Here is a 57,671-nt window from a genome sequence, read left to right on the forward strand (position 1 = left end):
TCAGTAGAATTGCTTTCTCCTAAGTGTACTTAACTGGACTGATAACCGCTATATCGATATAGAGTTACTATTTGATCCTACACCAGAAGAATGTACAGAAATAGCTATCTCTTCGGTCAATTACTGCTCATTAAAAATAAAGGAATTGGCGAAAAAATTAGAAATAAAAAATATAAGGATCATTAAAAAAATTCTTAGGCTTTCTGATCAACTTGAATCTTTATTAAAGAAATATGAGCCAGAATTAATATATCAAGCTTTACATAGTATGGCACTTTTAGCCTTATGCTATTTTAAACAAGGTAATGACAAAATTCCTGATTATGATTATGTAAAAAATATTGGTTATAAAATATATGGGCTAAATCATAAAGAGGCAACTATACAAGAAAAACAATGGAATTCATTTCTTAGGAATTATTTATTCTATAATATAGATGAGTTTGATTTAGAGATTGCCAAATCTATAGAGAACGGATTTTTCAATGAGGTTTCGCTATTGGCAGAGGCAGATAAATTAAATGCTAAAATCATAGCTGATAAATCAGAAAACTCATTTTCAGAAGCCTGGAAAAAATATCACAATACTTTTGCCAATAATCAAGAAGAAGTTGTAAGCTCTCTTTATGAGAGTCTTAAAAAAAACGTTCAATACATAAGTCCTATTAATTTAAATGGTACAGTCAAGCTTTTTAGATACTTAAGTGAAAATGAAAAAGCAAATGAATTAATTGAATTTTATATTAGTAATAGAAGAAGTAACAAAACAATTTTTGATTTGAAACATTCTTCATTTGCAAATCATATAGATGATCCAAAGATTATTGAAAGATTTAATTGTGAAAGCAAGTGTTCTGGAGATGATAGAAGCCCAGAACAAGTTATTATCAGTTTAGCTGCTAAAAATGGATGGAGTCAAAATGATATAGAAGTACTTTCTGCTCTTACAGTAGACGACTTCTACCAAATATTTATTAGCCAACATGGAGATCATTTATCAGGATTGGTTGATGCTTGCCTTCAATTTGCACAGATAGATAATGCTTCTGATGAGCAAAAGATGATATCTAATAAAACTATTGAAGCACTCGTCAAAATTGGAAAGCAGAGTTCGCTGAACGCACGGAGAGTAGCTAAGTTCGGTATAAGAATTGAAGGTGATATATAACAAGCACTCTTCATTGTAATCAATCTTTAACTGGTTCCTGCTTCAAAATTATTTATTGTCTTTAATAGCAGCTTGATAATTAATTTAGGTAGAGTTATGCCAAATAGGTGATAACAGGTAGATGAATCGGTAAGATAAAGAGCTAAGTTTGGTCAGTCCATTGCATTAAATCATCTCTAGCGTAGGATATATTAACACATTTAGTTTTGCTACTGCACTGCTGTAGTTACACAAGTGCTTACCCTTGGAGTTAAACGGATGATCATAAGTGAGATGAGGTCAAAGATTGACCGCCTTTGGAAGTATTAAACTCTGAAACCTTGACGAAAATGTAATAGGAGATTTACATAGGAGGATGCTAACGAGCATTTCCTGAAAAACATTTAAATCCATAACTCACTATCTAGGTTTGAGAAAGGGTTTTGCTTGCCTTCTCTATTGTTTCGATTATGCCTGAAACTGCTTATACTGCTCGTACTAACAATGCTTTTGTTTTAATTGAAACCCTTCGAGTTGCTGAACTGATGTACCAAGGTGCAACCCAGGAAGATATTCGGCAACGGGTATTGGTGGAGGATTTGTTTCAACTGCGCTCTCAAGCTTCCCGTGAGCGGGCGCTGCAAACTATTCTCAAACGTCTTCAGCAAGTCCCAGAGGAATATATTCAATTAATTGCCACTGGCAACCCTGACATCCGCCGATTCACCATATTGTTCCTGATTCTGCGAGAACACCGCCTTCTGCGCGAACTCATTGATGAAGTCCTGCTAGACAAAATTAAGGGTTTTGATTACGTCGTAACGGCTGCTGATTTGCGAACCTTCTTTGAAGGAAAGCGAGATCAAAATTCAACTGTGGCTGCATGGTCAGACTCCACCTATAAAAAGGCTGCTAGCAACACCTTACTGGTGCTAGTAAATGCGGGTCTATTGCAACCCACGTTTCCAAGAGGAAATTATCAAATTCGTTCTGTTCCGGTGCCATCAGCTTTGCGTCAACAATTACTCGCTGATGGGCTAAGTTATTACCTGACTCTCATGCTTGATTTTTAATCGACTGCTAACGCTTTAAATACTGCGTCTACAGGGTCAGCGTAAAATGATGTTTGAAATTTAGCAAACAACTCTGGCGGAACACTGGCTAAGTCCACAGCGCTTGCCATTGGTAAGAGGATACGTTTAGCGCCAGCATCAAAGGCTACTTGCAGGCTACCCGCTAGGTTACTGACTGGTGTAATCGTCCCACCAATGGTCATTTCCCCAAATATCGCAAATTGTGTTTGAACACTTCGTTTTAGAGAAGCAGAACATAACGAAACGAACAATGCTAATCCGCTCTCTTGCGGTGCGCCAGACCCTTGCAAGTCTAGTAACTGGAGCAAAAAATCCAAATTACTTGGATGAATGCTACTGCTAACTCTTTGGGCGTTAGCTTTGAAGTAATTCATGGCAATATTTAAACTGTCCTTCATCTTGCCAGCCGTCGCTACACCAGTGCGTACTAGCTTGCCAGTACCGGGTACTGCTTGCAGTTCAAGTTTGAATGCCCCAATTATGCCGCTATCTCCAGTACTGACAAAGTGCAAGTGACCGGGAGTCAGCATTTCCTGACTAATCAGGCTCGAACCACCCTGTTCCGGTACTGAGACAAAATGCTCATCTAGAGTTTCCAAGTCGATGTAGCTGAAATGCACATCGTAAAATTCCATTCCGCCAATTTTCTTTAACTGTTCTTTCACCCGCCGTCGTACCCGCAGCCCATATACTAAAGCTTCACGCACATCTTCCTTACTAAATGAACCATCTGGGAAAAGCAGTTTAAGCAGCCCTGATACAGTTTTGCGAACTGCTTGAACATCTCGTTGCTTAAGATTGTTACCTAGTCTGAAGTGGAGGTCTATGGCATCGGCAAAACTGCGTTTACGCATTTCCCGCAGCCACTCCGCTAAGTAATCGACAATAAACCCGTACTGGTTGGTGAAATTCTCTGGGCTAAATTTGGGGATTTCCCAGCCAGGAATATAAGCGTGAAAACGGTCGAAGAAGGCGGTGTCAATCATGGCTTCGGGGAAGGGTGCCAGCAGGTGTGAGGTCTTTACTAAGGATTCCACGCTTTGATTAATGTTGCCGACAAAGACCATAGAAGCATTAGCGGTAATCTCTGCCTTACCGCGTGCAAAAGAACCTGATGCCATGTAGTCTTTCATGATTTGCACACCGTCGTTATCGTGGAAGCTCATGCCTGCTACTTCATCAAAAGCAACCACGTCAAATAAACCTACTAGTCCGACGCGACGGTTGGACATATTGTAGAAAAGATTCGCTACTGTAGTTTTTCCACCAGAAACCAAGATTGAGTTAGGAGAAACTTCTTTGTAGACGTGGGATTTACCTGTAGAACGGGGGCCAAGTTCGCAGCAGTTGTAGTTATTTTCACAAAGGGCTATTAAACGGGCAAGTAGATGCCATTTCACGTCTTCGCTGACAGTAGTGGGTTCCAGTCCTGTTGACCGAATCAGCAGGTCAATCCATTCACTGCGGGTAAAAGCTGGGCGACCCGCAAACAATTCATCCATATCCACATTAGGCATTTGGATAGGTTTGAGACTTCCGACAATGAAGGGACTGGGTTTGGTTCCTGCTTCATATTCCAGTTGTAAAATACACCAAATACCACCACCCAAAAGCTTTTGGTTGGGTTTGACAATTTCTGGATCAATGACTACGCCTTTGACACCCAGGTTCATTAAAGTTCCCTGGTAGATGTCATCTCTGTCGTTGAGCGTTACCGTTACCCGGTCAATGATGGTAAATCGTCCCAATTCCCGAATTTTAGATTTGATCTGTTCTGCTTCATCAGGACGGACATAATTCTGTGCCAGGATGTTTTTTACACGGGTAACGCCTTCTTCAATGGTGGTTTCGTCGTCGGTCGCGCAGTACATACCGAGTAGGTATTCCAGCACATACACTGGTACGTTAGCGCCTTCTTTAATACGTTTAGTCAGGTCTTTACGTACTACCTTTCCAGGGTAAATGCTGTTTAGTTTTTGATTCAGGTCATCCATTTTGGGGCAGGGAGCAGGAGAGAATAATTTGATATCACCGATATTGTGACTATATTGGCTTAGAAATCTCCAAAGTCGTTAGCGATCCCTAAACTAACTGCCCAGGTTTCTCGGAGCAATTCACTTTCATCGTCTGCATCCTTAACTATTAAATAGACGTTACTAGGGGGATTAGCGGTAGTTACGGTCAACCTTAAGTTAATTTCCCGATCGCTAGGATGTGGGCTAGTGCTGCTTAAGTTTGCTCCTCGCACATCTGTTATCGGTGTATTAGTTTGGGGATCGTAGAAAGCAACTGTAATTTGACGCGATCGCCATCTCCCCTCAACCGCATCACTTTGTACTAACGTCAATGTAAAACGATTATTCGTTACCCGCCGAACTCTGGCACTTACCTGTACCCCTACTTTCCTGGCTGGGCCTTCGTCTCCTTTAACCGCCCGTTGGTGATGATAGGTAATGACTGGTACGCATACTTCTTGGAGAGATGCCCCGCCGTGGACAAACTGCGCTCCTGCACCTTGGACGGCAAAGCGTAAACTACCACGAGGTACGATCGCGACTGTGCCATTTTCTGTATAGGGCAGGCTAAAGTGCAGTAAGGTTGAGTCATTCAACTGTTCTCGTGCTAACAGGTAGCGGCGTTTGCTTTCCAGTACTACTTCACTACTTGGTAGGGGTCGCTTGTCTGCCTCTTGAATGGGGCGACGTTGGTATAAAAAACCGTGATCTGCGGTGATAATAACGTTTGTACCATTGATAGAATTACAAATTTTCTTTACCAGCCGTAGCAGTTCGCTAATTGCTGTTCCGCAAGCTGATAGTACTTGACGTTCGCTGGATGCCTGATCGCCGATCGCATCAATGACGTTGTGATAAATGTAGATTAGGCGATAAGGTTGCACAGCAGCCCGTCCTTCGTCAGTATTCATCTCTAGCAGGTCTTTGGCACTAAGTACTGTAGCTTCTACTCGACTATTTTGATTTAGTACCTTTTGCCTTGCTAATGCTCCTTTAGTACCAAGCCCATCCAGTCGGACATCATCATCACCTGGTATCAGTTCTAGCTTTGACCCTGGAAGAAGTGCTGCCATACCCAACCGTGTCACGCTGGGTAAAACTCCCAATTGTGCCTCTAGACTGGTTTCACCACGAACTTCTTTTTTAATTACCTCTTCTAGTTCGCTGGCGACTTCGTAGCGCAAAGCATCGGAGATAATCACAAATACTTTTTCGCGATCGCTCCGTTCTAAAATTGGGAATACGTGCCTGCCAAAAAATCTAGTTTGAGATGCTATGCCCTCCAATTCCCAGTTGTTGTTGCCAAGGGCATCAGACCAAGCTTCTCCTATACTATCCAGGAACCATTGGGTGTATAGATTTTCCACATCGTCAATTAAACCCTTGAGGATATCCCCTTGGGCATCATCGCTTTTGACGATAAAGTGGCGGTAAGCTTTGTCAAAGGAGTGTAAATCGCTGGCGTAGGCTTTGAAGAGAAGTGGGGCTGGCTGGCGGAATCCTTCTGGATACTGTTGCTTAAATTCCAACAGAGCGATCGCAGCTTCCAATGCTTGATAAATCTTCTCATACTGGGGGAACCAAATCAGGGTATGACGTGCCTGTAACCAAGTTCGCCAGGGTGTCAATTCTGTTATTTGTTGCCCCATTTGCATTTGCAGGGTTTTAACGCAGGTGCGGATTAATACCTTATCTACCACCTCGAAACTGGCTGCTTCAAATAAAACTTCCGGCTCTAAATTCTCTATAGCATCAAATATATGTAATTGTTCTGCCACCTCACTGCTGAGGATCTTCCAGCCTAGAGAATCCTGCTGGTCGCGCATCCACTGGTCGATAAAAGCATAAGCCCGTTGTCCAGGAGTGATAACTTGGTTTGCTAGCTGGGGCGGGATGGTATCGTGCAGAGATTTAGCAAAATGCGTGATTAGCAGCTGCACGAATAACTTGTTTAAACTGGGGTTTTGCTTCGGAAAGTCCGTGTGTTCCTGGACTACTTCCCAGAAGGCCTCAGGGGAGATAAAACGCTCAATATCAGACCAGAGGGCGTTATCAGACTCTAATAACCCTCCCAGCAGCACCCGCCGAATCAGTGTCCCTGCATCGGGTACTTTTAAGCCTGCGAGGACGGAAAGCATAGCCAGGAGTAATCCCCGTTCGTCGCTGTCGGGGGAAATACCCATTGCTTGCAGGGTTTCTGTCCGTTTGCGGCTTTTAAAGAATTTCTCATGTTCCCGGATGACAATTTCCAGGCGGCGCGATCGCAATCCTAAATCTGCATAGATAAGGGCGGCAGGGTCAGCAGAGAAGGTTAAACCGCTTTTTTGGATGTCTAGAAGCCAGTTTTCTTGGGGCGCAGGTTCGGCAAAGGGGGCGTACAGTAGAAAAGTTTGATTGGGTTGCTCGACCAGCAGGTGATATTTGACAGTAAAGGCAGTATCAGCGAGTTGGAGTTTTTCTACGCCTTCGAGTTGGAGTTCATTAAAGCTGCTGGTAAATTGTTGTTCGGGGTCGTACCAAAACACCACCCTTCGTCCTGGGTGCAACCAACGGGCTGAATCTTGGAAGAGGATTTCTAGAGTGTTTTGGATACGAGCGGTGTTCATAGAATTGTTTACACAACTTTTTAGGAGTGAGTTAAGTTACGTGGGGCAAAAGTTGATGTGATTTTCTTACTGAGGCAGAATCAACTCGCAAAAATTTTATTTTTTGCCGTTCAAACAGGAATCATAGCCTTATAGTGTTTTTTTGTCGTTAGCTAATGACCATCTGTTTAGGAACAGATGCACTAAATAATAAATAATGTTTTGCTAGGGGTATCAGTACGAAAAGCTAATTTGCAGCTTTGACCAACATCGAAATTGATGCGTACAGTTGTTACTGTTCGCCCTTGAGTGAGCAGAGATTGTTTATCTATTTCTGTGATCGTGCCTGCACCTAGACGGCAATGTACAACTCGCATATCCCTATGAACTGTCTGACGACACAAGGCTTTGCCCAATTTTATACCGCTATAGCCTGGGCGAATTTTCATCTTTTCATGTTCGCCAGCAGAAATTTTAGCTAGATATTCACCTATGCAAATCAAAAATGGCGCATCTTGAATCTGCGATCGCCATTTTTCAGAAATAACTTCCAATCCAAAAGCAGCACCGCCTAAGCCACCGACAAAAGCAGCGATTGAATCAGTATCACTGCCTATCATATTAGCTGCGGTAATAATGCTTTCCTGGGTTTGTTCTGGCTGACGGGCAAACAAATAAACCCCAGCGATCGCAGTCGCTAACCCAGAACCTTTGGTAGCTTGGTCAAAACAGCCTAGTTGCTCAAGTATGTTTTGAGGTGATTCATCTTTACGTAATCCTAACCAGACTAGACGCAACCACTCCACAGCTTCTTGTTTGGTTTTCTCAAAGACTACCTCGAAAGATTCTACCCTTCCTTTATTCCATTCAGTCAGCCATGTTTTCAAAGCGGGTATTTTCGGAATTTGCAACTGTTTTACCCAGTTGCCAAGTATTTCAATCAACTGTTGACCTATGCTAGGTTTTGACCACTGCAATACAGTTTGTAGTGCATATCCATATAAGAGCGCTCCAACGATAGCTCTTGGATGACCGTGACTAATTATTGAATTACGCCAAATATCTGCTTCAGCTTGTTCCCAACGGCCAACATTAGCTAATACATGAGGTGATATTCTCATGGCTGCACCATTGGCACCACCATCACGGTAGTTTAAACTGCCTTCTTTCATCTTACGGCTAAAAAAATTGCTATTCCAATCAGCCGACTTGCGCTGTATTTTCTCAGCTGCTTCCTTGACGGTGCCACCTGCACCACGAGCATATTCTAGCCACATTGGATACTCAAATTTACAAAAGGGATGATAGTCAAAGCATCCATTTAAGGATATACACGCAGCAGTGCAAATAGTTAATTGCGTATCGTCAGAATATTCCCCAGCAGCAATATAATCCTCATAACCTTGGAAGCGTCCACCAACACGCTTACTCCATGACTGGTAGTCAGTAACTTGCTCTAAACCCATTTTATGTTTGAGGTCGTTATGCGAACGGATAAATTCTGTCATCCAACCTAGTGCATCACCAGCCGCAGCAGCAATTATCGAACCAGCACAGCGATCCTGGAGTGAGTCAATCGATAATAATTGATTTTTTTCTTGCATAACCAACTCGTTAATAAATAAGCTGCTTTTAACTACCTCTAACAATCCACTCAGAATGCCAATCAAAATCACGAGATGATACTCGGATATTTCCTCTCCATCCTGCTTGCCGTACATTTTGCTCATGGCGTGGAGAGCGGATCACGATTTCCATTATGTCTGCTAAAGGGATACCATCTCGGATCAAAACTTCAGCTTGAATACAAGTAGGTAGGTTAATTGGTTTACTATTGCGATCTTGTAAGCCCTGTCTGTCTTGTACTGTATCATCGAATAGAGTTTGAAGTGTGTGATAACCAGGCGCTATGTGACGACCTCCACCTGTGGCAGCATTGAATTTGCAGAATTCTATTCCTTGTTTCCATAAATAATCAGGCTTGATATATAACAAAACTACAGGTTCCTCAGATTTATGTACAAGCCCATAAAGCATAAAAAAATTATAGTAAGTTAAACTACAATTGACATAATTTTTGTACTTCTGCCCTTCAGGTTTTCTACCATCAAATGGGTTAGTGCAAATATTATTCTTTTCTAATTGATATAAAGATAATATAGCGTCCGCACGACAAATATTATTTAGATTCTCAAGACGGGTTAAATGTAAAATTTTTTCGATTCTCTTGTGTAAAACAAAAGATTTAATATCTTCAGCGTCTGGTGTATTATATCTGGAGAAGGCTGGGAGAATTTGAGTCTCTGATGAATTAGCTAATTCAGTTTTTTCATCTAGATCAAAACTTTCAAAACATACGTCATCTAGAACCCAATCAAAAGATATCTTATCAAGAATATCCTCTGTTGAATCTGCCAACGTTATTTCTGCATCTGATAATCGAAACAATTCATCCCATACTATCTGCTGTTCATTCCCAGTACTTAAAATCTCCGTTAATGAATCTAATGCAATTTTTAACTCTTGATCTTCACTAAATATTTTGATAATATATTGGTCTTGTGAATCTAAAAGATAAAAAATAGAAATTTTCTTTCTAACAGTTGTAATAGGAGATAATTCTTGGTAGCTAGTTACTTTTTGATTTTTTTCTCGAATTACGATATCGAGAGCGATATTCTGTATATCTGCAATTGTTAAAGCAGAAATATCAGGATATTTATCGATGGTAATAAATTGTCCTAAGCTTTTTAATTCTAAAGGCGCATCCTGTAAGCGTGTATTATCAAAATTAATTTGATTTGTTAAAGGATCAGCTATAGCATAAATGTTTTGAGTATAAGAAGGTTCTAATACAGATTTTTCTTCCTCAAATATTTTTTTGCCAAAAGGTGTAATTTTTAAAGTAGAGTCTGAGGTTAGTTCTAAAAATTTCCAAGATTGAAGATTTTCAGCAACATTTCTCATGAGCATAGAATCTATACCCAGAACATTTGCTAACTCTTCTATAGTTACTGATGGAACGACATTAATTGCTGTGCTTAGTATGAACTCTTCAAATATATCTACTTTACGCAATTCGCTAATAGTAGCCTTCACTAACATCTGTTGGACGTTATAGCGAACATAGCGCCCAGCTAATACTTGATATCCTTGGGATTCAATTTTATCTACTAATTTGCTTAAACGAGAGTCTACTTGGTTAGCATTAAAGGTTAGATACATTTATAAACCCTTTATATTTATGTACAACTTGTGATACTTTTTGATATATAGGAAGTTGCGTAAATAAATCGTGACAGCCTACGATTATGAGCAATTCTTTAGCACGGGAAAAAGCGACATTAACTCTTTCAGGTGTTTGAGCAAATCCAAATTTGCTTTGCTGGTTGTTGCGAACCATGCTGACAATGATGATGGGTTTTTCCATACCTTGAAACCTGTCAACTGTGCCAGTACGAATATCTAGGGAAGGAAATCTATCAGCAGAAAAGTAATTTTCAATTCGTCCTAATTGAGCGCCATAAAATGTGATAATTCCTATTTCTTTTTTAGGCAAACCCTGAGCGACTTTAGGTGCCCAAGATTCTTCCATTTGCTTACATAATGTTTTAATTTTTCTAATTTCTACGTCGTTATAATATGATGTGCCATCTCTTATTTCATGAAACTCTCTACCTGTAGGCATTGCAGCCCACATAATATGATTATCTTCCCCGATAATTGAACCCGCTAAATTGTGTGCGCGTTCAATATCAGGATTGGTAAGCCCACAACTAAGTCCACCATCGCCTTCATCATAAAATTGGTTGATTGCTTCCATAATCTGTGGATGCATTCTATACTGGATATTTAGCCGTCTAGTTATACTTGCTTGGTTAGTTTGTGCTGCTTGAAATTGCAACTGAAACCATGATTGCTCTAAAAATTGAAGATTATCTATAGGGATAGAAAGTTCTTCAGCAAGCTCATCTAAATTTTCTTCATCTAAAATGGGTGGTAACTGACGATAGTCACCAATCATCACAATTTTTTTACCTTTTAATGTGGGTATAAGTAACTCTGGAGGAATGCTTTTACTTACTTCGTCAATAATTACTACATCAAAGTGGCCAAATTTTTGTAAGTAATTACATCCTGCTGCTTTCATGCAGGTAACGCCGATAACATTAACGTTATCCAAATATTTTTTTTGTAACGCCTCATATTCTTCGTTAATAGGGTGTCGTAATTTTTTAATCCATCTTTGAATAGTTGGTTCCCATTGGTTAAGGTAAGCTTCTGATTTTTCAAGCTCTTGTTGCCATAACTCAAAGTTAAGATGAATATTTATTAGAAAATTGAGATTAAATAATTCCTCATTATCAACATCTGGTTTAAGCCAATTAGGGATTCCCTGGTAAATGCTTACCCACCAATGTCTAAAATTGTTTAAATTTAGTTCCAATTCATCTACCTGCTTTTCAATTTCTCTAACTTGATTAGATAGTTCTGTAACTTCATTGAAAGCTTTATTAGTAACTTCTCTAATACTTTCAAGTTCAGAATCTATATGACTATTAATTGTTGAAAGTATAGTTAAAGGAGCTAGAGTAGCTTGTAAATTATCTTGAGATTCCGATGTTAGCAGAAGCATTTGCTCTGTTTCAGTTTGTAATTTATTGAGAAAATCTTTTGCACTTTCAGCAATAGCACTGCTAACTTTGCCTGTAAGTTTATATAATTTAGATTCCCAATCTCTTGCTTGATTGTTTTGGATTAATTGCTCGTATTCTCGCTTAATTGCTTCTAACTTAATAGCTGCGATATAAATTTTTTTTTGTTCGGATGATTGATTTATATCTGCAATAGCAGTACTAGAATAGTTGTGTAATAGATTAATTGCTTGTATATGACGTTGACTGTTAATTCTGGTTGCAAGTTGTTCTCTTATTTGAGAAACTTGTGTCTCAAAAGGCTCTATGTTAATTAATATTTTTTGGTTTTGCAAAAGTAACCAATATATTTTATTACCAACTTTATATATTTCATCACATTCATTTAGCTGAAATATTAGTTCATTTATTTCGAGTTGGCACTCATCAATATATTGTTTCCAAGGTTGTTGACAAGCTTCTAGTGCAATAGTCTGTACCTGTAATGGCAATGAAATTAAATCTTCTGTAAGAGAATGACGTTGTTGCAAGCATCGCTTCAATACTTCATAGATTTGAGAGTTAGCTGTTAATTGCCAATTCTCAAGCTCACAGAGTGCCAATGTAAGTTCTGTTTTACGATTTTTTAGCTGCTCAATTTTTATCTGTTGGTTAGCAAAAAATATACTATTCGATTCAATGAGATTTTGTAAATCAGATTGCATAGAATCAATCTGATGCTGCCGAGCTTCTAGTTGAGCGTAAGTATCTCTTTTTGTATTGTATTCTAATTCAAGAGAAGTCTTAATATCTAGCAATTGATGTTGCTGTTGAGGAAAGGCTTCTTCAACTTGCATATAAGCTTGAAATTTATCTAACGATGTCAATAATGGACATAACCCTCGTACAATTTTTTGGTGATTTAATAAACGGTTTTCGCATTCAGCAGATGTATTGTTTACCCATCTATCAACAACGTTTTCACTTAGAAAAGGTTTTCCTTCTGTACTAACGCTTCTGGTACTTCCGTCTCGCACAGGACGTAAGACTGGGTGGTGAGATAATCGGCTTAAAGCGTTATCTACTGCTAGGTTGGCTTGAGAAGCAATTAGGGTACGCCCACCTTTAAGGGCAACTTGATAGCAAATTTCAGTAATAACCGTTGTCTTGCCTGTACCAGGAGGCCCTTGTAATAAAATGAGATCCTCCGCAGCTAGTACAGCTTTCACAGCTGCTAATTGGCTATCATTAGCCTGACCCAGGAATAAATCTTCTTTAGCTAGTTGGATAGTTTTTTCTAGCGGTCTAGCCTGAGAAGCTTCAAAGAAAAATTTGCTTAAATTAAAGTTTTGTGTATAACCTAACCTCAAGTTTCTTAAAGCTTGTCCTTGCCATTGAATTTGAGCAAGGCTACCAGTGTCTTTAAAAAACAACAATATTGTTTCAGGTAGTGCAAAATTATCCTGCTTTAACAACTCTGCTATATCAGGTTCTAGTTTGAGTTTTATTTGGTTATGATTACGTCTAACTGATTCAATTTTCCCTAATTCCTTACCCGCACGTCTATTGCGAATTTCAGCAGAACTTGCAAGAAACTTTAAAGGTTCGTTTACAGTCTTTTCAGCGCGCTTCCAAAATTCATCTAGGCTGATCGAAATCGAGCCATTACTGGTAGCTAAAGCAGCATCCACCGCAAAGGTTATATGTTTTGCGGATGCAGAGTAGTTGTAGGAAATAATAGGAACATAAAACTGACGGTTTTCTGCTATGCGGCGTTGTATTCCTAAGTAAGCTTCCCAGGCTTGTATTTGGGCATAGGTTGGTACATAAGAACTACAAACAGGCATTGTTGCTATTTCTGCAAATGCTGTTTCTGGAATACCTATATTATTTTGATGAGCGCGTTGTAGGAGAATCAGCCGAGGTAAAGAAAAAGAATCTACCCGTCCTTGTTCTAGGTCTACTAAATTAATTGCAGTTAAAACTAAATTGCCTGTACCATCTCGCTGAACGATTCCTGAAAGCTGTAAAGTTTGTTGCCGTTCTTCTAACTTCAGGGGTAATTGGAAATCATCCCGATCTGTTGCTACTATAAATTTCCATTTTTCTTCATATTCTGAATTTCTTCCTGGCTCTTGTCTGCGAACATAAAAGAGACAAGGCTCCGAACCTAAAAGATGAGATATAAGTTCATCAGCACGAGCGTGTCGTTCCCAATAATCAGGATAGGCATTTAGTACATCCGCTCCTTCAATATGGCTAACAAAGTGAGCGCTAGCACTTCTTAGATAGTTGTAACCCCAAGTTTCCGGTATCACCTTGTCACCCCATCTGATAAACGATAACTAATCAACAGGATTGAAGATTTTTGTGTAACAGATTCACACTTCAGAATGAACCTGTTTCAACAACTCCAGCTTCCACTGCGAGGCTTTTTCTAAGTCAGCAATTTTTAAATCTGTACCTTCATAAACTAAACCTTTGAAGCGCGTGTAGTTGTACGCTACACCATCGTCAAGGTCAAGATTAATTCGTGCATCGGCTTGGGTTTGCAGTTTGGCTTGGTAATCTCGCAGTTCTAGCTGTTGGGCTTGCAGTTCTTTCAGGCGGCTTGTAGCAGCTTTTTTAGCGGCGCTAGAACTGGTATTATCTAGCTGTTGTTGCGCCCTGGCAATTTCCCCATCTAGTTTGACTTGCAATTCCAAAACATAATCAGTGCGGATACGAGCAAGAGCATCTTCGCTGTAACGGTGTAAATATAGTAATGCGCCAAAAGCTCGTTTTTTGCCACTAGTAAACAGCCAGTAAATGGGGCGTTTTTTATAAGTTTGAATGTGGTCAGAAATGAATTCTTGCAGAAAGTAGCGGCGGATGCGTTCTTGGGCGCTTTCGCCGTTTTTGAGGGTGAGGGCGTTGGCGATGAAATTGAGGTTTTCGGTAAGGGTTTCGGGACTGTAGGCGACTCGCAGAAATTCTATGAAGCGGGTAACGATATCGTTATCAAAGTATGCTTGGTCTGTGATGGGAATTATTGCATCACTGCTGGCGCTTAAGGTTTGGTGTAGGGTGGAGTCAAAAGGTTGTCCGGCGTGGATGAGTCCGGGTTTGTCGAGGGAGTAGCGCCCCATGATACAGCCGACGGCGTAAGAGATGAGGGAACGGATATCTTTGTTTAAGTCGGCGCGGCGGATGGTGATTTGATCGTCGGGTACTTCTGGGGTGAGTTCGTCTTGTAAGCAGTATGCTTCTATCCAGTAGCGATTATTTTCTTCTTCTAGGCGTTGGAGTTCGCGGAAGGCTGTTTCTGATTTGTTTTGCCAGATGGTGAAGGCTTCGCTGAGGTGTTTGGTGTTGTGGCGTAATAGGGGGTGGGTTTGGAAGTCCCAGGAGGTTTCAAAATTGTCCCAATCTTGCTGAGAGAGATGTATCGCATCATAAACGAAACCAGAAATATTTTCGTAATCATTTCTCCACTGCTTAGGAATAGGCATATTTAAAACTTGGCCTATTTCAAAGTGTAAAGTAGGTGCAAAATCTGCAAGAATTATTTTGGATAATTTGGAGTTGATAATTGCAATTATAATAAAACTTGCTTTATCGCTTTCAAAAAAAAGTGAAGGCCCTGTACTATCAAAAATAAAGCCTTTTGGATAAAATCTGCCTACGAAACTAGTTGAAGAAATTCCTGTCCAACTTATACTAGGTTGAAAATAAAAATCGGGATTTCTAATATATGCTTTTGGAAAAGAAAATAATTCTTGCCCATCATTTGCCCAATTAATAACCCACTCTTGATTTCCATACCATTTTTTATAAGAACCACCTTTATTAAGAGGAAACCATTTTTTATTTAAAATTTTAGCGTCATGGCGTGATGAACATGATAATTCTAGGTTATTTCTAGAAGATTCAAACCAAAGACGTAAAAACCTGTCATTCTTTGAAGTGTCAATTCCTTTCTTGCCAACACTAATATCTTTAAGAAAAATTGAATTATCAAAAATCTTTAAAATATTATGTGTCACCCAATAAGCAATTGGACTATTTGGAATTCTTAAAAAATCACCCGACTTTGCATAATCAGGGCAAACGCATCTAAATTACTCTTGATCACAACGAAGGTTAAAAACCAACGAAAAAATCAGGATTTCGCGCTTGATTATTTTTTAAGCCCCAAAGCGATCGCCTAAAATTTTCGCAATAAGCAAGAGTTAATGACATTAATTTTAGTTCTATTGAGAATAGACTTTGCTTGTTGACATGATGCGGCCGCCCTGTTTGCATAATACAGATATCCACAATCAGGATTTTTAATTGCCTCCAAAGTTTTTAGTTCTTGTTTTTGATGTCCTTTAAAATCTGAAAGCCTAATGTAAGCTCCTAAGTAATTTGTATTAGCTGTCTTCCGCAGACAAAAAGTACAAACTGGTATACAAGCAGGCTCAAAAGCATTATATTCTAATTGAACCAATGAAGTAATTGTAAAATTATTTAATAGTTTAGTCCTAAAGATTTCATAAGTAGATAAGAACATCCAAACAAAAGGTGTTATTAAGCCTAAATAACTATGTTCATGTGTAAGGCTGTCAAACCGTTCCATAAACATGGAAAAAGCATCAGACTTGGAATCTGGATGATTTTTACTAGCAAAATCTTTTAAAACTTGATTTAAACTCTTATTTCCCATATAAGGCGGGTTCGCAACCACAACCCAATACTTATTACTCAACAAATCCGCTTGTAATAACAACCCCCGCAAAGCCGGAACAAACTCCCGGAATAGCGAATCACTCGCTTCTAAATTATCTAATTGCCATTTCAAGTTTTCATTATCAAAAGCTGGCGGAATAATTAAACTTCCTAAATTTTCTGCATCTTTAAAAGCTTCAATTAACGGTTTCCAATCTTCAGCATTTAATTCTGTTGCTGGTGGTAAAGTCTGACTATGGGTAGGACGCACCGCCGTAATATTTAAAACCAGATATTTCCGCAAAATCCGCGAATTCTTCGCCCGTGCCTTCATCAATACCGCAAAACTTGCCAATTGCGCTGCACGTTCATCAATATCTAAACCATACAAATTGTGCGTCAAAATCAGCGCCGGAATATCGCGCTCTAAATAACCTTGCTCTTTGTAAATTTCAAACAGCAAATCAAACGCATACACCAAAATATGACCACTACCACAAGCAGGGTCTATCACAGTCAACTCTTGAGGCGTTAAAGCTTGCGGTTTTTCACCCTCACCATCATCGTTAGGATTTTCCAAATAGTAAGGCATATACTCACGCAAGCGTGATTCTGGGTGCGCCTCTAACCACAACCGCCCTAAACTGTTCTCCACCATATACCGAACAATCCAGTGGGGAGTAAACAATTGCGTCGCTGCGGGAATATCTGCGGCTGCAACCTTTGACTTTGCCCCCATCACCTCATCCTTGCGTTCCGAAATGTAGAACTGATACAGCCAACCCACTACTTCAATATTCTGCCAGTCCTCCTCTGGAATCTCCTTTACCAGCCGCCGTACAATTGAATCCTGATTTAACAAGTTTCCAGGTAAAAACAGTGCTTGGTAGTTATGGCGAGGGTCAAACAGTGCCGGAATTCCCTCTGCCAGAGCTTTACACTGAGCTAACAGCAGACGGCGGTAAAGAAACTCATCGGGATTAGGATCGTGATTGGCAAAACTGCGCCACTCATTGAGAGTATCCAAGTCAAGTCCAGGTAAATCCCCCATTTCGGCAATAGAACTAGCATCCCGTAACAAATCAGGGTCTACCAAATTGGAGTCGCTACTACTCAACACCCGCCCGATATATCCATTCACCTCCATAAACCGCAACGCCGCCAAACGGTTAAACCAGGTGTAGGCAATTTCATCTATCAGCGCATCTACCGCCTGGAGTTGGCTGGAACTTAGTGTTAAATCTTGCAAGCGATTTCGCAGTTGATGATACTGGTTTGCTTCCGTGGTATTTAGCGTTTGACCCGCTACCAGCAGTCCACCTGCAACTGTCTGATGTTCTGTAATACTTTTGTGAGTTATACCAAATTGGGCAGCACGGGCTTTAACTTGTTCTCGTAGGTAACGACGTGCCCAAATAGCAAAGTTTTTGATAGCGGTGCGGTTCATAAGCTGATGAGGGAATAGGGTGATGCAATAAAGGTAGGAAAATGATTGGTAAAACTAAGTAATATTACTCAAGGCGAACGCGATGATTTTGTTGAATCTCATCCAATAGCGTTTTCCGCAACACCTCTAGATAAACATCCACATCTTGGAGTGTTTCCAGTAGGGGTTTAGGCGCAACTCTCGCTACCTGTAGCGATACGATGGGTTTGACATAAGTAGCTTTGCCGTTACTGCCATTGTTTGACTGACGCTGAATGATTTCATTGGCTTGCTGATCTACTTTTTGCAGCAATTGTGGGAGGATGCTTTCTAGTTCACTTTGACGTGCGATCGCAGAATCGATGCTTGTTACTTGGTTAACTGAGGTGATAACTTTATCGATATCTTGGGTGATATTGCTGAGGTCAAGCTGTGCAGAAATGTCTTGGTGAGCGGAAGTCACATACTCAGCTAATTTCTCCCGCATTGCCTTGCTTTTAGTCTCAACCTGATAAATTTGAGTTTTTAACGCTTCCTGCACCTTGTCTTTGACAGGTAGGAGTAACATTGCTAATTCTGGAATCTTGGCAGTGGGGTCAGACATCGCCAAAATTTGCTTAACTAAATCTATCCGCCTGAGCAAATCTGGGTCACTAATATGGCGTAGTTCTGGTTCTAAATTTTTCAGGTCATTACGAGCTTGCTGGAACAGCTTAATTTGTGTGCTAAAGAAAGATTGCAGCTTTTGCACATCTTCGATAAATTCTTCTATATCATCCCGTCGCTGACGAAATGTGTCGAAAAACTTAGCTGCACTGTCCTTGCTTAACAATTCACCTAGCAAATCTAAGTTAGTACGCAGTAATTCAGCAAAGGGAAGCCCACCTTCTGCTTGGATTAACCAACCTTCTAGTTCTTGAGAGCGTTTTGTGAGGGCATTTTTGTATTGTTCAAATAGCAACTGTGGATCGCTAGACATATTGCCATTGAGTAAGTCGCTGGCCATATCTTTGGCAATCTTCAAGTTTGCTGGGTTAATTTCATCGGTAAGGCGGACGGTATATTTATCTATTTCTTTGCGCGATCGCAACTGTAACACTAAACCTTTATCATGCAGATTAACGTTGCCTTGAGCGTGTCGCAGTTCTATTACACCCTTGTTAGCAAGTTCCGCCATCACTCCCAAAGTGTCAAATTCTGACCAACCATAGGGACGGACTGCAAACTTATCTACCAATGCCTTAATACTGACAAGGCGGCGAAGGCGGGTTTCTTCCATTAACCAAGCTCGCATTTCACTATGAGCAGCCACATTAACAGGCTGTCCGTTAATATCTTGTTCTTGACTCTCACGAGTTAGGGCATTACTTACCTGATCTTCGTTTTCAAAACCACTAGCCACGTAACCGAGCTTTTGATACACATTACCTACCAAATAGCTCAAACCTTCATTCAGCAAGCTTTTAGTGTCTCGACTGCGAATTTCTAACTTGCTACCACAGGCAAATACATCAGCACGAGTAATCAAATCCTCTAGGATAACTTTCAATTCCTGACGGCGTTTGCTATTCTCGTCTCCCCGTGCAATTAAAATTCTCTGGATACTAGGACTGAGGTTGCTGCTATTTTTCAGACGCAAGTACTCGTCTGTTTTAATTAAAATATTGAGATCATCCAGTAGACGCTGGTTATCAGGCAATCGCACCAAGACTTCATAACGAGATCCCGTAGTGCCAATGCAGAAAGCATCATCTTGCATAGCAGCGTAACTTTCGGCATAAGGGGTAACAATATGCAGGGTTAAGTCGTTAGTTTGCTGCCCAAAAGTTTGTTCATCCAGCTTGCGGTTAAATGGATACTTATGACGTTGGCTGTATCGTAGTTCTTTGTCAGTAAAAATTGAATCCCAGACAAGCTGTTGTAATTCTTTGAGAACTTTGATTGAATCAACTTGAGTATTTTTGATTTCTCTGCCAATATCTTGCTCCTCATGGGTCAAGAAAATATATTCATCGCCATTACGCTGGATAAGAGTTTGACGTTCCAACCGCCCCAAAGATGCTTCTACCTGCTGCCGCAAAGCTAGTTTATCCTGGTCAATATTACTTAAGCTAAGAGTAGTTAAGTTATCCAAATTAGCCCGAATTTCTTTCAGGTACTTGACCATGAATAGGGTCTTCAATAGATCAATGTCAAAAGAATGTAGTTGCGGATTCCGACCCGCCTGAATAATAACTTGGTTGATCGAACTATCCAAAAAGCCTTCTACTGCCATGTAAAAGGTGTGGAACGGAACCAGCACACCAAGAGGTTCTCCGGCTACCGCTTGGGATGCAACCTGAAAAGCATCCAATAGCGATCGCTCTCCTGATGCCAAGTGCTTACCAGCAGAACCCATGAGGCGAATTTGAGTGAAAACCTTTTGTAACAGATTAAATTGATAGGGAATAAAGGGATACGCGGTAAAAAAATCTTGAGGATTGCCATATCCCGGCATATCGGCGCTGTCCTGAGTAAAAGCAATTTGGTTTCTCAGAATAGCAATCTTCTGGCTATACAAAGCTTCCAACCCAGCCCGTGCTGCATCAGTTTTGCCCAGCAAGCGTAACTTAATTACCTCATCGGTATTAGCAGAAGACAAATTCAGTGGGCGATAAAAACGACCAATAATCTTAGAAAAATCCTCGCCTTTAATCTTGTTTTTGGTAATCTCATCCATTGCCTCTTGGGATGTCACCACTACCCAAGCTTTTCCCAAACAGTAAGTACCCAAATCTTCCACAACAGTCTGTAGGTTCAGCATCAGTTTGCTGTCTTCACCGATATACTGTCCTACCTCATCCACCATAAAAATTAGGCGATGTTGCGGCCCTTTACTATCCAGATACTGCTTTACCATGCCAGCAAACTTTTCTGGACTCAAAGTATAATTTTGTTCGCCGAAATCCAGTAAGCGGTTAGCCGCTTCTGCACTCATACCCGTGCTAGTTTGTAATGCACTAGCGATCGCATCTTGATGAAAACCCCAAGCATCTCGGTTTTCCTTCCATTCCAAGCCACTCTCTGCCAAGAAAGCTTGTTGAAAAGCTGCATATTTACCTTGGCGATCTAGTTGACGTTCAAACTCAGCAATGGGAAGAACCGTCCCAAAGTACCCCAAATGCTCGTCAAATACCTTTTGAAAGACTTTGGTAATGCTTTCTTTATGGTTTTTATTATTGGCATCAGCTTTAGAGTCAATATTGAATAAAATCACATCGCAAGAACTATGTGCTGCTTGTGCTATCAAGGCTTGCAACATCGGATCGGGTATGCGTTTTTCATCAAAATAATCCAAGGCGCGGCTAGTTTCCAATTGATGATTAGCCAATAGGTATGACAGAATCTTCAAAAAGTGAGATTTCCCTGAGCCAAAAAATCCAGAAATCCATACGCCCATCTTATCCGTAGGATTGCTTAGACTATTGGTGTAGCGTTCAAAAAATGTCCGAAAGTGCCTATCTAGTTCGTTGGTAACGACATACTCTTCCAATTCTTGACGAATATTCTCGTCATCCTTCTGCCCAACTTTAATAACGCCATTGATATTACGGTAAATGTCCTTTTGGAAGAGTTCGGCGATATTCATAGGTGGTGTTGTTGGTGGGGAATCAGAGGGAAAGCCCGATAGTAGTTGTCATCCTTAAAGGTGTCGAATAGACGTAGTTCGTGCCCATCGTAAGAACCAGGGAAAAACATCACTAGAGGGATTTTGTCAAGTACTGGGTGTAGGTTGTTGAGAATACTGTGCGATCGTAAAAGGGGCCAGCTAGCACCAACTCCAGTCATGATTACAAGCTGTTCATCACCCCTAAGTTTTTTTTGGATGTAGGCAATAACTTGGTCAGGTCGGACAAGGGGCGCAACGGTCTTAGCTAGGGCAGCATTTCCTTTAGTTGCTTCTAACTCAAGAGCTTTTTTGAGTACCCCTCTTTCTTGCAATATGTCGAGGATAGTTTTATAAAGATCAATTTCCAGCAAAATAAGCTGGATGGGCGGACTCATCAATTGCCGCTTTAGGCGTTCGACATATTTCTGTACTAGTGGTTCATATTCAGCGTCATAATCAAAAATATAAAAGCCAATTTCGTTTCCAATACCGCGATTACTTAATAAACGTGCATCTTGCAGTTTTGGTAATAGTGCATCAAGGCGCTGATTAATACTCAATGTGGGCATTAATTTTGCCTTTGATCACTGTGTTTTTTCGATTTTGGCCAATAAGGAGGTAACTTTTTTAATAAAAATGTGAACATTACCCCACAGATGGCTTTGCTGCCTTGAAGTGGTTAGTTATATACATAGCAATACAGCTTCCTTGATGACTTTTATCAAGGATAATCGAAAGTTAGATAAATGGCACAGTATATTTACTGATTAAACAGGCAATTATCAAGCTGTGTTTGAGCTTTTAGATACACTTAACTCTTTATAAACCTGGGTAAAGAATTATAGTGCTTAATGATTCCTACAATACAAAGGAAGAGTATTCTGCGAGTAACTCTTGACTATCTAATCACAGGCAGCATCCGCGATTGTAAGCAAATGCCTTGGCAGACCACAGAACATGGTTGCTGGTGATGGTGTGTTGAGAAGGCACATCTGGGAATGGAGGAAGTAGCGTAGGCGCAGCCCGTCGTAGACATCGCTCTTACGGGACGTAATCCATCGCCTCCCCAATCGATTCTCTCTCTTATTGCCGAAAGTCCTACTAATGTGTGGCATTGGTAGGAAATCTAGCGTGAAGATTCGGTTTGAGAGGTTTTGTGTTAGAAACGCTACTGCTCAGGGAAAACTGAAAACAAGACCCTGTTTTGAAGACTTTGATTGTAATGTCATCAGCCGAACGCTACAAATTACACAACAGAATTGGCAACGCATACATGAGTTAAATTTATAGTATTTTTGTACTACTTATTGACAAATAAGTGCTTGTTGCTAAAATCTTTGAACAAAGTCAGGGTAAGTTGAGTTAGTAATTTTTTAGAAATGAGATAGCGCTCAAGCAATCTAATCAGGGATTCTCATGCAAGATTTATTAGATATTGACTTATTTTATGCTTATTTAGACTTAGAAATTAATAGTGAAAATAATATATACCGTATCGGATTGGTATCTCTGAATTTAACAAAAGATTTTTATCAAGAGAATCTCAATCAAGCTTACGAAGAAATTAGAAAGCTGAAAAATAGTAATTTAGCAGTATGCGGTCACAACTTCCGCCGCTTTGATTACCCTTATCTGATTGAGCAAGAACCTCAATTATCTTCTTGGTATATAATTGACACTTTAGAACTATCAATACTCGCTTTTCCCCTACAGCATTCGCAGAAGCTAAATAAAGACTATAAGCAAAGTGAATATTCAAGTAATAATCCTCTGGAAGACCCACAGGCAACTCGATTATTACTTGGTCAACAATTAGAAGCACTATTTAAAAAGCCTGATGAAGTACAACAGGTATATATTTGGCCAGGGCAAACGCATCTAAATTACTCTTGATCACAACGAAGGTTAAAAACCAACGAAAAAATCAGGATTTCGCGCTTGATTATTTTTTAAGCCCCAAAGCGATCGCCTAAAATTTTCGCAATAAGCAAGAGTTAATGACATTAATTTTAGTTCTATTGAGAATAGACTTTGCTTGTTGACATGATGCGGCCGCCCTGTATATTTGGCTCCTTACTTGTGGTTGCGATGATGCAGACCTTGCATATCAACAATTTTTCAGCGATCGCCTTGGTTTGAAGATTGAACAACCCGCCATAGAAATGCTGCCAGCAACAATGCTAAAAGGAATAAATCAATCCTATTTGCAACAGGTATGGTCTAGTCCACAAACTTATGATTTTGAGACAAGATTATGTGTGGCGGGATTACTAGCTTGGAACTATGAGTGCAATACCAATGAATCGAAGCAGGTTTTTTGTGATTGGCTCAGACATTTAAATGGTTTTCAAGTCGTACTTGAGAATTTACGTCCTTTAAGTACAGATGAATTCGCTATCAGCTCTTACTTGGAATATTTTGAAATTCCCAGTTTCCGACCTTTGCAAGAAGAAGCTGTGCAAGCAATTATTAATAATGAGCGTCCGCTTGTTCTCATGCCTACTGGCGGTGGTAAATCTTTATGCTATCAATTACCAGCTTTCATGTTCCACGAAAGGCACAAAGCACTGACTGTGGTCATTTCACCGCTACAAGCACTAATGGCGGATCAGGTAGCAGATTTAGAACAAGCTGGGTTTTTCTTCGCCACTTTTATTAATGGTAATCTCTCAGCAGCAGAACGTCGTCAGCGATTATCAGAACTGCGTTCTGGTTCTAAAGGTTTGCTGTATATCAGCCCTGAGCAATTGCGGTCAATGAGTATTCGGGCATTGTTAGAACAGCGTCCTCCGGTTCTTTGGGTGATTGATGAGGCTCACTGTGTTAGTCAATGGGGCCACGATTTTCGTCCAGATTACCGTTACATTCCTAAATTTATTTATGAATTATATCAAGAGCGGCAGCTTGTAATGCCTTTGTTAGCTTTAATGACAGCAACAGCGACAGTTGCAGTTGTTGAAGATATTAAAGAGCTATTTGCTCAATACCAGTTAAATATAAATCGTACAATTGATGGGGCAACAACAAGAGATAATCTAACTTTTAATGTGATTCCAGTAGCAGGGAATAAAGAGCAAGTTTTGTTGAATCAAGTAAAAGAAGCTCTTAAACTAGGTGGTAGTACACTGATTTACACTACTACACGCAAAAATGCCCAAAAGTTAGCAGAACTTCTTAAACAAAGTCACATTGAAGCTAAATATTATCATGGGAAACTTGCAAAAGAACAAAAACAACAAGTTTTGCAAGAATTCAAATCAGGTAAATTGAATGTAGTTACTGCAACTTGTGCTTTTGGCATGGGCATCAACCGTAAAGATGTACGCTCTGTCATTCACCATTGCATGAGCGCCAATTTAGAAGGTTACATCCAAGAGGCAGGACGGGCAGGACGTAATGGAGAGCCAGCAGTTTGTACTTTACTCTTCGATCCAAAAGATGCTGATACAGTTTTTCGTTTGCAAAGTTTGAACCAACTGAGCGAACAAGATTTAAAAAATGTCTTGATCTCAACCAGACATATCCGCAATCTCACTTTTGGCAGTGCTAGAGATGATTGGTTTTGGGTGACAACCAATGAAATTTTTCAACTGGGCGACTTTGATGAAGAGTTTGGTGAAGAATCAGAGCAGCAAAATACTAAGATTAAAGCAGGGTTGCATTACTTAGAAAAATTTGGTTTATTAGAACGAGCCGAGAACTTTTCAAGCTTTATCGAATTTGAACTAAGTCATAATACCTTTGCTGAGTCTATAGAGCAGTTTGAGGAATACAGCCGGATGAAGGATTTATCCCGGTTTGAAGCAGATAACTTTGAGCGGCTGATTCAGGCAATGCATATTGCGAAAGCTTATTGTAATAGTAATGATGAACCGTTCCCCCTCGACCGCCTCAGTGATGAAGCTGGAATTAGCTTACATGACCTGACTGCTAGAATCCGTGAACTGCAAAAGGCTGAAGTCTGTTCTTTTGAAATACCAATTACACTTGTGATTACCAAGGGTGTAAGAGGAGATGCCCGTAATAATCATGAACGCATTCGCCAGTTAGAAGACCAATTACTCCAAGTGCTTAATGAGTTGTTTGGTAATGAAAATGAAATACAAATAAATCTGCGTGGACTTGCTTCTCGACTTGACCCAGACAATAGTAAAAAAATCAGAGCATCCAACATCATAGATATTTTGGAAGGTTGGGTTGCTCAAAAATGGCTAAAGTTAAGTAGAATTTCTAGTGATGTGGTTCGCTTAGGAGAAATGGAAGTTGCAGAGCATTTACCTGAGCATAAAATTCTCACAACTACAGTATTGGAAGTTTTATATCAAGCATTGAAAGATACAACAGGGGCGAGATTACCTCTTAAGTACGAATTAGGTAAACTTGCTAAAGAAGTTACCCAAAAAAGCCAACTTGACTGGAATAATGAAGAGTTAGAAGTTATTCTTTTGTGGCTCCACCAGAGAAAAATCGTTCGATTAAGTGATGGGCTGAATCTCTTTCAACAGTCGCTGAAAGTCCGTGTAATAAAAAACGCAAGTGTTTCCAGAGTAAAACGCCGTTACCCTGAAGTTGAAGCTCACTATGATGAACAAACTCGTCGTACTCATTACATGGTGAAGTATGGTCAGTTAAAGTTAGATGAACAGCGTCAGCAATTTGTTCGTGATTACTTTGGCACAAATCAAGAAGAATTCGTTTCAAAGTACCAATTTTTGGCACAAGAGATTACCAGACCGATTCTTCCAGGAGACTATAACCGTATTCTAGAACCGCTTAACTCTGCTCAAAAAGAAATTGTTTTAGCTTCAGACCCAACAATGGCAGTAATCGCAGGCCCTGGTTCTGGTAAAACAAGAACTATTGTTCACCGGATTGCTTATCTTGTAAAAGTTAAGCGAGTTGAGCCGAAGCGTATTCTTGTTTTAGCTTACAACCGTAATGCAGTTAGAGAATTACGGTTGCGGTTGCGTAATTTGATTGACGAACAAGCATCACGAATTCGGGTTTTTACTTTCCACGGTTTAGCTTTATCACTTTTGGGACGGACGGTAGGTGAATACAGAGGAACTCAGACAATAAATTTTGATCGGCTTTTGGTTGAAGCTTGCGAATTAATTGAAAAAGGCGAAGAATTTGAAGATGTAGATGAAGATACTCAGGCACGACGAATTCAATTATTAGGAAAATTAGAATATATATTTGTTGATGAATACCAAGATGTCACTGAGAAAGAATATCGTTTAATTAAGTCAATTTCTGGCTTAAATCAATCTGAGGATAAAACACAGTCAGTACAAATTAATCTCTGTGTTATTGGAGATGATGACCAAAATATTTTTAATTTTAAAGGTGCTGATACTAGATATATCCTCCAATTCCAAGAAGAGTATAAAGCAAAACGATTACTACTTAACGAAAATTACCGCTCTACAGAAAATATTATTGAAACTGCTAATTGTCTTATACAAAATAACTTAATACGCTGCAAACAGGCTCCAGAAGAGCAAGTTCGTATTAACTCTGAACGCCAAGGATTAAGAGGAGAGGCAGTCTCCGCTTTAAAGTTCAATAATTTATCACAACAAGCAGGATGGGTTAAAGACAAAATTCAATCTTGGGTCAACGTAGGGATTGCTCCTCATGAAATCGCTATTTTAGCTAGTCGTTGGGATGATTTGAGTCCTATCCGCTTGCTTTTAGAAAGAGAAAGTATATCTACTTATGCACTGAAAAATAATACTATTCCACTACTAAAAAATCGTTGTACTCGTCTACTAATTAATGCTTTACAGAAAGACTATACTCTAGTTTTAAATCCTGAAGAATTAGTTCAGAAAAGATTTGAGGCGTTTTTTGAACGTACTGGTCGTAGCTTAAAAGAACCTACTGTTAAAATCTTAATAAATATTGCTAGAGATTTAGATAAAGAACGAGGCTATGGGTCTGAAGATATTGTACTACCTATTAGTGTTGATGAAATATTGACTGCTATATTTGAGTTTAATGAAAATGGTGAATCCTTTCTAGAAGATAACTCAGTCTTAGTTACTAGCTGTCATGGTTCAAAAGGTTTAGAGTTCCGTAAAGTCATACTTTTAGGTGATGGCTTTAAAACTAATTGTAATGAGATGGAATCAAAACGACGACTCTTTTATGTTGCTATGACTCGCGCCAAAGAAGAATTAATTGTTTGTTCTACTCAGCATAATTTATTTGTACAGCAAGCTGGTTTAACTTCAAAAACCACTGCTTATACTGAAACTCAACTTCCTCGGTTGATGCGTTACTTTGATTTAACTCCCAGTGATGTACATCTGGGCTATGAATTGACTAAAAGAAGGCAGAACATCATTAAAAGTTTGCATGAAAGTACTCCTATCGAATTAAGGATAAATTCTTTCGGTAATGGTTGGAGTATTTTTACACGGCAGAATCAAGAAATTGGTTGTTTATCACGGGATGGAACGCAATCTCTTATAAATAAAGGTATTTTCCCTGGACAGTTTCAGTTTCAGCCTGGTGAAGTAACAGTCCGATATCTATATGACCATACTAAGAGGGATGATATAACAGGAGAAATTTCGGAGAATTGGTTTGTTGTGATTCCACAAATTCGAGTATGTAGAAATGCCGAAAATTAGGACTAGTTACTTTAGAAAAGAAAATCAATTCAAATAATTTTAGATGGGTTTTGGAAAGCATTAATGACTTGATCGAGTTCTTGAGCAATCGCTAATAACTCCATCTCACGCCAGCGTTTGCCAACAACTTGCATTCCAATCGGTAGACCATTGTGAGTTTGCCCAATGGGTATCACTACTACAGGATGTCCACTCAGATTAAATGGCATGGTGTAAGCTCCGTTTGCCACTGCATGAGGGTAGGAGCGGCCATCAATCTCAATAGCACTCCAAGCCGGACGATGGGTAAAAGCAGGGGTTGGAGCAACAGGAGTGAGCCACACATCCCAAGGTTCTAATGCCTGATCTATTTGAGTAGTGAAGCGATCGCGCTGGGTGAGTGCCTCAAAATATCCTTTCAAACGTGGGTTTAATAGCTCCGGTAAAAGACGGCTGAAATCCCCTAATTTACGGAGTTTTTTGTCGCCTTGAGTAGCAGTGTGAAAAATCTGCTGCCAACTGCGACGCAAATTATATCGATTTACTGGTTGAGCATAGACGTTGATATAAGCAGCCATCCGCCCGTAAAGGTTCAGTGTTTTTGATAAGTCAAAGTCTTTTGGAAGCCAGCGTTCAATTTGGACACCTGCTTGAGATAAAGTCTGCGCGATTGCAGCCATTGCAGATCGAATTTCGGACGCGACAGGAACCTCAACCCACTCATCGATCCAAGCAATTTTGAGATTCTGCAAAGACTTACCAGAAGGTGTATCGAAGGGAATTGGCGGCACATCAGGACGGCGAATATCAGAGCCTGCAATTAATGAGAAGCACAGCCTAATATCTTCGAGCGATCGCGCAAAACAACCCACGGTCATCATCTGCCGAATACATACAGGCATTCCAGGTACTTCAGGAATTTGCCCTGCTGTAGAAATGCGGCGATCCGTAGGCTTCAAAGCATACACGCCGCAGAAGTGAGCAGGCTGACGCACTGAACCCGCAAGATCGTTGCCTAAATCCAATGGCGATAGCCCTGCTGCAACAGCCGCAGCGCTCCCCCCAGAACTTCCGCCAGCAGTGTAGTCAAGATTCCAAGGATTATTGACTCGTGGAAAGAGGGAATTCGTACTTTGATAATCGCCAGCCAGTTCCGCCATGTTTGTTTTTCCCAGGATGACTGCTCCTGCTGTCCGAAGTCTGGCAACGACGGTGGCATCTTGTTGAGGTACATAGTCTTTGAGAGGAATATAGCCTGCGGTGGTGAGCAACCCTGCGGTTTCAAAAATGTCTTTAATCGTGATGGGAACCCCATGTAAAGCACCCCAGTTTTCGCCTTTAGCTAAAGCCTCATCAGCCAGCCTAGCCCTAAGATAAGCATTTTCCTCATCCAGCGTGCAAATGGCATTCAACTTCGAGTTGTATTTAGCGATTTGAGTCAAGTAAGCATTGAGAATTTCAACGGCAGAAACTTCGCGATCGCGAATCATTCGCGCAAGCTTATAAGCAGGAGAAAACGTCAGGCTACTCATAGGCGTAGACAGGTAGTTCTTGATAAAGTTAATTATATTCAGAGATGGTAGTTTTCCACGATGGCTTCATGTTGCTAGCTCTGTTGTCACAATATAGGGATTGCCATTTCAAAATTAAGCTCAATTCCAACTGTTGCCGTAATAGTTGAGATAAATCAAGTAGTTTATCTTGTTCTTTGGTGTCAGAAACTTATCTGGTATGGACAAATTGCTCCCAGAACAGTTAGTCAGAAGCATTTATCAGGAACTACTGCCTAGATTACAAATTGAAAGTGTTAATCCCCGTAATCCCATTCAGGTCGGCTATCTTCCACAACCCTGGCGGCTGCTTGGCAAAGGAAATTACGCCGCAGTAGTTTTTCACCCCGATTACCCTGAGTGTGTAGTTAAAATTTATGCCCCAGGACGACTAGGCTTTGAAGAGGAAGTAGAAGTCTACCGTCGTCTAGGTTCTCATCCGGCATTTTCTGAGTGTTTGTACGCCAAAGATAACTTTCTAATTTTGAAACGGCTTTATGGAACAACTTTGTACGATTGTATGCACTTAGGTTTACCAATTCCTCAGCAGGTAATACGGGATATCGATAAAGCTTTGGACTATGCTAGAAGTCGCGGACTCCACCCTCATGATGTCCACGGTCGTAATGTGATGATGCATCAGGGTAGAGGGTTAGTTGTAGACATTTCAGATTTTGTGCATCCAGAAGCCTGTTCAAAATGGAATCACTTAAAAAAAGCTTATTATTGGTTATATCGTCCTGTGTTGCGCCCACTTCGATTGCGTGTGCCATACTCGGCCTTAAATATGCTCCGCAAAAGTTACCGTCTGGCAACTTCTTTCAAAATTTCCTGTTGTCAACTAGTCCTAAGATTAACTCGTTTTAAATATTTAAAACTTTAGGCTAATTTAGCGTTGTAACATTAAGTATTTCTGTGCCCAAAAGTGAAAAGGAAATTGTATTGCACCCCTTGCTATTGCTTTAATTTTCAGCTTACTCACTGGTGGCTACTTATCAGCTAATCATACGAAAAAAGTTGAACATTGTTACAATCTCTACATTTACGCGCCCGTAGCTTTTCGCCTTCCCCCCACCCAGCCCCATCAGCACGGAAATACACCCACTGACTTACTGATTCTCCAACGGTACGACCCCAAACAAAATTTTGTGAACCGCAGATATGACATGGCGTTTCTTGTGGGCTAAAGTTTTTGTGATTCGGTTGGTTGTTCATGAGCTTCCCCCGATAAATTCTGAGTGCAATTTTCAGCAACTATTGGGACAAAGTGCGATCGCGATCGCTTGGGATTGAATTACCTGACTGATAATTTTATTTCCAGCAATCATCACCGTAAAAGACTTTCTGTTGTCTGTTGGGTAAAAATCTCGCGCACCATCCGTTTCTAACACGCCATCTGTCAACAGCAATTCCAGTAAGTATGACATACTGCACCGAAAGCTATAGCTAACCCAATACGCTGCCAACGGAAGTTGTGTTTGTTTTCTTGAGTTTTCATCTGCACAGTAAATTTGTGGCTGTTCAATTATGCGCCGGGGTGAGCCAGTTTTTTGCACAGTCACGGGGGTAAGTCACCAGCTCCAGAAATAAATCCTGTCTCTTTGAGCATTTGTTGTAATTTTGTATGAGGAAATTTTATATCCTTGTTGTTATTTTTATACATATCAACAAAGAAGTCTTGCATCAGCGCAATAATGCTGCGATATTTGACAATGCAATTAACATAAAACTCATCTAACTTCATGATCCCATCAGCGTGTATCTGCTCAATACTGTCAAGTAATATAGATCCCACTTCATAAGGTTTTAAACCTTCTTTTATCTCATATTTTTCCATTATCCTGCGTTTATCTTTCTCAGAGCATAAATCATATTGTGAGCGAATAAGATGACCAAGATTCCGTAAAATTTCTCCGTAGTCGTAAAATTGGTTATGCATAAAAAAGGATTCTTCATCTTTGGTTAACGAAAAACTCTTATCAAGTACTAAACCAAAATCAGTCAAATATATCTGCTTACCGTCAGTGAGGATGTTGCGAAAATGTGCATCGAAGTGAATAATTCCCTTTCTCCTTAAAAAGGTAATCGTCGTGCATAATTCATTTAGAGGTTGCTGAAGTTTGCTAGGGTTTTCTTGCAACCATGTTTCCAGGACATACGGTATGTACTCTAAAAACAGAACCAATTCATAGTTGGCGTTCGCTCTATCTAACACATAATTCTCGATACTCGCATTATTACCCCAATACTCCACAAAGCTTTTGTGATTTTCCATATCGATATTCTCGTATTGCCCAAAGAACGGAATAATTCGATAATGGTACATTAGGGGAAATGTGGCGTTCGCTCCTTCTAATATCCAATTAGTAGTCTTAATGTGTGTCACAAGTTCACGGAAGACACCCAAACCAATAGAACCAACACCGTAGTTAAAGTAAGTTGGTAAATCATACAGGTTTTTGGTAGAAAATAGGTTTTCGTATTCGATATCCGTAATCGGAATGCGCTTGACAAAAATTTTGAATTGTCCAAGAACGATGGTATGATTTCGCCCCGAACTTGAACTTGATTTACCTGGCTCATTATTGTCAAACAAAGAACACAATTGCGTATTATCCAACCCAGCAAGTTGTGAACTAAGCTTGAAGTAACTTTGGATTCTAAGTTCTAGATGGTTTTTAACCATTTTCTTCGTTCAAACGCAACATAAATATATAAAGGAGCTTAGTTTAAAATCTAGATAATACTTCACTCTTGCACCTCAGTAAGCTTTTGTTGATATTCTTTATACTCTCTGTCTTTATGCTGCCAGTATTTCTCAACTGTTTCTTTAGCAGTGATTGCACTATCGTATTCATCTCCACCTTGGCTTAATAATCGCTGTTTGGTTTGCTTTCGTAAGTCAGAAACAACTTTGCCATTAACTTTACGCGTCTTTGACCAATCTAGAATCGCTCTAGGATAGTTACTATTGTCAATGTATTTCCCCTGTTCAATTTCTGGTAAACTGTAGCCCTTTAGTGACGGTATCCAGTAGTAAATAAAGTCTCCTTGAGGGTCTTTTTCGGCAATATTCTTCGACGGATTATAGATGCGAAAAGTATCACTAAACTGGGATTGTCTTTGATAGGTGTAGTATTGGTTAAACCACTCGTCACGTTGCTCTGTTGATTGCAGAAAGTTGTTTAGTCCAATGTGGTAGTCAAGGTTTAACTGCTTGTAAAAATCAATTATAGTTTTATCCCGGCTGACACCGTACTCTACCTGTACATCACGGTTAAAGAAAAGTTTGGGTTTATATCCTGCAATGATTAACTGCCTAGTCAACGCTTGTACTATGTCTGTAGAATTACCTTCAAATAAGTACAGCCGACTACCTAACTTTTGCAGATTTGAGTCGAGATTTTCCAATGACTCAAACAAGAAGCGGACTCTAGCAGCTCCGACATCAGCCCAGGTATAAAACCAAGGGTCAATAATGAAGAATGGCTTTACTGTTACACCATTATCAGTTGCTAGTGTGACAATTTCGTTATCGGTTAAACGTAAATCCCGACGAAACCATAAAAGGTGCATAGTATAACTAACTTATCATAGCCTACAATACATTTGTACCAATAATTTCTTTTGCTGTCGAAGTTGAGTGTCCATAATAAGATAGTGTTGGTTTGCAGTAACTGAAGCAGGGCGGTCACATCAGAATCAATAGGGGTGCTTTATTGCTAATAAGCTCAAATACAATCGCATTAAGCTATAGTTATTGATAGCAGCTTAGGCGTTAGCCTAGCTCGCCGCAGGCATTGCTTTAAGGCTTGAAAAATAAATCAAACGAGAAATACTGACTTTTCCTTTGGTTTTTATGGTTGGCCGTGAGCAAGAGTAATTTAGATGCGTTTGCTCTGGGGGATAAGCCAGTGACCAAGTTCGCAAACAAGATAGCTATTGTCACTGGTGCAGCTAAAGGTCTTGGCGAAGCCATTGCCTTCAACCTTTACGAAAACGGTGCGCGGGTGGTTCTGGCAGACATCAATGCCGAAGGAGCGCAGGAAGTAGCTAGGCGGTTGGATTCATCTGGCAAGCGGACACACGTTATTGAAACTGATGTGTCTGACCATCGCGCTGTGGAGGCAATGGTAGCCGAAACGGTGGAGCGATTTGGCGGGTTGAACCTAGCAGTCAATAATGCTGGCTTTACCGGGCCGCATGGGATTAGTACCGCCGATTATGAGATTGAATGGTGGCATCGTGTGATTGCGACTAATTTTAACGGCATTTTCTTTGGGCTGAAATACGAAATTCCGGCAATGATTCAAAGCGGTGGTGGGGCAATTGTGAATATGTCATCTGCCGCTGGTGCGGTCGGAGTGGCGGGTATTGCTCCCTATGTCACTGCCAAGCACGGCATTATCGGTCTGACAAAGGCAGCAGCATTGGAATATGCAAACCAGGGCATCCGGGTGACTGCAATCGGGCCAGGTTATGTTGATACATCTCAGATGCAAGAGTTACCAGAGTCAGCGCGAAAGCAGATGGCTGACTTGCACCCTTTAGGTCGCCTTGCACGAACCGAGGAAGTCGCGGACATGGTTAGCTTCCTCTTGTCGGAGCAAGCCTCTTTCGTCACAGGCAGCTTCCACCTGATAGATGGTGGTTACACTGCTGTGTGACTACTAATCAATCGACTTGGGTGCGATCGCAATACATAATTTTCTTCTTTCATTTGTTTCTTTAACTACTTATTTTTAGCGAACTAAAAACTTGAGAAACTGTAACTTTGACTAGATGCCTTGCAAGCCAGAGAATATGGTTGCTTGTGATCGAGCGCTGATGAAAGGAAACCTGGGAAACAGAGCAAGGGCGCAGTAGTAGCAGTGCATTGTTAATTTTCGTGTGTTGCTTGATTTTTACTCCTTTCACCTCTTTGCTAATAAAAGCTAGTAATGCTAGATTTCCAATATTTGCAATACTTCAGGGTGATTTATGAACAAAGGTGAACTAGTGGATGCTGTAGCAGCCAAAGCCAACGTCACAAAAAAGCAAGCCGATGAAGTCATTAGTGCTTTTTTGTCAGTTGTTACCGAAGCTGTAGCTAATGGTGAAAAGGTAACGCTCATTGGCTTTGGCTCATTCGAGCGACGCGAACGTGCCGAGCGTGAAGGGCGTAATCCCAAAACCAATGAGCCAATGACCATTCCAGCGACCAAAGTTCCTGCGTTTTCTGCTGGAAAACAGTTTAAAGAAAAAGTAGCGCCATAAAGTATAAGTAAGCCACCCTACCCAAAAGGCTGGCCCCACCGTTCCCAGTTCTCCTTATTAAATGGACTGCACCACTTCAAAATAAGGTTCAACTCTAACTCTTGCCGTGTGCGTCGATCAACCGGAGCATCCCACCAAAATGCGGCGTTGACTGCTGTTTTTAACCCATAGCGATAATGTAAATCCTGGTAGCTGGCGATGTAATCTTTGCAGGCGTGTATACCCTGCCATCGCTTGTTACTACGGCAGGTTTCCCCCACATACAAAATCAAACCAGCCGCCGAGTCAATGATGAAATAGAGACACGCATCACCTGGGCTGTTTGCCGACATCCTATAAAACGACATTGGCACAAGCCGCAGCAAGAGTGGATCAATTTGGTCTGGGTTGCAGTGCTTAGGGGTAAGGTCAAATAATGCCGTCTGCTGTGGTGGTTTGTTCTCTTGAACCTTCTGCTGATATTCAAAAATCTGAGATTTCCACTTCAACAGCGCCTCAAGACTCATTACTAGTGTCTCTGCTCTGCGTGCTGGTGTGATGGTCAAATCAGAAAATAAATTTAGCTGGTTGGGTTCCAATTGGGGTTTACGAGGAGCGTGCCGACTAGCTGATTATCCAAGAGAACTGACAATTAAGAGCATTTGCCTTTGGTTTCACCAGAATAAGGGAAATGGTAGAGTTAATATCTCTAATGAGATAAATGCTGCTACAACCATTACTGTAAAATGAAAAAAGGCTTCTATGAAAGAAACAATAAAACCTTTTAAAAAAATCGCCATATTTGATATGTTGTCAGGAGAAAATTCCGAAATAATTTATTCTGACAAATCAAAAATTTCTGCTCAAGTTACTAAATGGGTAAACAGAGCTATCAGCAACGGTGCAGATTCTTGTTATATAAGATTATATGAGGCAAATAGAGAAAATATAGATATAATTATTGAGAATCTATCCTACAAAGAATTGCAAATCATTTTACCATTTTCTCTAAATTATAAATCTTCTTTAGTTAGTGCTTTTCATTTTAGAGAAAAAGACCAAATTAAAATGCCAGAGGCAAAAAGCAATAGTATACTGTTTGGAAAATCATGTCACTCATTAAAATCTATAAAAGAGGCAGAGGATGAAGGATTAGACTATGTATTTTTTTCACCTATTTTTGCGACCCCAACTCATCCAGAAGCAAAAGGTATTGGTCTAGATATGCTCACTAAAGCTTGCAAATCAACACAAATGAAAGTTTTTGCTCTTGGGGGAATTAACGAAAACAATTATCAAAAATGTCTTGATGCTGGTGCGTCTGGTGTTGCAGCAATTAGTATGTTTAAAAAATAAAATATTTTTCCTTGATGCCTTTTTCTTAGCGCTATTAACCCAAGTACCTTGTTCCTTGCCATACCCTTCAATTTCAATTATTAGAGACGATATGGGAATTCCCATATCGTTCCTAAGTGCTTGTAAATAGTTTTTTGTAGACTTTAGCCTTATGTAGTCAGACAAAAGTTTACAGTTAGCTATAGCCATTTGGGTAGCATTAACATACCCTTTTGGTATTGTGTATTTGGCTATCTGCCCAGACTGGGGCATTTGATTAATTTCTGAATCACGCCAAAAGTGTGTCAGCATTGTAATTGCGTCACTTTTTGTAAATGAGTTTGAGAAAGCGATCGCAGCTGCTTGGACGGCTAGCGATCATTTTCAATCTATGTGTTGTCAGCAAGCCTTGTCTTCGCAAACTTCAATTCCTTGCGAAGTCTTAATCTTAACTGCCTTCTTTGTTTGGCATAAAGCTCTCTTGCACACACCTTATACGATGTGAACGTAGTTAAATTGAATTGTTGCTGATTACAACCCATAGTACTATATTATGTATGAAAATACAATCGGCGGTACAAAAAAAGAAGCGTCGAATTTAATGGAGGTGGATATGATTCCGCTAGACTGGGCGGTGCTTATTTTATGGAAACCGGAGTGTGGAGAAAAGTTGAAAGCACTGCGTGGTAAGACATCCCGCCAAAAAATAGCAGATGGCATAAATGCACAACAAGTAGAATGCTCCCAAGAACTTATTAGAAAACTTGAACTTGGAGTTGCTAAATCTATATCTCCCCGAATTCTAGTTGCATTATGCATAACGCTAGGTATACACCCATCTGCCTTGATTCCATCTATTAAAATGGAAATTCCTAGAAATTTTTGTACCGAGGGTTGACTTTGTACCCAGGGTTTTAATAATATTTGATTATAGAGGAGGAAACAAGCGCTAGCCTCCCAAAAAAAAATAAAGCAGCGCTTATCACTGAACTATGACAAGAGAACCGGAAGTACCGATTGAGGGGTAGCTGATGCACTGGCACAACCAGAGAAGGTGAGGGGTACACATTGGAAAAACGGGTTCGGTTAATAAAAATGCCAAACAGGATGACTCTTGGCTTTTAAAACTGTTAAAGCCGCCTGTCACTTGACCATTGTGTATCCTGCTTGGTAGCTCTAGCCACTGGCTTAGAGCATTAAATATAAGGCTTCGCCAATTCTAGATTGAGAGAGAGTGTTGTGCTGAAAGCACAACAAACTGACCAATAAAAATAGGACGATCGCTCCGTCGGGAAAACTGTGCGATCGCCCCTATGCCCTCACTTATTAAATAAGAGGCAATTTCTAATGATTACACAAATTTCAGCCCCTACGCCAACAAAAGATCCGCTAACTACACGCGATCGCCAAATCATTGCAACCATCGTCAATCAATCGGACTATTCAAAAGAGTGCAAGCCCGAAGATGTAGTAACTATCTGGATCAACAGTGATGATATCGTGTGGGTGAAAATGACCCACGGCTATGCTCGATACCACAAAGAACCATTCAAACGCGCTGTTGCAGACGTTAAAGCAAGTCTTTCTGCTCCAGTAAAGTGCAATCACGAAGAAGATGAGGAATTGAAACAAGCTTCTGAGAAAATTGGCTTGTTAGGTGATTGTGATTGGCTATCGTTGAGCGTCCAATACCATTCTGATAAAGTAATCGGTCATGCTGGTTGTTATATCTCTCACAAGGCTCGAATATTAACCCCACCATCTGAATGGGACTTCACCTTGCCGAAGTGGAATATGCCTGCTGCCATCTGTCCAGACTGCGAAGGTCATGGGTGCGGTAACTGTGGGTATCGCGGGACTCGTGCAGAAGACTTGTGTACGCCAGTGGACGGCTATCGACTGACCTATGTAGGACGCACTGACCTCCAGACGGCTCACAATGTATATCTAGATGGTGAGTTCTTGGGAATAGTCTTCAAGGTCAGAAACGTTGGTGAGTTATGGGAAAACGACCCTAAGACTTACTACTGGGGCTGTGGGGATGGAGTGCAGTATTGGAATGTGAAAGAGGCTGTTGAATCCTTTGCCCTAGCTCCGGCGACTAGTGAACTGCTACACGTTAGCTTAGAGTTAGCGGTAGCGTAAGATTAAAGAAATCTGAACAGTGGACAGGAGAAATTAGAAAAACTGTCCACTTACCAATTTGAGAACGAGATCCTTTATTTAGATGTAAAGATAGAAGCAAATCTAAAATTTTTGCGCGATCAAACATTCCGTCAGCATCAGTTCAAATTTGAAGAGATAATACGATGTTTCAAGCTTTACCAGAACCAGTTACTTTTGAAGAATTTCTAGAGTGGAAACCAGAAAATGGCAGATATGAACTATACAAAGGAGTAATAGTAGAAATGCAACCAACAGGAGAACATGAGCTAGTTAGAGCATTTTTGATTAGAGAACTCAATTTTGAGATTCGCAGGTTTAATCTAGCTTATACTATTCCTGGTCAAGTATTAGTCAAATCAGTTGATAGGAAATCTGGTTATATTCCAGATGTATTAGTATTGAATCTTCCTAACTTGGTCAATGAACCCCTCTGGAAAAAAGCATCAACAGTTACTCAAGCAGAATCAATTCCATTAGCCGTGGAAATTGTAAGTACAAATTGGCGTGATGATTATTTCCTTAAATTTGGTGAGTACGAGGAAATTGGGATTCCAGAATATTGGATTGTTGACTATGCTGCTCTTGGTGGAAAGCGATTTATTGGGAATCCTAAACAACCGACAATATCAGTTTATGCTTTAGTTGAAGGTGAATATCAAGTTACTCAATTTCGAGGAAATGACCGGATACAATCACCTACTTTAAGAGAGCTAAATTTAACTGCTGAACAAGTTTTTCAAGCTGCTTTAGGACAGTCTTGATTAAGACTAATACTTTCCCAGTCAACGAAAGCGATTTTGGTATTGGTATAAACTATCCTTCGCAATTTGTCCTTTGAATGACCCAAAAATTTTACAGTCTGTTTGTTGAGCATTATCTCGAGGGCTTGCTTTCATCATTAGGTAGTGTAGAAGTTAGCGGCGTAATAACCGGTTCAGAAAGGCGGGGAATTGTTCTGTTTTTTCCGAAAGGGACAATTCAAACCGAAAGACACTCACTTGGATTACTTGCTAAAGTTGCTCAAAGTGATTGTTCAATAGAAGTTTATTTTGAGCAAATTGGTGAAACAGAAGTCCGAAGCTGCCTACATAAACTTTTAAGTGTCTTTTCAACTTTAAACTGTCATGCATCGGCAGAAGGGAAAACTTTAGATGATAATGATTTACCTCGTTTATGGATTTTAGTACCATCAGCTTCGCCAGATTTACTCAAAGGTTTTGGCGCACAATTAGAGCTAGAAAACTGGACTACTGGAATATACTTTCTGCCTAATCTTTTTAGAATTGTAATAGTAGCTATTAACCAACTACCAGTTACTTCAGAAACGCTATGGTTGAGGCTTTTGGGACGGGGAGCAATTCAAAAGCAAGCAGTAAGTGAAATCATTGCACTACCACCATCCGATCTTGTACGCCGGAACGTACTAGAAATAATTTACAGGTGGCGTATCAGTGTAATGACACAGACAGAATTAACCAGAGATGACCAGGAGTTGATCATGAACTTAACTCAAGCTTACGAAGAAGCAAGAGCGCAAGGAGTACAAGAGGGAGTACAACTTGAACGCCGTCAAGTTGTAGAAAACTTGTTAAGATTCCGGTTTGGTTCTGTAGATGAAGAACTTTCAAAAGTAGTCGATAGTTTGTTGCAGTTAACACCAGAAGAATTTACTCCCCTTTGTCTTGAATTATCTCGTGAAGATTTGCTAGCAAGACTTAATTCACATCAATAATCTGTACAGGGCAAACAATTAGTAATAAAAAGCGCTTTTGTGAAATCAAGAGCGCTGTTTTATTGGCTCTACGCTTCATACATTTGTAATCAACGGCTTCGCCAATGTGAAAGTGAAATGTATTGGTATTGAACAATGAACCCTCAAGAAAATGCTGAACTACTTGCTGCCTTAATGCGCCAGGAAGAATTACTTAAGCAGTTAGTCGCAGCAATCAATAAACCGAAACTGTCGATACTTAGGCGATGCAGGTACTATCCAACATCCACAGTATTTGTTTCTACCTCTGCCAAATCAAAGAAAAAAAGCCAGCTTTCGACTAAACCGAAACAAACTCATGACTCGTTGTTATGAAGTCGAAGGCATGGTTTATGAAAAACCTGTGGTACAGGATAATTCGCAGCAACTTCAGCTATTTTGAGCCATGTCCATACATAAACCACCAGTCATTAAAAGACCTGTTCGCCTGCAAAAAAGCTCTACAAAAGTAATCTATAGAGCTACTACAGACATTCGCTCTCTTGAGAAATCACCACAAAGAAAGCTTCGCTTAATCGAAAGTGAAAAATAATGATTGAGGTCAACAATTATGGTACAAGCAATCGACAACCCTATCGCTACAAATTTCCTAACTGATGCAGTAGTCGAGCGCCACAATTTCTCACAATTAAATAAAACCCGTATTCGCTTCCGTATTCAGTTGAAAAAAAGTACAAAATCGGCTGCTCCTAAATGGGCAGATGTACTACAAGCTGAAGTTTCTGAAATTGAATCAGACCTTGTTAAAGTTACTAATTCCGAAGTTGGTTTGCGGGGTATCAAGGTATTTAAGAAATTGGATGAAGCTGCTGCCCAATTGAGGCAAGAGATTGCTTCAGTTCAAGAGTGGATGTCTGCGGATACTGGCGATTGGATTTGTCCGATTGATTTGGCTCCACTTGTTTGGAGCCAACTACTTAATATTAGGGATAATATTGCCCCTGGTTTACGTAATCAATTAAAAGCTGATTATGAATCAGGACTCGAAGATTATCAAGAGCGGATTGATCAGTTTCTCTCACTTAACACTTGGGAATTAGCACAGGATAAGCAAGAGTCAGTCAAAGCCAACTTGTTAAGAGCATTCCCGACTCTGATCGATCTCGAAGACTATTTGCAAGTCATTATTGGTCGCCCGGTGATTATCCCGGCATTGTCCGAACAACTGAACCAGCAGCAAGCCGAATGTCTAGACCAGATTACCAAGTTCATTCAGCAGTATGACCAAAATCTGGAGCAAAGGCTACGGGAATCTGCTCTAGCTGGCGGTGAACAACTCGCCGCACAGTTGCTTGAAGAGTTGGCTGATTGGGAACCAGGGAGGAAACCCATACAGTTTAAAAGGAAAATGGAGCGTCATCTGATGAAGGTTCAAGTGCTACTAGCAAACGCTTCACCGGAGGCTGGCAGTAGCTTGGAGGCGATGATGGCGCACTTGGACTCTATCGTTAACGATCCAGCGATTGAGTCTAAAAATCTTGGTTCTGATACGCGCAGTCAATTGCAGCAAAAAATGCAAGAGATCCGCACCAAGTTGTTAGATGAACAGCGCAATCTGCAATCACTTGCGGCTGACGACGTGGGCTTATCGAAAGCTACCGTGATGTCGTTTAAGTTCCGGTAAAAAACAGTCTTGGGCGAAGGTGCATCGCTCAAGACTAAGTACCTTAAACGAAAAATGCAGCATATACATCTCAAAAAGAGTACCGCACTTCTTTCTACTATAGGAACAAAATTCTTATGTCACACTTCTCAACCGTTAAAACCAAGCTTGTTAACCGTGAATGTCTGGTACAAGCTTTACAAGATTTGAAACTGAATCCGCAAGTTCACGAAACAGCACAGCCACTAAAAGGATACTACGGTAGCTCCCAAGGTCAAAGCGCAGAAATCATTGTGTCTGGTCGCACAATTCAAGCCCGTGCAGATATAGGTTTCAAATGGAATCAGTCAAGCGGCGTGTACGAGGTAATACACGATAGTTATGAAACAGTTCCTAAGTTGGGACAAGACTTTTTCAGTAATAAACTAATGCTGGCTTATGGTAAGCATTTGGTTCGTGTCAAAGCTGCCGAGTTACAAGAAAAATTTGGTGAATGTGCGATCGCTGAATCAACTAACGGAAGTGTGCAAACTCTACGGCTGACTTTTGCTGGACATCAAGAAGTTCAACAATTTGCACGGAGATAAATATGGAACGTTCAATACTGATTCATTTCGACAGCGCTACAGGTGAAGTTCGCGTGGAAGCGGAGGGGTTCAAAGATTTGAGTTGTTTATCGGCTACACAACCGTTTGAGGAGGCACTTGGGGTTGTAGGCGATCGCGTTTTCAAAGAAGAATCAGCACCACAGCTTCGCACTACGAATAGTAGTCAAATACGCCTGCGTCAGTAATCAGTCATCAGTTACCAGTTTTAACTCGGCTGGTAACTGCTGATCATAAAGGCTTCGCCATTTCACAAATGAAGTAGTTGAAATAATTGACATGAAACTCTCAAATCTGCTCTCCACGCTCGATTCACAAATCCCGATCGCCGCAGTTGATGTCCTGTCCCCCGATGAAGCAACTATCATTCAGTGGTTGACAACCGAAGCTAAAGAAAAACTCAACAGTCCAGTTTTCTTTTGGAACCTGGGAGTATCCAGCCTGGAGCAATGCCTGATTGCACCGGATGGTGGGCTGGTGTTTAAGTCGGTGCCGGAGTACAAAAGACCTGCTCATACAGATCCGTTGCTGTTAGTATTCGACTATATAAATAACTTTGATGGCGTTGGCGTGTTTATTCTGGGGGACATACACCCATTTCTTGGCAAGAATTCCCCACAGATGAGTTGGGAAATCTTGACCAGAGTGAAAAACCTTTACCACCGACTCAAACCTACAGAAAAACGGATCGTGCTGCTGGGTCAAAACATCGAACTACACGATTCTTTGGTAAGGCTCATCCCCTACTGTGAAGTGCCACTACCGAACATTGGCCAAATTCAAGACCATTTCGAGTCATATCTGGTTTTTCTTGAAGAATCTGCTACTGAGCAGGATGTCACATTTCGAGTGTCCCTGAGTTATGAAGAAAAAGAAACCTTTGCACGGGCAGCCCTGGGACTGACGTTAGAGGAAGTCAGCGATTTCTTGCGACTGACCGTTAAAGAGCGTTTGAGCCGGAATGGTATTTTGATTGATGCTACAGTTACGCCTCTAATAGTCGAGTACAAAACTCGGCTCTTGGCTCAAATGGGAATTGAATTGGGAAAACCTGCAACTATCCCCTTTGGCGGACTCGATTTACTGCGCGAATGGCTGATGAGGCGGCGGCGACTGTTCACTATTGAAGCGCGATCGCTGCATCTGCCGCAACCCAAAGGCGTATTGTTGGCGGGGCCTCCCGGAGTTGGTAAAAGTTTACTTGCTAAAAACATCGCAACTATACTGAATTTACCACTCCTACAACTAGACATTGCGTCCCTTTTAGGCTCACTCGTTGGCGAGTCCGAGGGCAATGTCCGCCGCGCACTTAAAACGGCTGAAGCTATTGCCCCATGCGTATTATGGGTTGATGAGATAGAAAAAGCACTTTCGGGGATTGGTGACACAAGTGGAGTTTCCCAGCGAATCCTGGGAAATCTGCTCACATTTATGAGTGAGTGTACGGCTGGCGTGTTTGTTGTAGCTACCTGCAACGACCCGTCAGCACTACCAAGTGAACTCAAGAGGAAGGGAAGATTTGATGAAAACTTTTTTGTTGACTTACCAACCGAACCGGAGCGATGTCAAATCCTGAAAATTCACCTGGAGCGTTTTGGCATTGTGGTCGAAGGCGAATATCTGGAAGCGATCGCTGCAAACACCGCGAAGTTTTCAGGCGCAGAATTAGAAACTCTAGCAGCAGAAGCGGCACTGCTGGCGTTTGACGAAGGGCGACCGCAGCAAGTGACGCTGGGAGATTTAGAGAATTGCAGCCATTCCATTACCCCGCTTGCTGTTCAGGATGCGGCGGCAGTTGAGCGAATGCAAGCTTGGTCTAAGACTGCGAGGGCTGCTTCTAGTCCCGTCATCGGGGCGAAACAAGCGTCTTTGCGTACTGCCAAGTTTCGCAACATGAATTGATAAAGTCCGCGATTTCTCCTGTTGTGTTCAAGAGAAATCGCATTGTTAAAAAGAGACAATTGCTACGCCAAAAAGAGAGTGAATTGGCTTGGATTGACCGAGAAGATTGCAGATTGGAGATTGGAGATTGGAGATTAAAGAAAAGCAGATTGAAAAATCAAGCCCCTTAATTTATTAATGGGGATAATCTACAATCTACCTTCTAAAATCATCAGTAAATCTAAAATCTATCAATCCCAAGCCCCTAACTTTAGTTATGGGGTCAATCTCCAATCTGCAACCTACAATCAGTTGACAATGATATTTCTAATTTCAAGGTAAATCAAATGGCAAATACAGACTTGGTAACTTATTACGGTCAAACCGAAAAAATCGACCAGTTAGTTGAAAAACATGGTGCATATTTAGAACAACTGGACAGAAAAACGAAACTCTTGCTACGTACAACTTTGTCGCAATATGTTTTTATGCAACAAATATGTACTCCTGATAACTATTTGGTTACAGAAGCTTTGAAAGATGGAGACTTTGAGAGATTCCTGTGTGATGGTATTCCAAAAGTGTTAATAAATCTCTGTTCTGAGCTAAATGGACTAACTGTTGACGATGCTGAAACAATTTTAGAAGCTTTGCAACATCAATTACGTTGGGGTAATGCCCGATTATTGACGATTCAATAACTAATTACAGGTGAATATCTAAAAATTAGATATTCACCTGTTTACTAATTCCAGCATAAAAACTATGGAAACATATCTTGTTTTTGTTGACGCTGTTAACAACAGCAACAAGTTCTGGAGCGCAAAAGCTGAAGGCAGCAACTTAATAGTCCAATGGGGACGTGTTGGTTATCAGGCACAAACCAAAGTCCACACATTAGGAAGTTATCAAAGAGCGGTTGCTAAATTTCACAATCTAGTAGCCGAAAAAAAATCTAGGGGCTACAGAGAAAGTCAGCCACAAATGGATGGCGAACGCAGTATTTCAGATATCAGACGAGCGATACAACTATTAAATAGTATACGCCTGGCTGTTGCAAATAGGAACTTCGGTGATAGCTACATACTTGCCCTTAACGAGTATCTGAAAATTGTCCCAACACCATTGGGAATGCAGATTGATCCTTACAGGGTGTACCAAACAGTTGTAGATGTTGACTATCAACAAGAACTACTCAATTCTTTGCTAGTGAATGAACCTGTAGCTGTTCAGATCAAAGAATCGCCGCAATCTGAACCGAAAACTGTCAGCCTCAAGGCTATCAGCAAGAGTTTCTGGCGACATTTGTAATTTTATAAGCGTCACTTTCTAAGAGATGCTAAAAAGCTACACTTCATTTTGAAAAATTGTTTGGGTAAATTATGGAAATCAAGACTATTGCTGTAACTTACACACGTAAGTTCAATTTAGGTGACTACGAATCTTTAGAATTAACTTGCTCACTATGGGGACAAATTGACCCAAAAGAAGAAGATGCACAAGGGACGACACAATTTCTATTTCAACAAGCAAAAGATTCTGTTAAGGAAGCTGCAATCCCAGTAATTAAAGCTTCCACACATCAAATGAATAAAGCCAAAATGTACAAGCACTCTGCAACAAATCAATTTGATGATCTTGATAATTTCTAATAACTAAAATTCACGTTTTAAATTCAAAAATACTTTAGTCAAGCATTAATACTGCTTGGCTATTTTTTTCTGCCATCGCTTTGCTTCCTACAAACCACAACAGGAAAGACATCATGCCTAAAAAAACTAACCCAGTCCCAAAAGACCATTCCCAGTTATGTCTTCAGTACCTCCACCGTTGCGGTGGCAGCGCTCGATTATCTGCCATCAGCTTTAGTCTCTGTGTCATACAAACATTAGTTAATCGCAAGCTGGTAAAAGTGACAAATACAGGCGCAGGATTTTTTGTGGAGTTGGATGAAGCGAAATGAAAATACAAGTCGAGCAGCTAACTGCTAACGAATTTTTGTGGGCGAAAGACTGGATAAAAGAGTGTTTGCCTTGGCGCGATTTATCCTGCCCTGAAGAAGTTGAAGAACTCACAGAACAAGAAATAATTTCCGGCATCAAAATCCACTATAGCGGAGGGATAAAACCAGGGCAAACGCATCTAAATTACTCTTGATCACAACGAAGGTTAAAAACCAACGAAAAAATCAGGATTTCGCGCTTGATTATTTTTTAAGCCCCAAAGCGATCGCCTAAAATTTTCGCAATAAGCAAGAGTTAATGACATTAATTTTAGTTCTATTGAGAATAGACTTTGCTTGTTGACATGATGCGGCCGCCCTGGGGATAAAACAGTTCAAGTTGTCTGTAGAGGATCATATTTTTCCTAGTAATTCATGAGAATAAGTGAAACCGATGGCTAATCACAAACAAATTGCTCGTTCAAGTATGCAAGAGCCAAAAGTCCGGTTAGTTAAAAGTCATCGTCCAAGAAGACGATTCAACCCCAAGATTTCCGTTGACTGCATCATACAAACAACTGCAATCATCTCTCTACTCGTAACTGGTTTTTTAGGAGTTGGAGCAATGGGATGTTGGGGAATGGAGATTATCGAGACGAATGCTGAACCCAACATAATTATCTCTGCTTGGGAGCAACATAAAAATATCTGCTTGGGTGCAATGCTGGTCAGTTTTTCCGCTTTCTTGGGCAGTTCTCTAATCGGAGCAAGCCTCAGTATTCAACGAGATAAATTTTAGGTGAGTTAACGGCAATGAGAGAGTACAAAACCAAACATGGCGGCTACAAAATCGAGACTACTGAATTATCAGATGGTGCTGTAGATGTTCACGTTGGAAAGCAAAACTTTTTGAAAACAACCTGGGCATCTCCTTCAACTAAAACCTTTGACAATCATACGCAAGCTGTTCGCCATGCCAAAAATGCTATTGATAGCGGCGAAATCGATTCGGTTTTTCAAAGTTGAAACTAATGGAAATTCGTTCCTTTCAACCATCTAAATTTAGAGGAGCAAGAAAATGACATTAACTTTAGATAATTACTCTCGAAACAAAGAATCGTCTCTGACGAAAGCATTGCGGCAGATACAACAGCTAAACTCCAAGATTCATGAATTAGAGGAGCAGCATCAAGATTACGTGCAGAAGCAACAGAATCTAATTGCAGCCATCGCGGAAATCTGTGTTTCTCCAATGCAGGAGATTCAGGCGCTGCGGATTCTGATTTATAAGGGAGAAGCAGCTTGTCGGCAGTACTTGCGCTTAGTGCTGGTGAAGCGAAAGAAGGCTTTTTAAAATACCAAAAAACAACCCCTATCTTATGCCTTGCCGGAGGCACACAATATTTTTAAATAAGCTTCAAGCGATCGCCCCCAGCCGAGGTAAGCGATCGCCATTTCCGCTCCTTGTGACGCTAATCCTATAGGAGGGTAATTAAACATGGTACGAACATTAGAAGACAAGTTCAATTGCAAGAGTGAGCTATTTTTGTTGTCGGAAGACGAATACCAACCGAAAAATAAACTGGAAGAAATTGCAGTTAAAGCAGTCAAGTTAGCAGGGTTACACACCCGGCTTGGGGACTATGAATTTGTCTCGACAGCAGTTAGATTGCTTGAGCCATTCATTGCTGCATGGTATCATCGGGCCGAACTGTCCCCGCCATCGACCGCGACAATTTGCAAATGGTTTTATAATCAGCCACCAAAGTGGGCGATCGCTTTATTGGTGAATGAACAGCAAAAAATTTTTGAACAAGTTTCGCGGAATCTTCAAATTTAGCTAAAACAGAAAACTCTACGAAATCCGAAAAAGCCCTTGAAGATTGCGAGTGGCTTTTTTATTGTATAAAAGCAAGGTCAATCACAGTTAATTCACTATCAATTAATAGAGAATATGACATCAAAATCATACGGAATTGACACGGGTATTGACTATGTTTTTTACACTCTTGACTACCTATTGACTATTTATTGATGAACCAAGCATGGAGAGAACAACTTTTTAGCCGAAAGACCACTAATTCTGGGTTGAATCCTTTGGTTTTACCGATGACTAATGCCAAAATGTTGCGAGTTTTGGATATTTGCTATCGGACATGGGAGCGTTGGACAGAAGTGGCTGAAACAATCCCACAGTATAAATTATCACGAATCCAAATGCAGAAGATGGCACAGGAAAAAAGGTTAAGAGCGCCATTGATTCGTCCATATCAAGTATGGGTACTAGGCAGGATTGGCGAAGTGTTTGGAGATTTAGATCAAGGTACAAACAAGGTTGAAATAGCAAGGTCGATTGTGGAAGCCAATAAGTCGGAGTACACCGTTAAAGAATTTGAAGCTGAACAAATCAGATTTACACAACCACCGACAGGAGAATTACAAAATGTCTGAAACAATAGATAAATTTAGCCGTCAAGATTTGTTTGAATTACTGGGTGAAAAATACGCTCCTGCTAAAATCATTGCTGGTTTAGAGGAGTTGGCTAAGTCCGACCCAGATATTAACCAAGATGTAGAAGATGACGCAAAAGAATTTAGCATTGACATTTGCGATCGCTTGGAAAAGTTGTTCAGTTTAGCACAAACAACCCTCGACAAGTCGAAGCTGTTAGAAGGTGAGAGCAATTTGGCAAATATACAGACTCAAGCCATAGAAAGTGTGAGTGAACAATTACATCTTGCTGGAGTCAGCCGGGAAACGTTTAAAGCATTCTTGGACATTGTGGCAGGTAAAACTGTTGCTCAAGCGCTGGCAGTTCATGAGTTTGAGCAAGAATTGTTCGATGAAATCACCAGTGAACTTGATGCTCGTTCATTACAGCGACGGACAGAGCAAGGTTTTGATGAAATAGCGTTTATTTATCAGTTGGCCAAGAATCCCGAAATCAGGCAACAAATTACCCAAGAGTACGGGTTAAAGACTGGGGATGAAATTAAGCAACAAGTTCAAACCCTCACTACTGCTGCAACTGTTGGTTTTGACCCGAAAGCATTTTTAGACGAATTAGGAGTGCCGACATCAGAAAAAAAGTCGAAACGACCTGCGACAATTCAGGATCTGAAAAATTTGACACGCTCTTTGTTGAGCGAGAAATTCCAATCTCCAGCTTAAAATGGCGCAAGTTCTTCGAGCAGAATCTTTTCGGATTCTCAATTATTTTTTTTCTAATTTGTATTGGGCTATCTGTTTATATTCGTGTTGCTAATGCACCGCCACCCCAGACAACACAAACTATCGACGGGCAACAACCGTAAAATATTTTGGCTGAGTGGTTATGAAATACCAGAAGCAAGCGATGTTGGGATTATTGGGCATGGGGTTAATCGCAAGTCCTTGGTTATCACAACTGCCAGCCCAATTCAAAACTTACAACAGTGGCATTACGATTCGAGAGTCTGAAGAACTAGAACGCATTAAAGCCGAGCAAAGGGCAGAAACCGCCGACAAAATTAATTCTCTTGGAGTTACACCCTCATTCAGTAAGTTACGAATCAGGAACTATCTAGACTCAAAAAAACATAATCCTAGACCTGATACTACAGGTTATTTAGAAGATGAAACAGTTTTTGTGTATGACTCAACAGGTTTTTGTATTGGGCGAATTGAACAGAGGCAATGGAAATGGAAATATCGATTCAAAAATGCTTGTAAGAATTCACCACTGTACCAAGATTCTCATGATTGACCAAGAAGATTGGAGATTGAAGATCGCAGATTGGAGATTGAATGTTTTTGGTACAAGCCCAGCAGGAAAGTGGGCGAAATAAATCTCAAATCAGAGAAGCTGCATCTCTTGTAAGTACAGTCAATTCTCTTATCTACAATCGGCAATCTACAATCGGCAATCTACAATTGTTCGACCTATGAAATATCTCACTCCAAACAAATCTAATTCCCAACCAAAACCAGAATCATCACCACAAAAAGAACCGAAAAAAGGAGGGAGTGACTACTTAGAATTATTAGCTCGGTGGATTGTGGCATTAATCTCACTGCCAGTCATCTTTATCTCACATATCATTGCCCAATTCGTTACCCCAGGCACACCCGGATACAAGCTTGTTGGTGCAATTGGTTTCTGGATTGGTACACTGCTTTCTACTGATAGCATCTGGCAAGTTTTATTCCAGGGAAAACCGATTTTTCCCTGGTTTGAAACAGAATGGATTGGTTGGTTTGGTTGGTTACAACTCCTATTTAATCCCTTGTTTTGGATTAGCTTCGGTATCTCTGCACTTGTCCAAGTGATGGAAGCTAGGACATTGCGTGGTAAAGACCCACAACAGGCCAAGAACGAGTTTGAGGAATCAAAACAATACACACTCGGCAGTAAACCAAATGGGAATATCGACCTGACAGTGGCATTGTGGGGCGATTACAAAGCTGCTGGCATGAAAGAACGTCATACAGGGGGAGCGATCGCACTGTTTTTCTGGGTTTTTGATCTGACTACTACCTTCGTTGGTCGTAATCCCTTCCGCTACACGAACCCTGGTGTGATCTTGGCTTGCTTTGCTTACAACGTAGCTTCAATGATGGCAGGCGAGATTGGTTACAGCATTTGGAAACTTACTAAATAAAAGGAGAATACATGGAACAAATACCAATGCTAGGAACCAAAGAAACGGCACTTTTACGTGACGATTATCCCAGCATTGAGTATTTGGAAGCTGGGAATACTGCTTCTTGGTTGCAGGAACGCCAAGACCAGTTATTAGTCCGCGCCAAAGATGAGCGTAATGGCATGAATCTTGCTAAGTTCATTACTTTAGCGACGGCGGCGGCTGGTGCTGTTTGTTATGCCACTTCCCCACTTGCTCCCATCGGTGCAGTCGTAGCTGGTGTTGGTTATTTATGGTCAATTGTTCAGGACTTAAACGATACTCATCAATTTGCACCGATTCCCTTTATCCGTGGCGACTTCTTCAGTTTCCTTTCGGCAATGGGTGATAGTGTTGCCAGGGACGAATACTTTGCTAACTTCAATGAACTTGCTGATTTAATGCTGCACTTAGAGCCAATGGAGAAATACGAATTCGCCATGCTCAAACAATGTTCTCATGTTGTGTGTGAATACCTGAATGCTGTTGAGCCTGGGAAAAGATTTTATGCTTACCGTTGGTTACTTGATTGGTTTATTCAACTTAAAGGCTATTTCCCTACCCCTGAACAGTTATTCGGTCATTTGGCGCAAGTAAGTGTTGACCCCAGAGTAAACTATCAGCAAGTTACGGCTATTCAAGAAGCAACCAAACCTGAGAATTTAGGTATTCCAGAGGCAAGGTTTGCAAAATTACCGAGTAGAGGAGCAAGGGAGCAAGGGAGCAAGGGAGAGGAATTAGACCCAGATACTTCTTTTCCTACAGTTCCTTCTGCTTCTTTCTCCCCTGCACCCTTGCCCCCCTGCCCCCCTGCCTCTCCAGTCAATACCGATATCTCTACCTACACCACTAAACCTCAAGTGCAGTATGACCTAATTGGGCATATTGCTAAGAAAGTTACCAATATGCTATGGGTTGGTGTCCCTGGTTCTGGCAAAGGCATCACCATTAGCAATGCAATCGATGCTATTAAGCGCCTGCATCCTGACATACACATCTTTTATATTGACCCCAAAGGTGACGAGAAAGAAACCGGTTACTTCAAAGGTCGTGTTGATACTTTTAAACGGGCTAAAATCCTAGAAATGTCTCCGGTCGAAGCCGTTAAATGGGTCAAAGAATGCTTTAGCGAATTTCAAAATATCTCTGGCTCCAAGCTGATTATTTTGGATGAAGGAACAGCTGTCTGTTCCAAATTTAAAAATACCAAGGGTGAAATTGGCTGGCTTAAGGACAAAATCATCTCTTACTGTTCTTGCGGTGATAGTTCCGGTTGGCATTTCTGGATTGTTGTGCAAAACCCTCACACTGATGACTTGGGCATTTCTGGCGGGCTGCGATCGCAGTTAACCTCTGTGGCGTTGGTTCATCCTGATAACGTCCCAGCTTACAATGCCATGATTGCCACCCAACTCATCCCCAGCGATCGCAAGATTACCTCAACCCAAGTCATGGAAATTGCCGCACAATCACCAGTCGGTCGAGCGGTTTATTACGGCGGCATCAATGAATGGATACCAATGCCTCTGTTAAAGAATTTCTCTGGTTATGACCGGGATACCAAAAACTTTATTGACTCTGTACCAAGTAATAAGCAAACCTCTCAAGCTGAAACTAAGGAGTCAACCACACCAACAACCCAAGCTCAACAGATGTTGGCGCTCTTAGAGAAGACGAAAGCCAATTCCATTGATGAGTTTATCCAAACCGAGTTGAAATTAGACGGGATTCCACCAGAGCTGATCCGAAAAGGAATCGAAAGATTGCTTCAAAATTCACCAATTAAATACAAATTCGACAGTTGTGATAGTAATCAAAATTAAAATTTGTTGAATAACTTATGCAAGACAAGAATCAAAGCAACTCCCCCTCAAAAGCCTCAAGCTCTTTAGAAAAATTAACGACAAGTGTTGTTAACTTTATTAACAGTCTTTCTCAAAGCTTTAAAATATCAGAACGCGAACTACTAGTTCAAAAACAGTGGCTACATAATATGCAAACTAGTAAGCTTCTCAAAGAACAACAGGATTTCATCAATGAAGCTAATCAACAGATGCCTATACTATTAACTTCCAAGTCAAGATTAATAATTCTGGAAGCAATACTTGTCACTCGTGCCAGAAATGGACAACCTATAGACGATTTAGTGAAGGCAATTGAAGTAGTCAAGAAGAACGTTATTGAGATAGATATCCAGCCAAATTTCAATTTAGAAAAGGAGCGAAAAACTCAACCTCAGAAAGGCAAAGATACCCTAATTACACATCGTCATCAATACGAGTTACCTATTCTGAGCGAAGTTGGTAATTTAATCACTGATGTCCGAAACCTTATATTAATTGTGCCTCTAATTGCGGCTCTATTTGTTTTGATTTTGCCGATTACTAGCCCAAAAATTTGCGATTCTTGGGAAAATGCTACTGGTACTTATGAAAACAAAAGTTTGTTTTGTCAATTTTTAAATGATTTGAATCGTTTTTTTCAAGACTATCAGAAGCTCCAATGAATCTTCTAGCTCCGGCAATTGCTGCTGGAGCTTAAGCAATATAATACGGTGTAAATCATTGTTTACTACTCAAAGATGTAACATTAATACTAATTTAATCACAAGCGTGCCATTCTCATCAGGCGACACAATCAGCAAATGTTCTTGCGCCGAAATGCCCAACTGTTGCAGCAGGAGTTGGAGCTTGAAGCTGAATTGTTAGAAGAAAATCCAGAGTTAGCCCAGGTGATTCATTCTCTTAATATGCAGGAGATTCAGAGTAATCAGCAAGGGCTAGAAAATGTTTTATGCTCAGAAGGATTAGGGACAAAAGACCAAAGTGTTTGGAGTAAGTTTTTTCCGGGACTGGGTGGAAGGTAAATATGTCTTGGTCGAAATCTATTTCTCTTGATGTTGCTAATAAAGGTTAAAATAAAGTGCCTTTTGTCAATCAGTTAAAATACTCAAAATAACCTGAATAAAAATTCTGACAGATCCCTTGCTGGTTCTAAAATGAAATTTGACTTCATCGCTGACACGCCTCAGTTTATGCAAAACTTTAGACAAGATATAAATGCCAGAGCTTCTATGGATTTGGAACAGCGAAGGACTTGGTATTCTCCTGTTGCTGATGTTTATTACAACGCAAGACCACACTATCCAAAGGAATTAATTGATCGGTCTGTCGCTTTAGCCCAACTTGACTCAGATGCGTCGATTCTTGAGGTTGGTTGTGGTCCAGGAAATGCGACGGTGGCTTTTGCTCAATTTGGTTTTTCAATGACGTGTATTGAGCCAAACCAGGATTTTTATCATTTGGCACAACACAACTGCGATCGCTATCCAAAAGTTACAATTTGCAATACTTCATTTGAGGAGTGGGAACTAGAAGCAAAACAGTTCAATGCCGTTCTATCTGCCAATGCCTTTCATTGGATACCGCCAGAGATTAGATATACCAAGACAGCATTGGCAATGTGCGATAACGGTTTTCTTATTTTGCTATGGAATCTGACCCCAGAACCGAAATACGAAGTTTACCAAGTTCTAGAGGAAGTGTATCAAGCTTATGCGCCCTCCCTTGTTCGATATGAAGGTGCCCAGATTCAAGCAGAGATTTTGAGGGGGTTTGAACAAGAGATTTTAGACTCCAATTGTTTTCAAGAGTTGGTTGTCGAGCAAACCGCGTGTGAAGTCACCTATAGCATTGATGACTACCTCAAGCTTTTGATTACCTTGCACAGAGTAGAGCCACAAGCCAAAGAGTTACTATGCGTAGGATTGCGAGAGATGCTAGAAAAATTTGGAGATAGCGTACAACTTGAGTTTCTTTCTGCTGTTCATGTTGCCCGCAAAGCACTTGTGAGAGGTTAGGCACAAGCCTTGAATAAATCAGCCCAGCCGTCGCTTTCACCTTGAGGGCTTTCATCACTGAATTTCTCTAAGCTGTCGCCCATATAACTTGCACTTTTTAGGGTCTGCAACAATTGTTAACTCTGTAATGCTCTGGAAAATTACAGATACGACAGCTTACTATTATTTCTTACCTACTTGCAACCGTCCTTTTGTACCTTGTGTCACCTTCGATTCTTCTTCTTGCTTACTGGAATTAACCATTTGCATCAAGTGCTAATTTAGATAACTCTGCGCCGAAATGTACAAACTTTCCCAAATCTCTTGATTGCGGCTGATTTTTGTACCGACTGTATTCCCTGCTGTTTTCTCCGACACCAAGTATTTGCGGAAGTAGTTAGTCCACAGGTGTTGCAGGAAATCTTCAGCAAATTTGTTAAACGGCAGAATCCATTTAAAAGATGAAATTTCGTCAGGGGTATTTTGTTGGGGGTAGGGTTGCAGGTTCGTGTTTAAGACAATTTAATTTGGATTGCGCCAAGGAGTTCAACATCTTCTTAATTCCCCACACTCCAATACCTGCAATCCTACATCCCACACCAAGAAGCCAACTATATCAAGGATTTGCATTTAACTTAGTGGCATTCGTCCAATGAATCTCTTTGGAACGAAAAGCTCTATCCCAATCGTTAGCAATCACTTCCATCATATTGATCATGCCTTCATAGCCAAAATATGGCTTATCAACATAAGTTTCTCTGTTAGTGGGGCTAAATACATCAAAAGCAATTTTGATTCCTAGTTCCTCTGCCATGTATTTTTCCCATGCCGAGCCAATCACAGCATCAACATCAAACTCTTCTAAAGTCTGTTTTACCTGATAGCCGTCTGCCGAAAATATTACGCGGGAAGTAAGACCGAGGCTGTGCAGTTCTCGCTCCAAAATTGAACGAGAATCAGGCATCGCCGAGCGAAATAATAAGACTTCAGGAATCATCTCCAATTCTTCAAAGAGCATTCTAACCAGTCCAATGCCAAGCGTTCCATCCGCAGATACAGCAATTCTACAGTTACGATATCGGGGAATAATCATCAATGCTCGTTTGCGAAGTGTATCTACGACCATTTCTTCGCCAAGTTTAATTAGCGGTTCGACTTTTTCTTCGATCTTAAAATGTGCCGCTAATGCCTTCAACCATCGAGTAGTGTTGTTTACACCTACTGGTAAAGGTATATCATCAAGGATGAGGGGGATATTGTGGGTCTCTTGCATTTTCCGAGCAAACTTATACCCAACATCATGACTAAGAACAATATTGGCCGTTGCCTCACCAGCTAGCTCCAGTTCTTCAAATGAAGTATTATGAGAAAAAACAGTCTGTACTCTAATCCTCAAAGATTTTAAAATCTGCGTTACCCATTGCAAGTCAGCCCACCAAGTAGGATTAAGATTTGCCTGTGGCGCAATGATATTTACAATCCTCGGCTTTCTACCCCTTCTTTTAGTCTGCCTTTTCTTGATAAAAGGAAGTAAAGCATCCATTCCCATCTCCAAGCCATCATAAGCATTGCCCCGAAATCCACCAGCCATTAAAGGAACGAGTTTGGCTTTGATATCTGGCTGAAGCTGGTTGCACAATCCCGCAATATCTTCACCAATGATGTCTGCCGCGCAAGTACCAACGACAAACATGACCTTAGAATCAAAAGATTGATCCGCCTCTTTAATCATCCCTCTGAGTTTATCAGACGCTCCCATCACAATGTCTGACTCAAAAAGACGAGTACAACCTACTTTCCGCTTGGTGAAATCAACCTCATGAGCATCATACCCAGCTGCGACAGTTGACGCACAACCCTGTGGAGACTGAATCACAATACTAACATCTTTAATACCAGCAACTGTAGTTGCAATACCTTCAAGGGCACAGCCAACTACTGGGTCTTTACTATGGTTACAATTGTCAAAAGTCGTTTCAGCAGACATTTTTCCTCCTGTTTCTCTAAGGCTTGACTATGGTAAAAATTTTACTCATTACACCAACCTGGAATAGTCTACGTAGGTTGGGGAGCCACTGCGTTGGGCGGCTCTGCCGACTTGTTCGCTCTTAGCGTTCCCGCAGGGTAGCATGTGGCGTTTGAGGAACAAAACCCAATTATTTCTGAGAGTTTGTTGGGTTTCACTACCCTGTGGTTAGCCGCCTCCGGCATCTACGTTCTACTCAACCTACAATTTTCTACGTGTTAACGTACTCCTTCGGAGAAGCAAGCTACGCGGAGCGTCTCCAAGAGTTGCGGGGCGTAGCCCGACAAATCCATACTTTGATTCAGCAAAGTCACATTTTATTTATTACTCGTTAAAACATTTTCCCCGCTTCTTTCCTGCTGCATATACGGTACAGTCAGGCATGTCTTGAGCTAATTTTCCGCTTAGTGATTGAGTAGATGCTAACCCAGAATTTTTAGGGAATACCATTTGCTTGGTTAAAGCACTCCGAGGTCTAAAGCCATATTGAAGTGCTGTTTTAATACACCTTGCGACCTTTAAGGCTCCGCGATAGCCAAATCTGGGACGATTTAAGATAGCATTTAAATCGACTACGGGAATATGGGGGAAACTCAAGGAAGAACCAAAATAAACTACCGATTCTGCATCAAGACCACCAATGAAATCCAGTAATTCATCTTCCGTTTGTTTCATGGACTCGTACTTGCCAAAGGCCAGTGTCCCTTTCGTAATCAGGATTTCTGGGTCTAACCCTGTTTCCAACAAATAATCTACACTGGTTTCTCGTGCTTCTGTACTCCAGGGATGGAAGTTATAGATTACTACACGCATCCCAAAATCACGATCCAACATGTGAGCAAGGGATAAGCACTTGATAGCATCATGTCCTTCAATAATCGCTAACTTCCCTTCTATATAACTCTTAGCTGCTTCAAATTCAGTCTTGATTGCGGCATATTCCTTTTCCATTAAGGCAGCCGCCTGTTCTTCCATCCCTAAATATTTTGCCGCCCCTTCGAGCCATTTTTCTGTAGCGCTGATTCCGTAGGGAAGGATAGTAGAATTTAACGGCGTACCGAACTTGTCTGACATGGCTTTGCCAATGGTATAGCCAAGATCCAAACATAAAGTACAGTTGACTGCTGCACTCGGTGCTTGCTTGAGTTCTTCTAATGTACAATCACCTGCGATGACGCTGTGAACTCTTGCCCCCATT

The 57,671-nt window shown here is 40.8% G+C and carries 52 protein-coding genes and 2 pseudogenes (1 of these 54 running past the window's edge); 34 read left to right on the top strand and 20 right to left on the bottom strand.

Annotated features, from left to right (window positions below; translation table 11 throughout):
• The first annotated feature begins 145 nt into the window (after positions 1-145).
• Together ACM0OY_RS23130 and ACM0OY_RS23135 are read left to right on the top strand one after the other, a co-directional pair.
• Entirely contained in the window at positions 146-1,168 is a 1,023-nt protein-coding gene (locus ACM0OY_RS23130; protein WP_414571177.1) for a hypothetical protein, read from the top strand.
• Positions 1,169-1,617: 449 nt separating this feature from the next.
• Positions 1,618-2,220, top strand: coding sequence for a DUF1819 family protein (locus ACM0OY_RS23135; RefSeq protein ID WP_414571178.1), 603 nt, complete (start codon positions 1,618-1,620; stop codon positions 2,218-2,220).
• On the opposite strand, the gene brxL is transcribed toward ACM0OY_RS23135, so the two are convergent.
• The 9 genes and pseudogenes from brxL to ACM0OY_RS23180 all read right to left on the bottom strand — a co-directional run bounded on the left by brxL (position 2,217) and on the right by ACM0OY_RS23180 (position 21,808).
• On the bottom strand, positions 2,217-4,235 hold the full coding sequence (gene brxL, locus ACM0OY_RS23140; protein ID WP_414571179.1) for a protease Lon-related BREX system protein BrxL: 2,019 nt from the start codon (positions 4,233-4,235) through the stop codon (positions 2,217-2,219). The two genes, ACM0OY_RS23135 and brxL, sit on opposite strands and share 4 nt — an antisense overlap.
• A gap of 59 nt (positions 4,236-4,294) precedes the next feature.
• The gene (gene pglZ, locus ACM0OY_RS23145) at positions 4,295-6,862 is read right to left on the bottom strand and encodes a BREX-1 system phosphatase PglZ type A (protein WP_414571180.1); all 2,568 of its coding nucleotides are present in this window, start codon (positions 6,860-6,862) and stop codon (positions 4,295-4,297) included.
• 182 nt (positions 6,863-7,044) lie between these two features.
• On the bottom strand, positions 7,045-8,562 hold the full coding sequence (locus ACM0OY_RS23150) for an ADP-ribosylglycohydrolase family protein (protein ID WP_414571181.1): 1,518 nt from the start codon (positions 8,560-8,562) through the stop codon (positions 7,045-7,047).
• Complete coding sequence (locus tag ACM0OY_RS23155; RefSeq protein WP_414571182.1) at positions 8,474-10,066, bottom strand: DarT ssDNA thymidine ADP-ribosyltransferase family protein; 1,593 nt, start codon at positions 10,064-10,066, stop codon at positions 8,474-8,476. Before ACM0OY_RS23155 ends, ACM0OY_RS23150 begins: the two co-directional genes overlap by 89 nt.
• Positions 10,050-13,322, bottom strand: a complete 3,273-nt coding sequence (locus ACM0OY_RS23160) for a DEAD/DEAH box helicase (protein ID WP_414571183.1) — start codon at positions 13,320-13,322, stop codon at positions 10,050-10,052. Before ACM0OY_RS23160 ends, ACM0OY_RS23155 begins: the two co-directional genes overlap by 17 nt.
• A 534-nt stretch (positions 13,323-13,856) precedes the next feature.
• Positions 13,857-15,536, bottom strand: a pseudogene (pglX, locus tag ACM0OY_RS23165) (BREX-1 system adenine-specific DNA-methyltransferase PglX); the annotation flags it as partial.
• A 125-nt stretch (positions 15,537-15,661) separates the two neighbouring features.
• Complete coding sequence (gene pglX / locus ACM0OY_RS23170) at positions 15,662-17,611, bottom strand: BREX-1 system adenine-specific DNA-methyltransferase PglX (RefSeq protein ID WP_414571184.1); 1,950 nt, start codon at positions 17,609-17,611, stop codon at positions 15,662-15,664.
• A 64-nt stretch (positions 17,612-17,675) separates the two neighbouring features.
• Positions 17,676-21,218 (bottom strand): BREX system P-loop protein BrxC, encoded by a 3,543-nt coding sequence (gene brxC, locus ACM0OY_RS23175; protein WP_414571185.1) that lies wholly within the window; start codon positions 21,216-21,218, stop codon positions 17,676-17,678.
• A complete protein-coding gene (locus ACM0OY_RS23180) occupies positions 21,215-21,808 on the bottom strand; it encodes a DUF1788 domain-containing protein (RefSeq protein ID WP_414571186.1) in 594 nt (197 codons plus the stop codon). Before ACM0OY_RS23180 ends, brxC begins: the two co-directional genes overlap by 4 nt.
• Before the next feature lie 847 nt (positions 21,809-22,655).
• On the opposite strand from ACM0OY_RS23180, the gene ACM0OY_RS23185 reads away from it, so the two are divergent.
• Together ACM0OY_RS23185 and ACM0OY_RS23190 are read left to right on the top strand one after the other, a co-directional pair.
• Positions 22,656-23,132, top strand: a complete 477-nt coding sequence (locus ACM0OY_RS23185) for a hypothetical protein (RefSeq protein ID WP_414571187.1) — start codon at positions 22,656-22,658, stop codon at positions 23,130-23,132.
• A gap of 269 nt (positions 23,133-23,401) precedes the next feature.
• Entirely contained in the window at positions 23,402-27,880 is a 4,479-nt protein-coding gene (locus ACM0OY_RS23190) for a RecQ family ATP-dependent DNA helicase (RefSeq protein ID WP_414571188.1), read from the top strand.
• Between the two features lie 29 nt (positions 27,881-27,909).
• Here the strand turns inward: ACM0OY_RS23190 and ACM0OY_RS23195 are convergent, their stop codons facing one another.
• Positions 27,910-29,391 carry an amidase gene (locus ACM0OY_RS23195; RefSeq protein WP_414571189.1) on the bottom strand — a complete coding sequence of 494 codons (1,482 nt, stop codon included), beginning with the start codon at positions 29,389-29,391 and terminating at the stop codon, positions 27,910-27,912.
• Between the two features lie 199 nt (positions 29,392-29,590).
• Here ACM0OY_RS23195 and ACM0OY_RS23200 point away from each other — a divergent pair, with 199 nt between their 5' ends.
• Entirely contained in the window at positions 29,591-30,292 is a 702-nt protein-coding gene (locus ACM0OY_RS23200) for a serine/threonine protein kinase (protein ID WP_414571190.1), read from the top strand.
• A 116-nt stretch (positions 30,293-30,408) separates the two neighbouring features.
• On the opposite strand, the gene ACM0OY_RS23205 is transcribed toward ACM0OY_RS23200, so the two are convergent.
• The 4 genes from ACM0OY_RS23205 to ACM0OY_RS23220 form a co-directional block, all read right to left on the bottom strand.
• On the bottom strand, positions 30,409-30,624 hold the full coding sequence (locus ACM0OY_RS23205) for a hypothetical protein (protein WP_414571191.1): 216 nt from the start codon (positions 30,622-30,624) through the stop codon (positions 30,409-30,411).
• A gap of 32 nt (positions 30,625-30,656) precedes the next feature.
• Complete coding sequence (locus ACM0OY_RS23210; protein WP_414571192.1) at positions 30,657-30,965, bottom strand: hypothetical protein; 309 nt, start codon at positions 30,963-30,965, stop codon at positions 30,657-30,659.
• Positions 30,966-30,967: 2 nt separating this feature from the next.
• Entirely contained in the window at positions 30,968-32,095 is a 1,128-nt protein-coding gene (locus tag ACM0OY_RS23215; RefSeq protein WP_414571193.1) for a hypothetical protein, read from the bottom strand.
• 62 nt (positions 32,096-32,157) lie between these two features.
• Complete coding sequence (locus ACM0OY_RS23220; RefSeq protein ID WP_414571194.1) at positions 32,158-32,985, bottom strand: deoxyribodipyrimidine photo-lyase; 828 nt, start codon at positions 32,983-32,985, stop codon at positions 32,158-32,160.
• A gap of 338 nt (positions 32,986-33,323) precedes the next feature.
• On the opposite strand from ACM0OY_RS23220, the gene ACM0OY_RS23225 reads away from it, so the two are divergent.
• Together ACM0OY_RS23225 and ACM0OY_RS23230 are read left to right on the top strand one after the other, a co-directional pair.
• Positions 33,324-34,076: an SDR family NAD(P)-dependent oxidoreductase gene (locus ACM0OY_RS23225; RefSeq protein WP_414571195.1), complete on the top strand. Its 753-nt coding sequence runs from the start codon at positions 33,324-33,326 to the stop codon at positions 34,074-34,076.
• A 313-nt stretch (positions 34,077-34,389) separates the two neighbouring features.
• Complete coding sequence (locus ACM0OY_RS23230; protein ID WP_414571196.1) at positions 34,390-34,665, top strand: HU family DNA-binding protein; 276 nt, start codon at positions 34,390-34,392, stop codon at positions 34,663-34,665.
• Between the two features lie 17 nt (positions 34,666-34,682).
• Here the strand turns inward: ACM0OY_RS23230 and ACM0OY_RS23235 are convergent, their stop codons facing one another.
• Positions 34,683-35,171 (bottom strand): GIY-YIG nuclease family protein, encoded by a 489-nt coding sequence (locus ACM0OY_RS23235; RefSeq protein WP_414571197.1) that lies wholly within the window; start codon positions 35,169-35,171, stop codon positions 34,683-34,685.
• A 235-nt stretch (positions 35,172-35,406) separates the two neighbouring features.
• Between ACM0OY_RS23235 and ACM0OY_RS23240 the strand changes: the two genes are divergently transcribed.
• Positions 35,407-36,000 carry a thiamine phosphate synthase gene (locus ACM0OY_RS23240; RefSeq protein ID WP_414571198.1) on the top strand — a complete coding sequence of 198 codons (594 nt, stop codon included), beginning with the start codon at positions 35,407-35,409 and terminating at the stop codon, positions 35,998-36,000.
• On the opposite strand, the gene ACM0OY_RS23245 is transcribed toward ACM0OY_RS23240, so the two are convergent.
• Complete coding sequence (locus ACM0OY_RS23245) at positions 35,890-36,291, bottom strand: KilA-N domain-containing protein (protein ID WP_414571199.1); 402 nt, start codon at positions 36,289-36,291, stop codon at positions 35,890-35,892. The two genes, ACM0OY_RS23240 and ACM0OY_RS23245, sit on opposite strands and share 111 nt — an antisense overlap.
• Positions 36,292-36,532: 241 nt before the next feature.
• Between ACM0OY_RS23245 and ACM0OY_RS23250 the strand changes: the two genes are divergently transcribed.
• From ACM0OY_RS23250 to ACM0OY_RS23330, 17 genes are all read left to right on the top strand, one after another.
• The gene (locus ACM0OY_RS23250; protein WP_190737561.1) at positions 36,533-36,877 is read left to right on the top strand and encodes a hypothetical protein; all 345 of its coding nucleotides are present in this window, start codon (positions 36,533-36,535) and stop codon (positions 36,875-36,877) included.
• A 449-nt stretch (positions 36,878-37,326) separates the two neighbouring features.
• Positions 37,327-38,124, top strand: a complete 798-nt coding sequence (locus ACM0OY_RS23255; protein WP_414571200.1) for a hypothetical protein — start codon at positions 37,327-37,329, stop codon at positions 38,122-38,124.
• A 164-nt stretch (positions 38,125-38,288) separates the two neighbouring features.
• Positions 38,289-38,906, top strand: coding sequence for a Uma2 family endonuclease (locus ACM0OY_RS23260; RefSeq protein ID WP_414571201.1), 618 nt, complete (start codon positions 38,289-38,291; stop codon positions 38,904-38,906).
• A 77-nt stretch (positions 38,907-38,983) separates the two neighbouring features.
• Positions 38,984-39,877, top strand: a complete 894-nt coding sequence (locus ACM0OY_RS23265) for a hypothetical protein (RefSeq protein ID WP_414571202.1) — start codon at positions 38,984-38,986, stop codon at positions 39,875-39,877.
• A 135-nt stretch (positions 39,878-40,012) separates the two neighbouring features.
• Positions 40,013-40,231 (top strand): hypothetical protein, encoded by a 219-nt coding sequence (locus tag ACM0OY_RS23270; protein ID WP_414571203.1) that lies wholly within the window; start codon positions 40,013-40,015, stop codon positions 40,229-40,231.
• Positions 40,232-40,466: 235 nt separating this feature from the next.
• Positions 40,467-41,540: a hypothetical protein gene (locus ACM0OY_RS23275; protein WP_292723307.1), complete on the top strand. Its 1,074-nt coding sequence runs from the start codon at positions 40,467-40,469 to the stop codon at positions 41,538-41,540.
• A gap of 116 nt (positions 41,541-41,656) precedes the next feature.
• Positions 41,657-42,106: a DUF1257 domain-containing protein gene (locus tag ACM0OY_RS23280; RefSeq protein WP_292723304.1), complete on the top strand. Its 450-nt coding sequence runs from the start codon at positions 41,657-41,659 to the stop codon at positions 42,104-42,106.
• 2 nt (positions 42,107-42,108) lie between these two features.
• Positions 42,109-42,312 (top strand): DUF2997 domain-containing protein, encoded by a 204-nt coding sequence (locus ACM0OY_RS23285; RefSeq protein WP_322728785.1) that lies wholly within the window; start codon positions 42,109-42,111, stop codon positions 42,310-42,312.
• A gap of 91 nt (positions 42,313-42,403) precedes the next feature.
• Entirely contained in the window at positions 42,404-44,026 is a 1,623-nt protein-coding gene (locus tag ACM0OY_RS23290) for an AAA family ATPase (protein WP_414571204.1), read from the top strand.
• 326 nt (positions 44,027-44,352) lie between these two features.
• A complete protein-coding gene (locus ACM0OY_RS23295; RefSeq protein WP_193950295.1) occupies positions 44,353-44,706 on the top strand; it encodes a hypothetical protein in 354 nt (117 codons plus the stop codon).
• A 64-nt stretch (positions 44,707-44,770) separates the two neighbouring features.
• Positions 44,771-45,316 carry a WGR domain-containing protein gene (locus ACM0OY_RS23300; RefSeq protein WP_414571205.1) on the top strand — a complete coding sequence of 182 codons (546 nt, stop codon included), beginning with the start codon at positions 44,771-44,773 and terminating at the stop codon, positions 45,314-45,316.
• Between the two features lie 71 nt (positions 45,317-45,387).
• Positions 45,388-45,657, top strand: coding sequence for a hypothetical protein (locus tag ACM0OY_RS23305; RefSeq protein ID WP_094331091.1), 270 nt, complete (start codon positions 45,388-45,390; stop codon positions 45,655-45,657).
• Between the two features lie 113 nt (positions 45,658-45,770).
• A complete protein-coding gene (locus tag ACM0OY_RS23310) occupies positions 45,771-45,968 on the top strand; it encodes a hypothetical protein (RefSeq protein WP_414571206.1) in 198 nt (65 codons plus the stop codon).
• Complete coding sequence (locus ACM0OY_RS23315; protein WP_414571207.1) at positions 45,965-46,162, top strand: hypothetical protein; 198 nt, start codon at positions 45,965-45,967, stop codon at positions 46,160-46,162. Before ACM0OY_RS23310 ends, ACM0OY_RS23315 begins: the two co-directional genes overlap by 4 nt.
• A 239-nt stretch (positions 46,163-46,401) precedes the next feature.
• Entirely contained in the window at positions 46,402-46,746 is a 345-nt protein-coding gene (locus tag ACM0OY_RS23320) for a hypothetical protein (RefSeq protein WP_414571208.1), read from the top strand.
• A gap of 14 nt (positions 46,747-46,760) precedes the next feature.
• The gene (locus ACM0OY_RS23325; RefSeq protein WP_414571209.1) at positions 46,761-46,973 is read left to right on the top strand and encodes a hypothetical protein; all 213 of its coding nucleotides are present in this window, start codon (positions 46,761-46,763) and stop codon (positions 46,971-46,973) included.
• 52 nt (positions 46,974-47,025) lie between these two features.
• Positions 47,026-47,301 (top strand): hypothetical protein, encoded by a 276-nt coding sequence (locus tag ACM0OY_RS23330; protein WP_414571210.1) that lies wholly within the window; start codon positions 47,026-47,028, stop codon positions 47,299-47,301.
• 23 nt (positions 47,302-47,324) lie between these two features.
• Here ACM0OY_RS23330 and ACM0OY_RS23335 read toward each other — a convergent pair whose 3' ends face one another.
• Positions 47,325-47,447 (bottom strand): hypothetical protein, encoded by a 123-nt coding sequence (locus tag ACM0OY_RS23335; protein ID WP_414571211.1) that lies wholly within the window; start codon positions 47,445-47,447, stop codon positions 47,325-47,327.
• Here ACM0OY_RS23335 and ACM0OY_RS23340 point away from each other — a divergent pair.
• From ACM0OY_RS23340 to ACM0OY_RS23380, 9 genes are all read left to right on the top strand, one after another.
• Positions 47,446-47,787 (top strand): hypothetical protein, encoded by a 342-nt coding sequence (locus tag ACM0OY_RS23340; RefSeq protein ID WP_190901858.1) that lies wholly within the window; start codon positions 47,446-47,448, stop codon positions 47,785-47,787. The genes ACM0OY_RS23335 and ACM0OY_RS23340 overlap by 2 nt on opposite strands.
• Before the next feature lie 194 nt (positions 47,788-47,981).
• Complete coding sequence (locus ACM0OY_RS23345) at positions 47,982-48,398, top strand: hypothetical protein (protein WP_414571212.1); 417 nt, start codon at positions 47,982-47,984, stop codon at positions 48,396-48,398.
• The gene (locus ACM0OY_RS23350) at positions 48,391-49,119 is read left to right on the top strand and encodes a hypothetical protein (RefSeq protein WP_414571213.1); all 729 of its coding nucleotides are present in this window, start codon (positions 48,391-48,393) and stop codon (positions 49,117-49,119) included. The genes ACM0OY_RS23345 and ACM0OY_RS23350 overlap by 8 nt, the downstream gene beginning before the upstream one ends.
• A 163-nt stretch (positions 49,120-49,282) precedes the next feature.
• Positions 49,283-49,693, top strand: coding sequence for a hypothetical protein (locus ACM0OY_RS23355; protein WP_414571214.1), 411 nt, complete (start codon positions 49,283-49,285; stop codon positions 49,691-49,693).
• Positions 49,694-49,871: 178 nt separating this feature from the next.
• The gene (locus ACM0OY_RS23360; protein ID WP_152590977.1) at positions 49,872-50,588 is read left to right on the top strand and encodes a hypothetical protein; all 717 of its coding nucleotides are present in this window, start codon (positions 49,872-49,874) and stop codon (positions 50,586-50,588) included.
• A gap of 11 nt (positions 50,589-50,599) precedes the next feature.
• Positions 50,600-52,432: a hypothetical protein gene (locus ACM0OY_RS23365; protein WP_414571215.1), complete on the top strand. Its 1,833-nt coding sequence runs from the start codon at positions 50,600-50,602 to the stop codon at positions 52,430-52,432.
• A gap of 17 nt (positions 52,433-52,449) precedes the next feature.
• Positions 52,450-53,115, top strand: a complete 666-nt coding sequence (locus ACM0OY_RS23370; protein ID WP_414571216.1) for a hypothetical protein — start codon at positions 52,450-52,452, stop codon at positions 53,113-53,115.
• Positions 53,116-53,253: 138 nt separating this feature from the next.
• Entirely contained in the window at positions 53,254-53,475 is a 222-nt protein-coding gene (locus tag ACM0OY_RS23375; protein ID WP_414571217.1) for a hypothetical protein, read from the top strand.
• Positions 53,476-53,607: 132 nt separating this feature from the next.
• Complete coding sequence (locus tag ACM0OY_RS23380; RefSeq protein WP_414571218.1) at positions 53,608-54,468, top strand: class I SAM-dependent methyltransferase; 861 nt, start codon at positions 53,608-53,610, stop codon at positions 54,466-54,468.
• A 162-nt stretch (positions 54,469-54,630) separates the two neighbouring features.
• Here the strand turns inward: ACM0OY_RS23380 and ACM0OY_RS23385 are convergent.
• The 3 genes and pseudogenes from ACM0OY_RS23385 to ACM0OY_RS23395 all read right to left on the bottom strand — a co-directional run.
• Positions 54,631-54,906: pseudogene (locus ACM0OY_RS23385) on the bottom strand (abortive phage infection protein); the annotation flags it as partial.
• Between the two features lie 157 nt (positions 54,907-55,063).
• Entirely contained in the window at positions 55,064-56,434 is a 1,371-nt protein-coding gene (locus ACM0OY_RS23390) for a nitrogenase component 1 (RefSeq protein WP_414571219.1), read from the bottom strand.
• 363 nt (positions 56,435-56,797) lie between these two features.
• Positions 56,798-57,671, bottom strand: partial view of a nitrogenase component 1 gene (locus ACM0OY_RS23395; protein ID WP_414571220.1) — the 3' portion only. The gene runs 650 nt beyond the window's last position; the window shows 874 of its 1,524 coding nt (coding positions 651-1,524); the start codon falls outside the window, past its right edge; the stop codon is at positions 56,798-56,800.

This window comes from Nostoc sp. CCY 9925 (assembly GCF_963920935.1).
Taxonomy (GTDB): domain Bacteria; phylum Cyanobacteriota; class Cyanobacteriia; order Cyanobacteriales; family Nostocaceae; genus Nostoc.

Bases quoted from the DNA above. Each gene is read 5' to 3' on its own strand.
- ACM0OY_RS23240 (WP_414571198.1), top strand. From the start codon at position 35,407: ATGAAAGAAACAATAAAACCTTTTAAAAAAATCGCCATATTTGATATG.
- ACM0OY_RS23335 (WP_414571211.1), bottom strand. From the start codon at position 47,447: ATGTTTAATTACCCTCCTATAGGATTAGCGTCACAAGGAGCGGAAATG.
- brxL (WP_414571179.1), bottom strand. From the start codon at position 4,235: ATGGATGACCTGAATCAAAAACTAAACAGCATTTACCCTGGAAAGGTA.
- ACM0OY_RS23135 (WP_414571178.1), top strand. From the start codon at position 1,618: ATGCCTGAAACTGCTTATACTGCTCGTACTAACAATGCTTTTGTTTTA.
- ACM0OY_RS23150 (WP_414571181.1), bottom strand. From the start codon at position 8,562: ATGTACGGCAAGCAGGATGGAGAGGAAATATCCGAGTATCATCTCGTG.
- ACM0OY_RS23330 (WP_414571210.1), top strand. From the start codon at position 47,026: ATGACATTAACTTTAGATAATTACTCTCGAAACAAAGAATCGTCTCTG.
- ACM0OY_RS23355 (WP_414571214.1), top strand. From the start codon at position 49,283: ATGAAATACCAGAAGCAAGCGATGTTGGGATTATTGGGCATGGGGTTA.
- ACM0OY_RS23285 (WP_322728785.1), top strand. From the start codon at position 42,109: ATGGAACGTTCAATACTGATTCATTTCGACAGCGCTACAGGTGAAGTT.
- ACM0OY_RS23215 (WP_414571193.1), bottom strand. From the start codon at position 32,095: ATGGTTAAAAACCATCTAGAACTTAGAATCCAAAGTTACTTCAAGCTT.
- ACM0OY_RS23315 (WP_414571207.1), top strand. From the start codon at position 45,965: ATGAAAATACAAGTCGAGCAGCTAACTGCTAACGAATTTTTGTGGGCG.
- ACM0OY_RS23320 (WP_414571208.1), top strand. From the start codon at position 46,402: ATGGCTAATCACAAACAAATTGCTCGTTCAAGTATGCAAGAGCCAAAA.
- ACM0OY_RS23180 (WP_414571186.1), bottom strand. From the start codon at position 21,808: ATGCCCACATTGAGTATTAATCAGCGCCTTGATGCACTATTACCAAAA.
- ACM0OY_RS23260 (WP_414571201.1), top strand. From the start codon at position 38,289: ATGTTTCAAGCTTTACCAGAACCAGTTACTTTTGAAGAATTTCTAGAG.
- ACM0OY_RS23310 (WP_414571206.1), top strand. From the start codon at position 45,771: ATGCCTAAAAAAACTAACCCAGTCCCAAAAGACCATTCCCAGTTATGT.
- ACM0OY_RS23160 (WP_414571183.1), bottom strand. From the start codon at position 13,322: ATGCCTGTTTGTAGTTCTTATGTACCAACCTATGCCCAAATACAAGCC.
- pglX (WP_414571184.1), bottom strand. From the start codon at position 17,611: ATGAACCGCACCGCTATCAAAAACTTTGCTATTTGGGCACGTCGTTAC.
- ACM0OY_RS23245 (WP_414571199.1), bottom strand. From the start codon at position 36,291: ATGCTGACACACTTTTGGCGTGATTCAGAAATTAATCAAATGCCCCAG.
- ACM0OY_RS23295 (WP_193950295.1), top strand. From the start codon at position 44,353: ATGGCAAATACAGACTTGGTAACTTATTACGGTCAAACCGAAAAAATC.
- ACM0OY_RS23280 (WP_292723304.1), top strand. From the start codon at position 41,657: ATGTCACACTTCTCAACCGTTAAAACCAAGCTTGTTAACCGTGAATGT.
- ACM0OY_RS23250 (WP_190737561.1), top strand. From the start codon at position 36,533: ATGTATGAAAATACAATCGGCGGTACAAAAAAAGAAGCGTCGAATTTA.
- ACM0OY_RS23360 (WP_152590977.1), top strand. From the start codon at position 49,872: ATGAAATATCTCACTCCAAACAAATCTAATTCCCAACCAAAACCAGAA.
- ACM0OY_RS23390 (WP_414571219.1), bottom strand. From the start codon at position 56,434: ATGTCTGCTGAAACGACTTTTGACAATTGTAACCATAGTAAAGACCCA.
- ACM0OY_RS23230 (WP_414571196.1), top strand. From the start codon at position 34,390: ATGAACAAAGGTGAACTAGTGGATGCTGTAGCAGCCAAAGCCAACGTC.
- ACM0OY_RS23325 (WP_414571209.1), top strand. From the start codon at position 46,761: ATGAGAGAGTACAAAACCAAACATGGCGGCTACAAAATCGAGACTACT.
- ACM0OY_RS23155 (WP_414571182.1), bottom strand. From the start codon at position 10,066: ATGTATCTAACCTTTAATGCTAACCAAGTAGACTCTCGTTTAAGCAAA.
- ACM0OY_RS23365 (WP_414571215.1), top strand. From the start codon at position 50,600: ATGGAACAAATACCAATGCTAGGAACCAAAGAAACGGCACTTTTACGT.
- ACM0OY_RS23340 (WP_190901858.1), top strand. From the start codon at position 47,446: ATGGTACGAACATTAGAAGACAAGTTCAATTGCAAGAGTGAGCTATTT.
- ACM0OY_RS23300 (WP_414571205.1), top strand. From the start codon at position 44,771: ATGGAAACATATCTTGTTTTTGTTGACGCTGTTAACAACAGCAACAAG.
- ACM0OY_RS23370 (WP_414571216.1), top strand. From the start codon at position 52,450: ATGCAAGACAAGAATCAAAGCAACTCCCCCTCAAAAGCCTCAAGCTCT.
- ACM0OY_RS23200 (WP_414571190.1), top strand. From the start codon at position 29,591: ATGGACAAATTGCTCCCAGAACAGTTAGTCAGAAGCATTTATCAGGAA.
- ACM0OY_RS23380 (WP_414571218.1), top strand. From the start codon at position 53,608: ATGAAATTTGACTTCATCGCTGACACGCCTCAGTTTATGCAAAACTTT.
- ACM0OY_RS23185 (WP_414571187.1), top strand. From the start codon at position 22,656: ATGCAAGATTTATTAGATATTGACTTATTTTATGCTTATTTAGACTTA.
- ACM0OY_RS23270 (WP_414571203.1), top strand. From the start codon at position 40,013: ATGAACCCTCAAGAAAATGCTGAACTACTTGCTGCCTTAATGCGCCAG.
- ACM0OY_RS23195 (WP_414571189.1), bottom strand. From the start codon at position 29,391: ATGAGTAGCCTGACGTTTTCTCCTGCTTATAAGCTTGCGCGAATGATT.
- ACM0OY_RS23305 (WP_094331091.1), top strand. From the start codon at position 45,388: ATGGAAATCAAGACTATTGCTGTAACTTACACACGTAAGTTCAATTTA.
- ACM0OY_RS23275 (WP_292723307.1), top strand. From the start codon at position 40,467: ATGGTACAAGCAATCGACAACCCTATCGCTACAAATTTCCTAACTGAT.
- ACM0OY_RS23265 (WP_414571202.1), top strand. From the start codon at position 38,984: ATGACCCAAAAATTTTACAGTCTGTTTGTTGAGCATTATCTCGAGGGC.
- ACM0OY_RS23205 (WP_414571191.1), bottom strand. From the start codon at position 30,624: ATGAACAACCAACCGAATCACAAAAACTTTAGCCCACAAGAAACGCCA.
- ACM0OY_RS23350 (WP_414571213.1), top strand. From the start codon at position 48,391: ATGTCTGAAACAATAGATAAATTTAGCCGTCAAGATTTGTTTGAATTA.
- ACM0OY_RS23375 (WP_414571217.1), top strand. From the start codon at position 53,254: ATGTTCTTGCGCCGAAATGCCCAACTGTTGCAGCAGGAGTTGGAGCTT.
- ACM0OY_RS23190 (WP_414571188.1), top strand. From the start codon at position 23,402: ATGCTGCCAGCAACAATGCTAAAAGGAATAAATCAATCCTATTTGCAA.
- ACM0OY_RS23290 (WP_414571204.1), top strand. From the start codon at position 42,404: ATGAAACTCTCAAATCTGCTCTCCACGCTCGATTCACAAATCCCGATC.
- ACM0OY_RS23345 (WP_414571212.1), top strand. From the start codon at position 47,982: ATGAACCAAGCATGGAGAGAACAACTTTTTAGCCGAAAGACCACTAAT.
- brxC (WP_414571185.1), bottom strand. From the start codon at position 21,218: ATGAATATCGCCGAACTCTTCCAAAAGGACATTTACCGTAATATCAAT.
- ACM0OY_RS23255 (WP_414571200.1), top strand. From the start codon at position 37,327: ATGATTACACAAATTTCAGCCCCTACGCCAACAAAAGATCCGCTAACT.
- ACM0OY_RS23220 (WP_414571194.1), bottom strand. From the start codon at position 32,985: ATGCACCTTTTATGGTTTCGTCGGGATTTACGTTTAACCGATAACGAA.
- ACM0OY_RS23235 (WP_414571197.1), bottom strand. From the start codon at position 35,171: ATGAGTCTTGAGGCGCTGTTGAAGTGGAAATCTCAGATTTTTGAATAT.
- pglZ (WP_414571180.1), bottom strand. From the start codon at position 6,862: ATGAACACCGCTCGTATCCAAAACACTCTAGAAATCCTCTTCCAAGAT.